General features: G+C 53.0%; 43 protein-coding genes, 1 tRNA gene, 1 other RNA gene and 1 pseudogene. 16 read left to right on the top strand and 30 right to left on the bottom strand.

From position 1 onward, the window contains the following. Window positions 1-213: 213 nt before the first annotated feature. The 4 genes from mukB to cmoM are packed head-to-tail and all read right to left on the bottom strand — an operon-like array spanning window position 214 to window position 7,483. Window positions 214-4,680: a chromosome partition protein MukB gene (mukB, locus tag J4645_RS03465; protein WP_000572744.1), complete on the bottom strand. Its 4,467-nt coding sequence runs from the start codon at window positions 4,678-4,680 to the stop codon at window positions 214-216. Next, window positions 4,680-5,384: a chromosome partition protein MukE gene (gene mukE / locus J4645_RS03460; protein ID WP_000060024.1), complete on the bottom strand. Its 705-nt coding sequence runs from the start codon at window positions 5,382-5,384 to the stop codon at window positions 4,680-4,682. Before mukE ends, mukB begins: the two co-directional genes overlap by 1 nt. Further along, window positions 5,365-6,687, bottom strand: a complete 1,323-nt coding sequence (gene mukF, locus J4645_RS03455) for a chromosome partition protein MukF (protein ID WP_001288828.1) — start codon at window positions 6,685-6,687, stop codon at window positions 5,365-5,367. Before mukF ends, mukE begins: the two co-directional genes overlap by 20 nt. Beyond that, window positions 6,680-7,483: a tRNA uridine 5-oxyacetic acid(34) methyltransferase CmoM gene (gene cmoM, locus J4645_RS03450; RefSeq protein WP_001154025.1), complete on the bottom strand. Its 804-nt coding sequence runs from the start codon at window positions 7,481-7,483 to the stop codon at window positions 6,680-6,682. Before cmoM ends, mukF begins: the two co-directional genes overlap by 8 nt. Before the next feature lie 135 nt (window positions 7,484-7,618). On the opposite strand from cmoM, the gene elyC reads away from it, so the two are divergent. Next, window positions 7,619-8,395 (top strand): envelope biogenesis factor ElyC, encoded by a 777-nt coding sequence (elyC, locus tag J4645_RS03445; protein WP_000899567.1) that lies wholly within the window; start codon window positions 7,619-7,621, stop codon window positions 8,393-8,395. On the opposite strand, the gene J4645_RS03440 is transcribed toward elyC, so the two are convergent. The 14 genes from J4645_RS03440 to J4645_RS03375 form a co-directional block, all read right to left on the bottom strand. Next, on the bottom strand, window positions 8,375-9,268 hold the full coding sequence (locus J4645_RS03440) for a YcbJ family phosphotransferase (protein ID WP_000436895.1): 894 nt from the start codon (window positions 9,266-9,268) through the stop codon (window positions 8,375-8,377). The genes elyC and J4645_RS03440 overlap by 21 nt on opposite strands. Before the next feature lie 210 nt (window positions 9,269-9,478). Next, window positions 9,479-10,225 carry a 3-deoxy-manno-octulosonate cytidylyltransferase gene (gene kdsB, locus J4645_RS03435; RefSeq protein WP_000011576.1) on the bottom strand — a complete coding sequence of 249 codons (747 nt, stop codon included), beginning with the start codon at window positions 10,223-10,225 and terminating at the stop codon, window positions 9,479-9,481. Further along, window positions 10,222-10,404, bottom strand: coding sequence for a protein YcaR (gene ycaR, locus J4645_RS03430; RefSeq protein ID WP_000350061.1), 183 nt, complete (start codon window positions 10,402-10,404; stop codon window positions 10,222-10,224). The genes kdsB and ycaR overlap by 4 nt, the downstream gene beginning before the upstream one ends. Window positions 10,405-10,455: 51 nt before the next feature. Continuing rightward, window positions 10,456-11,688: a winged helix-turn-helix domain-containing protein gene (locus J4645_RS03425; RefSeq protein WP_023215058.1), complete on the bottom strand. Its 1,233-nt coding sequence runs from the start codon at window positions 11,686-11,688 to the stop codon at window positions 10,456-10,458. 43 nt (window positions 11,689-11,731) lie between these two features. After that, window positions 11,732-12,709, bottom strand: coding sequence for a tetraacyldisaccharide 4'-kinase (gene lpxK, locus J4645_RS03420; RefSeq protein ID WP_023215059.1), 978 nt, complete (start codon window positions 12,707-12,709; stop codon window positions 11,732-11,734). Continuing rightward, complete coding sequence (gene msbA / locus J4645_RS03415; protein ID WP_000551246.1) at window positions 12,706-14,454, bottom strand: lipid A ABC transporter ATP-binding protein/permease MsbA; 1,749 nt, start codon at window positions 14,452-14,454, stop codon at window positions 12,706-12,708. Before msbA ends, lpxK begins: the two co-directional genes overlap by 4 nt. Window positions 14,455-14,490: 36 nt before the next feature. After that, window positions 14,491-16,755 carry a ComEC family protein gene (locus J4645_RS03410; RefSeq protein WP_023215060.1) on the bottom strand — a complete coding sequence of 755 codons (2,265 nt, stop codon included), beginning with the start codon at window positions 16,753-16,755 and terminating at the stop codon, window positions 14,491-14,493. Between the two features lie 229 nt (window positions 16,756-16,984). Next, entirely contained in the window at window positions 16,985-17,269 is a 285-nt protein-coding gene (ihfB, locus tag J4645_RS03405) for an integration host factor subunit beta (protein WP_000167332.1), read from the bottom strand. Window positions 17,270-17,424: 155 nt separating this feature from the next. Continuing rightward, window positions 17,425-19,098, bottom strand: coding sequence for a 30S ribosomal protein S1 (gene rpsA, locus J4645_RS03400; protein ID WP_000140324.1), 1,674 nt, complete (start codon window positions 19,096-19,098; stop codon window positions 17,425-17,427). A gap of 113 nt (window positions 19,099-19,211) precedes the next feature. Beyond that, on the bottom strand, window positions 19,212-19,895 hold the full coding sequence (gene cmk / locus J4645_RS03395) for a (d)CMP kinase (RefSeq protein ID WP_000125007.1): 684 nt from the start codon (window positions 19,893-19,895) through the stop codon (window positions 19,212-19,214). 172 nt (window positions 19,896-20,067) lie between these two features. Then, on the bottom strand, window positions 20,068-20,829 hold the full coding sequence (locus tag J4645_RS03390) for a M48 family metallopeptidase (RefSeq protein ID WP_000792301.1): 762 nt from the start codon (window positions 20,827-20,829) through the stop codon (window positions 20,068-20,070). Between the two features lie 143 nt (window positions 20,830-20,972). Further along, window positions 20,973-22,256 carry a 3-phosphoshikimate 1-carboxyvinyltransferase gene (aroA, locus tag J4645_RS03385; RefSeq protein WP_023215061.1) on the bottom strand — a complete coding sequence of 428 codons (1,284 nt, stop codon included), beginning with the start codon at window positions 22,254-22,256 and terminating at the stop codon, window positions 20,973-20,975. Between the two features lie 70 nt (window positions 22,257-22,326). Continuing rightward, on the bottom strand, window positions 22,327-23,415 hold the full coding sequence (gene serC, locus J4645_RS03380) for a 3-phosphoserine/phosphohydroxythreonine transaminase (RefSeq protein ID WP_000079590.1): 1,089 nt from the start codon (window positions 23,413-23,415) through the stop codon (window positions 22,327-22,329). Between the two features lie 185 nt (window positions 23,416-23,600). Beyond that, on the bottom strand, window positions 23,601-24,293 hold the full coding sequence (locus tag J4645_RS03375; RefSeq protein WP_000642868.1) for a DUF421 domain-containing protein: 693 nt from the start codon (window positions 24,291-24,293) through the stop codon (window positions 23,601-23,603). A 136-nt stretch (window positions 24,294-24,429) separates the two neighbouring features. On the opposite strand from J4645_RS03375, the gene ycaO reads away from it, so the two are divergent. From ycaO to pflB, 3 genes are all read left to right on the top strand, one after another. Continuing rightward, window positions 24,430-26,190: a 30S ribosomal protein S12 methylthiotransferase accessory factor YcaO gene (ycaO, locus tag J4645_RS03370; RefSeq protein WP_000194822.1), complete on the top strand. Its 1,761-nt coding sequence runs from the start codon at window positions 24,430-24,432 to the stop codon at window positions 26,188-26,190. Window positions 26,191-26,594: 404 nt separating this feature from the next. Further along, window positions 26,595-27,452: a formate transporter FocA gene (focA, locus tag J4645_RS03365; protein WP_000642539.1), complete on the top strand. Its 858-nt coding sequence runs from the start codon at window positions 26,595-26,597 to the stop codon at window positions 27,450-27,452. A 59-nt stretch (window positions 27,453-27,511) separates the two neighbouring features. Next, window positions 27,512-29,794, top strand: a complete 2,283-nt coding sequence (pflB, locus tag J4645_RS03360) for a formate C-acetyltransferase (protein ID WP_001292803.1) — start codon at window positions 27,512-27,514, stop codon at window positions 29,792-29,794. A 71-nt stretch (window positions 29,795-29,865) separates the two neighbouring features. On the opposite strand, the gene sopD2 is transcribed toward pflB, so the two are convergent. Continuing rightward, entirely contained in the window at window positions 29,866-30,825 is a 960-nt protein-coding gene (gene sopD2 / locus J4645_RS03355; RefSeq protein ID WP_001145572.1) for a type III secretion system effector SopD2, read from the bottom strand. 130 nt (window positions 30,826-30,955) lie between these two features. Here sopD2 and J4645_RS22150 point away from each other — a divergent pair. Both J4645_RS22150 and pflA read left to right on the top strand, forming a co-directional pair. Beyond that, window positions 30,956-31,282: pseudogene (locus tag J4645_RS22150) on the top strand (cytoplasmic protein). Window positions 31,283-31,400: 118 nt separating this feature from the next. After that, the gene (pflA, locus tag J4645_RS03350) at window positions 31,401-32,198 is read left to right on the top strand and encodes a pyruvate formate lyase 1-activating protein (protein WP_000067928.1); all 798 of its coding nucleotides are present in this window, start codon (window positions 31,401-31,403) and stop codon (window positions 32,196-32,198) included. A gap of 291 nt (window positions 32,199-32,489) precedes the next feature. Here pflA and J4645_RS03345 read toward each other — a convergent pair whose 3' ends face one another. The 10 genes from J4645_RS03345 to lrp form a co-directional block, all read right to left on the bottom strand. Next, window positions 32,490-33,911 carry an amino acid permease gene (locus J4645_RS03345; RefSeq protein ID WP_001134264.1) on the bottom strand — a complete coding sequence of 474 codons (1,422 nt, stop codon included), beginning with the start codon at window positions 33,909-33,911 and terminating at the stop codon, window positions 32,490-32,492. Window positions 33,912-34,128: 217 nt separating this feature from the next. Continuing rightward, on the bottom strand, window positions 34,129-35,277 hold the full coding sequence (locus J4645_RS03340) for an MFS transporter (RefSeq protein ID WP_023215066.1): 1,149 nt from the start codon (window positions 35,275-35,277) through the stop codon (window positions 34,129-34,131). 349 nt (window positions 35,278-35,626) lie between these two features. Continuing rightward, on the bottom strand, window positions 35,627-36,490 hold the full coding sequence (locus tag J4645_RS03335; protein ID WP_000534685.1) for a dimethyl sulfoxide reductase anchor subunit family protein: 864 nt from the start codon (window positions 36,488-36,490) through the stop codon (window positions 35,627-35,629). A gap of 1 nt (window position 36,491) precedes the next feature. Continuing rightward, on the bottom strand, window positions 36,492-37,109 hold the full coding sequence (gene dmsB, locus J4645_RS03330; RefSeq protein WP_023215067.1) for a dimethylsulfoxide reductase iron-sulfur subunit DmsB: 618 nt from the start codon (window positions 37,107-37,109) through the stop codon (window positions 36,492-36,494). A gap of 10 nt (window positions 37,110-37,119) precedes the next feature. After that, entirely contained in the window at window positions 37,120-39,564 is a 2,445-nt protein-coding gene (gene dmsA, locus J4645_RS03325) for a dimethylsulfoxide reductase subunit A (RefSeq protein WP_023197077.1), read from the bottom strand. Window positions 39,565-39,801: 237 nt separating this feature from the next. Next, window positions 39,802-41,094 carry a serine--tRNA ligase gene (gene serS, locus J4645_RS03320; RefSeq protein WP_000886697.1) on the bottom strand — a complete coding sequence of 431 codons (1,293 nt, stop codon included), beginning with the start codon at window positions 41,092-41,094 and terminating at the stop codon, window positions 39,802-39,804. Window positions 41,095-41,352: 258 nt separating this feature from the next. Next, window positions 41,353-42,696: a replication-associated recombination protein RarA gene (gene rarA, locus J4645_RS03315; RefSeq protein WP_000067786.1), complete on the bottom strand. Its 1,344-nt coding sequence runs from the start codon at window positions 42,694-42,696 to the stop codon at window positions 41,353-41,355. Between the two features lie 9 nt (window positions 42,697-42,705). Next, the gene (gene lolA / locus J4645_RS03310) at window positions 42,706-43,317 is read right to left on the bottom strand and encodes an outer membrane lipoprotein chaperone LolA (protein ID WP_001519746.1); all 612 of its coding nucleotides are present in this window, start codon (window positions 43,315-43,317) and stop codon (window positions 42,706-42,708) included. 142 nt (window positions 43,318-43,459) lie between these two features. Next, window positions 43,460-47,446, bottom strand: a complete 3,987-nt coding sequence (ftsK, locus tag J4645_RS03305) for a DNA translocase FtsK (RefSeq protein ID WP_023215068.1) — start codon at window positions 47,444-47,446, stop codon at window positions 43,460-43,462. 134 nt (window positions 47,447-47,580) lie between these two features. Continuing rightward, window positions 47,581-48,075, bottom strand: coding sequence for a leucine-responsive transcriptional regulator Lrp (lrp, locus tag J4645_RS03300; protein ID WP_000228469.1), 495 nt, complete (start codon window positions 48,073-48,075; stop codon window positions 47,581-47,583). A gap of 546 nt (window positions 48,076-48,621) precedes the next feature. Here lrp and trxB point away from each other — a divergent pair. From trxB to infA, 6 genes are all read left to right on the top strand, one after another. After that, window positions 48,622-49,590 carry a thioredoxin-disulfide reductase gene (gene trxB, locus J4645_RS03295; protein WP_208208936.1) on the top strand — a complete coding sequence of 323 codons (969 nt, stop codon included), beginning with the start codon at window positions 48,622-48,624 and terminating at the stop codon, window positions 49,588-49,590. A gap of 114 nt (window positions 49,591-49,704) precedes the next feature. Next, window positions 49,705-51,471 carry a cysteine/glutathione ABC transporter permease/ATP-binding protein CydD gene (gene cydD, locus J4645_RS03290; RefSeq protein ID WP_001044531.1) on the top strand — a complete coding sequence of 589 codons (1,767 nt, stop codon included), beginning with the start codon at window positions 49,705-49,707 and terminating at the stop codon, window positions 51,469-51,471. Beyond that, window positions 51,472-53,193, top strand: coding sequence for a cysteine/glutathione ABC transporter ATP-binding protein/permease CydC (cydC, locus tag J4645_RS03285; RefSeq protein WP_001202249.1), 1,722 nt, complete (start codon window positions 51,472-51,474; stop codon window positions 53,191-53,193). A gap of 44 nt (window positions 53,194-53,237) precedes the next feature. Next, window positions 53,238-53,942: a leucyl/phenylalanyl-tRNA--protein transferase gene (aat, locus tag J4645_RS03280; protein WP_001241643.1), complete on the top strand. Its 705-nt coding sequence runs from the start codon at window positions 53,238-53,240 to the stop codon at window positions 53,940-53,942. After that, the gene (locus tag J4645_RS03275; RefSeq protein ID WP_001604059.1) at window positions 53,943-54,326 is read left to right on the top strand and encodes a hypothetical protein; all 384 of its coding nucleotides are present in this window, start codon (window positions 53,943-53,945) and stop codon (window positions 54,324-54,326) included. After that, the gene (gene infA, locus J4645_RS03270) at window positions 54,254-54,472 is read left to right on the top strand and encodes a translation initiation factor IF-1 (RefSeq protein WP_001040187.1); all 219 of its coding nucleotides are present in this window, start codon (window positions 54,254-54,256) and stop codon (window positions 54,470-54,472) included. The genes J4645_RS03275 and infA overlap by 73 nt, the downstream gene beginning before the upstream one ends. A 90-nt stretch (window positions 54,473-54,562) precedes the next feature. On the opposite strand, the gene J4645_RS03265 is transcribed toward infA, so the two are convergent. Continuing rightward, window positions 54,563-55,474, bottom strand: a complete 912-nt coding sequence (locus J4645_RS03265) for a LysR family transcriptional regulator (RefSeq protein ID WP_000597928.1) — start codon at window positions 55,472-55,474, stop codon at window positions 54,563-54,565. A gap of 108 nt (window positions 55,475-55,582) precedes the next feature. Here J4645_RS03265 and J4645_RS03260 point away from each other — a divergent pair, with 108 nt between their 5' ends. The 4 genes from J4645_RS03260 (at window position 55,583) to J4645_RS03245 (ending at window position 57,557) form a co-directional block, all read left to right on the top strand. Continuing rightward, window positions 55,583-56,443 carry a pirin family protein gene (locus tag J4645_RS03260; RefSeq protein ID WP_000809969.1) on the top strand — a complete coding sequence of 287 codons (861 nt, stop codon included), beginning with the start codon at window positions 55,583-55,585 and terminating at the stop codon, window positions 56,441-56,443. A 19-nt stretch (window positions 56,444-56,462) separates the two neighbouring features. Then, window positions 56,463-57,140, top strand: coding sequence for a hydrolase (locus J4645_RS03255; protein WP_000097893.1), 678 nt, complete (start codon window positions 56,463-56,465; stop codon window positions 57,138-57,140). 148 nt (window positions 57,141-57,288) lie between these two features. Continuing rightward, a tRNA-Ser gene (locus J4645_RS03250) sits at window positions 57,289-57,376 on the top strand. Window positions 57,377-57,421: 45 nt separating this feature from the next. After that, window positions 57,422-57,557: non-coding RNA, RtT sRNA (locus J4645_RS03245), on the top strand. Window positions 57,558-57,671: the final 114 nt, after the last annotated feature.

Here is a 57,671-nt window from a genome sequence, read left to right as displayed (position 1 = left end):
AAAGTTCGTTACGTTTTTGCCTAACCTAATGTAAAGAAGTTTAAAGAAAATGCACTACCCGGAGAGATTTTTCAGATAAAGAAAAAGGCGGCTTTCGCCGCCCCAGGCTAATGATAAAGCAGAACTTGTTGCGCCGGATGGCAGCGTAACCGACTTATCCGGCCTTGCCTGATAAGCGAGGCGCCATCGGGCACTTCATTATTTCTGCCGTATTTAACTCGCTTCTGAAGGCGTATCTTCCGTCTGCGTACCGGGAAGCGTTTCCGGAAGCTGCGGCGCAAAGCCACGCAGCCCGACAACATGAACATGCTCAGTATTCTGAAACACTTTACGCACCAGCTTATAGGTCGTGCCCTTCTCCGGACTGATGTTTTCCGGCGCGGCGATGATGAGCTGCATCTGCAAACGTTCGCATAGTTCAAACAGCGTGGCGATAGAGCGCGCATCCAGACGCGCCGCTTCATCGAGGAACAGCAGGCGACATGGCGAAATATCTTTCCCGCGCAGTCTGCGCGCTTCGTCTTCCCAGCTTTGCACCACCATCACCAGAATTGACATCCCGGTCCCGATAGCTTCACCCGTGGATAGCGCGCCGGATTCCGCACGCAGCCAGCCGTCGGACCCACGGTTAACTTCAACTTCCATTTCCAGATAGTTACGGTAATCCAGCAGCTCCTCGCCGATGGTCTGCGGCGTGCGTTGCCCCATATCGATCTGCGGATTCAGGCGCTGGTACAGTTTCGCCAACGCTTCGGAGAAGGTCAGACGATTGCTGTTAAACAGATCCTGGTGCTGCTCCTGCTGTTCTGAAAGCACATCCAGCAAGGTGGCATGCGTTTCACGCACGTTGACGTTTAACCGCACGCTATTCACCTGGCCAAACGAGACGCTTTGCAACCCCTGGTTCAGCATACGGATACGGTTCTGCTCACGCTGGATAGTCTTGCGGATAATGTTTGCCACGCTGCGGGAACTGATCGCCAGCTTTTGCTCACGCGATGTCAGCTCTTCCGTCAGACGGCTCAGCTCAATCTCCATTTGTTCAATGGCTTCAACCGGATCGTCGGTACGAATAATATCCTGACGAATACGTTCGCGCAGATGCTGGTAAACGGCCACAAAGAACTGGATTTTACGTTCCGGGCGTTTCGGATCTTCCGACAGACGCAATACGTCGCGCAGATGTTCGTTATCCGCGACGGCCAGGCGCAGCGCGCCCAACGCCTTATCCGACATGGAGCGCAGTTCATCCGCCGACAGATAAGCCAGCTCACGACGGTGCAGACGGCGTTCCACGCCATTGTCTTTCACCATCCGCATGACTGCGCACCAGCCGGCTTTCGCGGTTACGACCTGCTCGCGCATTTCATGATAATCGCGCTCCAGCTTGCGCAGCTTACGGGTCAGGTTCTCCATCTCCGCTTCGCAGAAGGTGAGCGCTTTCTCAAGCTGATTGCGACGCGAACGGTTATTGCTCAACTGAGCGTGCAGTTCATCGCGACGCTGGCGAGCGCGCTCTTCCGCCCCGCTATCGGCGCGAACGCCAATATCCTGTAATTCGCGCTGCAAATCGTTAAGCAGCTCTTTTTTCGTGTCGTAAGAGCTTTTTAGCGAGGCCAGAACCTGGCTGTACTGACTTAACTGCGCGGCATGGCTGCGCAGCGCTTCGCGGGCGCGGGTACGCTCGGCTTCCGCCTGCTCCAGCCGCTGGCGCAGCTTTTCGTTGAGATCGCTGTTGCCGCTCAGCATTTCCGCCGAGTCGGAATAGCTGAAATGCGCCCGACGTTCGACGACTTCAGCCAGCGCAAAAGCCTGCTGGCGCGCGTCGCGCTGCATTTGCTGCGACCATGCATAGTCTTCTTTTAACTGCTCAAACTGTTCCGGATCGCTTTGCAGAACGGAAACCACCGGCTCCAGTTTGGCTAACTGGTTGCCATATTGCTGCACAAATCGCGCCGCTTCCTGCGCCTCATCCAACCGTTCCTGAATTTCATCGACCCGATCGGCCAGCGTTTCATCGGCCAATAAATTCAGCCGCGGCAGCAAACGGTTAAGCGCGGAAACGCCCTCTTTCGCCTGCTCAAACTGAAGGCGCTGCTGCTGGTTGTCGCTTTCATGCGTCGCCAGCGCGCGCTCCAGTTCGACGCGACGCCCGTTCAGTCGGCGAATTTCCGCTTCCGGATCGTCCTCAAAAGCAACGGAAAGGTGGCTGCCGATAAAACGGCTGAACGCCTGGTGCAAACGCTGGGTTTTCTGAACGTCAAACGAGAGCGTGGCAAAGCGCTCGGAAAGCACTTCCCGTTCCGCATGGAGACTTTCAATACGGTTCTCGCGCGCCGCACGGCCAAAAATAGGCAGCGACGGGAAACGCGAATAACGCCACTGACGGTCGGCAATTTTCACGACCACCGCCTTTTCCAGCTCGTCAACGCTGAATACGCTGTCATCAAAAGACTGCGGATCGCCTTCGATCAGGTACAGATCTTCCGGGCAGTCGGTCAGACCTTCAAGCTGTTCGGCTATTTGCGATAAATCCGGTACGACGATCGCATGGCGCGACGGGCCATACAGTGCGGAAAAGTACGGCGCATCTTCAAGGCTGACATCATCGTAGATTTCCGACAGCAGTACCCCGCCAAAACGCTCCGCCAGCGCATTCAAACGCTGGTCTTCCGCGCCGCCCGGCTGGCTTAAACGTTCGATCTCTTCATCAACCGCATTTTTACGCGCGCCCACTTCGTCGCGTTCGACAATGGCTTCGCGCTCACGCTCCAGTAGCTGTTGCAGGTATTCGGTCACTTCCTGGCTGGACGTAAACTCCTCGCCGCACTGTTCGCTAAGCTGGTTAAGGCTGTTTTGCGCCGCCAGCCAGACAGGAGCGCGTTGCATCAGATGCTGGATACGGGATTGCAGCTGCTCCTGCTCCTGACGCAAGGCCATACGCTGTTCGCTGGCTGTCGATACGCTATCAGACAAGGACGCGATGCGGGCTTCCAGCTCCTGATGCAGCGCTTCCAGTTCGTCAATATCAAAATTTTTGCCCTGTCGCTTACAGAACTCAGCCAGCAGACGTTCCGCCTCTTGCTGCTCGCGCAGCCGCTGTTCCAGTTCGCTCAGGCGCATCCGCAGCGGCTGTACCTGTTCCGCCAGATGACGCTGGTTCACGCCGTCCCGTAACAGCTCGCGCGCCACGTCCCAGGCTTCGCTACGTGCCAGCGGGCCGTTGATCGCCGCCACCAGCTGGTAAGCCTGCTCAAACTGACTGTGCGCGGTTTGCGCCACGCTCATTTTTTGTTCCAACGACAGCAGTTTTTCCGTAGCTTCCTGCTCTTTTGCCTGGAAAGTATCCAGCCATTCGGCGGCGCTTTCCGGCGTTAGATCCGGCAGATGGCAAAGTTCTTTAGCGCGGGCGAGCGCTGATATCGCCTGGTTATACTGAATCGCGCGCGTTTGCTGTACATCCAGCGCCTGCTGGTAATCCGCAAGCTGGCTTTTGAGTTCATCGACTTCCAGCTCGGCGGCTTCGGCACGCGCTTCATTTTCGTCCTGCATTTCGGCGGCTTCCGCCACCACTTCATTTTGCTCTTCGAGTCGAATCTGCAGCTCTTCAAGATCCGCTTCGTAGCGTTCAATTTTTTCCTGCTGGCGCAGCGCGGTTTGCACCAGATTCAGGTGATCGCTCGCCGCCTGGTAATCCGCCTCAAGAGAACCTTCGGCGCCGTTATGTTCGCCCAACTCACGGGCCATATCGACGTGCTTATACTGCTCTGCCGCCAACTGCTTGCGCGATGTGTACAGTTCGCGTCGAAACGCCAACGCCTGATCAAGGTGAACCCGACGCTCATTGGCGTGGCGCATATAATCCGCCGCCACATAATCGGTGGCTTCGCTGATCAAATGCTTAAACAGATCGCGATCGGATTGGGTAACACGAATCGCTTCCAGCGTGAGTCGGTTCTCGCGCAGCGCCGCTTCCATATCCTGGAATGCCTTGCGCACGCCGCTGTTTTCTGGCAATAAATAATCGCGCAGCGATCGGGTAATGGCGCTGGAGATCCCGCCGTACAGCGAGGCCTCTATCAAACGATAGAATTTACTACGATCGGAAGCGGAGCGCAGACGACGGGCGATAATCCCTAAGTCAAACATCAGCGAATGATAATCGGTGATGGAGTTAAACTGCTTAAACTGCACGCCTTCCATCTCGTCAAGCTTGTCTTTCAACTCAGCAAGCGACAGTACGCGCGCCTGACGTTCGTTTAATGTCTCCGTCACCAGTTGTGTCGGCTGTACCGACATCGGCAGCCCCTGGATAGCAAACGGTTTGATGTCCACTTTGCGATCGCGCCCAGCGACCTGCTGCAGACGCACGCCGACCACCACCCGCTGATGGCGGGAATTAATGGTGTCGAGCATGGAGTAACAGACGCCCGCCTTCAGCTTACCGTGCAGACCTTTATCGCGCGAACCGCTGGTGGCGCCGGCTTCCGTGGTGTTACGAAAGTGCAGTAATGTGAGATCCGGGATCAGCGCCGTGACGAACGCCGCCATCGTCGTGGATTTCCCGGCGCCGTTGCCCCCGGATAACGTCGTGACCAGTTCATCCAGGTCAAAAGTGCGGGCAAAAAAACCGTTCCAGTTAATCAGCGTTAGCGAGCGAAATTTACCGCGTTCAATCATTATTCTTCCTCTCCACTGTCCGGCTGATTCTCTTCGGTCTCATCATTAAGTTGCAGATGGTTTTCAATGGGCATCGCTTCCCCGTCGCGGATGAGACGACGCTGCGCCTCGCGAGGATCGTCGCCGGCGCGGACATCCGCGCCAAAGCGGAAGACCGATTCGGTAATGCGGAATTTGCTGCTGTCGTGGCCCATAAACCATACCATGCCCAAACGACGCAGGCGGTTCAAAGAAGAACGCACCTTTTCCTGCAGTTTCTGACGATCAACGTCAGATCCCGTCGAGCGGTTATTCACCAGCTTTAGCAGTTTGGCTTCGTCCGCAAGGGTAAGCAGCTCGTCGTACAACTCTTGCTGAGTAAAGATCCCTTCGTTGGCCAGACGCTCCGGGCTAAGATAGAGGTAGCAGAGAATTTTACCGACCATCATATCCAGTTCGGATAACACCGAGCGCGGGATAAGCGTGGTAGAACGCGGACGCAGGTAGAAGAACCCCTCCGGCGCGCGAATCAGTTCCACGTTATAACGCGCGTAAAACTCTTCCAGGTATTCCTGAAAATCCATCAGAAAGGCATGATTATCCAGTTCGTCCAGCCCGATGTGGCGGCCCGAACGTAATGCGCTATCCAGCGCCGGAAATAACGGATTCGCCAGCGCCTGCGCCAGCTTAACCGGCATCACTTGTTCAATATTTGTCAATGACATGCGCCTGTACCTTGGCTCCGTAATCATTAATCGGCTGCCATTTGGCTGGCAGTCCGGTGAAATCTGCTTGCGCTACGCCAAGACGTACCGCTTGATCGATAACAATACGCGCCACGTCGAAATGACGCGCGCGCGGGTATTGCGCCAGATACTCGCGCACCACCAGCCCAAGATCCAGTGGCGTTTGTCTGGTTTTGTAGATAGCCAGCTGTTCTTCAATGATGGCCGCTAACTGCTCGCGGATCTCGTTAAACTCTTCATATTCCAGATCCGGCGGCAACTCCCCGGTGACTTCATCGTCACGCAACGCCATCTCTTCATCGCGCATATCCAGCAGACGATCGGCATTCGCGTAGGTTAGCGCCCACGGATCGTCAAAATAAGTCTGCACGGACTGGCGCAACCGCTGGGCGAAGACACGGTTTTTATCCATATCGATCGCGGTACGGATAAATTTATGCACGTGACGATCGTAGCCGATCCATAAATCAATAGACTGTTGACCCCAACTGATAATGCGGTCAAGTTTACTTTGTAAGTCAAACACCAGCCTGTCGACAAAATGCAGATCGTCGTGCGTCATCGTGGCATCCTGAATGCGCAGCAGGTTAGCCTGCAGCTTATCGCCCGCCGCCTCCAGCGTATCCTGCAATTCGCGCAGCGTACCGGACGTTTCGGAAAGCAGCAGTTCACAGCTGGAAATCGCCGCCCGCCAGTCTTTATTCAGCAGTTGTGCGATATCGTCTTTCACCTGCTGCTGCTGTTCATCCATGATGCGCTGGGTGAGATCGATACTGTCGAAAATCTCCGCCACCGAATATTTCAATGGCGCGTAAACGTTGCGATGCCAGTGGAACTCATCGCCACCCTCCGCTGCCGCATCCGCCGCGCGCTTCAATTCGCCGGCCACAATCGACAACTGCATAGAAAGACGCAGCGTAGAGAATTCGCGTTGACGAATGTAGTAATCGGTGATGCCAATCCCGAGCGGGGTTAATCGGTAAATCGCATTGCCTTCCGCCTGCTCGCTGGTAAAGCGGTTCAGCAGACGTTGACGCACCATATCGTTAATCGCGTTGTTCGCGCGCACGCCGATGGTTTCGCTGGTTTGCTCAAACGCATCACTCACATGGCGGAATGCATCCACCAGCTCACCTTCACTCATCTCGCCGTCAAGGCGTTCGCCGTTCAACGTGGCGACCGCCAGCAGAAAGGAAAGTCTGTCTACCGGCAGCGAGATGGAAAAGTCGTTTTTTCTGGCCCAGGCAACCAGTTCGGGGACTGTCTGGGAAAATTCACTCATAGGTTATCCTTGCATCTGCGGCTAGCGCCGGGCTTTTAATCGCGGTGACATGAATGTAGCGCCCAAGGCTAATATACGGCTCCTGGCGGCAATAACGCGTTTCCAGTTCGACCAGGGTCTCATAACAGTCACGCTGCTGGTGTTTTTCACGCAGATAATCATGAAACACACGCACGCCGGTTTTACCGGTAATCTGCCAGCCAATCGCCTCCAGCCACTGGTACACCTGCGCGGGGTCGCGCGGGTAGTCAGGCGACAGCGTGCGCTTCTTGCGTTTAGGCATCCCCGCCTGCACGTAGTCAAAATTACCCGCCACCATATTGTGCATCAGCAAACCGTTAGCGTTATAGAACATCAACGACAGCGCGCCGCCAGGGCGCAATACTGACCAGAGCGTTTCTAATACGCCGACAGGATCGGCTACCCACTCCAGCACAGCATGAAACAATATCAGATCAACCGGGCTTTCCAAATGCGAAGCGACGTCCTGAGCCGGGCATTGTATAAAATGCATGTCTTTGCTCACACCTTTTGCCTCGGCCGCCTGCCGCGCGCGGGCGATCATTTCGCCAGACAGATCGCATAACGTCACCTGATGGCCGCGTTCCGCCATCTTAATCGCCGTTTGCCCTTCGCCGCCGCCGGCATCCAGTACCCGCAGTTTTCGCCCGCCAATCTCCTCCAGCACGCGATCCAGGTCTTGCCACAGAATGGCTTGCCGTAGTTGTCCTTTGGTCGTGCCGTAAATGTTACGGGAAAACTTTTCAGCAATGTCATCAAAATTGCGATCCTGCATCGGACTCTCCACAGGCTGGCTTAGGCGTTATCTGATAAAACCGCTATTTTGTCACAGCCACGGCGAGAATGAACCTGTCTGGTGTAATATCATCGTTAATCCTCCGCTATATGGTTAAAAAAGGAACCAAAAAGGATGCTTTTTACGCTAAAGAAAGTGATTGGCGGTATGTTATTGCCGCTTCCGCTGATGTTGCTGATGATTGGCGTCGGCCTGGCGCTGGTCTGGTTTAGCCGCTTTCAGAAGACCGGAAAAGTATTTATCAGCGTAGGTTGGCTGGCGCTATTGCTATTAAGCCTGCAACCCGTCTCTGACCATTTGCTGCGCCCAATAGAAAACCGCTACCCTACCTGGCAGGGTCCGCAAAAGGTGGAATATATTGTGGTTCTCGGCGGCGGCTATACCTGGAACCCGCAGTGGGCGCCGAGCTCCAATTTAATTAACAATAGCTTACCGCGGCTGGCGGAAGGCATTCGGCTGTGGCGTGCGAATCCGGGAGCAAAGCTGATTTTTACCGGCGGCGTAGCAAAAACCAATACGGTAAGCACGGCGGAAGTCGGTGCGCGGGTGGCGCAGTCGCTGGGCGTACCGCGTAACGATATTATTACGCTGGATAAGCCAAAAGATACGGAAGAAGAAGCCGCCGCCGTTAAGCAGGCCATCGGCGACGCCCCTTTCCTGTTGGTAACCTCCGCCTCGCATTTGCCGCGTGCGATGATTTTCTTTCAGCATGCCGGGCTGAATCCGCTTCCCGCACCGGCGAATCAGTTGGCGATCGATTCGCCGCTCAATCCCTGGGAGCGGGCAATTCCGTCCCCGGTCTGGCTGATGCACAGCGATCGCGCTGGGTATGAAACATTAGGGCGACTTTGGCAATGGCTGAAAGGCATATCAGGCAAGCCAGGGGAGTAATGATTTCGCCGCCAGATCAAAATTGGTACGGTTAAAACGTCCGGTATTGACCAATTGCGCAACCTCGTCCCACAGCACATAGAGCCAACGCCGCCAGATGAAGGACTCCGCCACTGGCGCGCGTTGCAGATAATGCCAAAGCAATCCCTCCGCCAATGGATTATCCATCAGGCGAAACAGTTCGAACTCTCTCGGCGCCCACAGCATCAGCCCGGGGCCGACCATCGCCAGAAGCTGATCGCTACGGGCGTCTTTAAGCATACTGCGCAGGCAGAAGTTGCCATGCACCAGTACGCAGTTGTCGTTAAACCCTTCAAATAACGAAGGAAGACATTCTCTGGTACGAAACAGAATGCGTTTGTCCTGCATCGTCAGGCCGGTATTGCTGAACTGATTTAGCGTCGTCCACAGCACCTCCACCCGCTGACGATACCAGGAAGGCCAGATATTCTCCTGAGTATGGTCTACGGCGCCAACGCAACCGCGGCTATCCTGCCGATGCCAGGATAACAAGCCTTCGACAATCTGATCTTTTAGCTGTTCCCAGCGTTCCGGAGTGCGCGCCGGCGCCTCGACCGGCACACCGCGCAGTCGTTCCAGTAGCAGCACATCCGGACCAGGATGCTCTTCATGCGTCAATACGCCATAGATTACCGGCATCCTCACCGTACCGCTACGCGCCAGCATTGAGGTTTTCCATGCCAGTTGCTGCGCAACGCCGGGAGTGGTAAAGCTTCGCGCCATCAGCGGCATCGGATTTCCCTGGCTGTCATATAATGACCACAATGCGGAATCCGCTTTCTCATTCACGCACTCTATACGGCTAAGTTTTTCACCCAACAAATGACTGAGTTCGGCCCGCAACTGTTCCATTCCAGATTACCCCCATTAGTGCTACTGCTTTAATAATGAGCGTCGTATGGACAGATGTCACCCGTATCAGATCAAGGGAAGAAAAGAAAAATGAGGAAAATCGTAACGGTACGAGAAAGCCGCCACTAGTGAGCAGACGTGAGTATTCATCTTTGCGCTATCATACCGCGCTGTTCATGACCGTCTAAGACGATCATGAACAGGATCATGTTAACGCATTTCAGCGCGCACGCGCTCCAGGTCGTCGGCGGTGTCTACGCCCGTGCCGGGCACCGCTTTGGCGACGGCGACATGAATTTTTTCGCCGTACCACAGCACACGGAGTTGCTCCAGCATTTCAATATGTTCCAGCGGGCTGGGTTGCCAGCTCACGTAACGGCGGATAAAACCCGCGCGATAGCCATAAATGCCCAGGTGACGAAGGCAAGTATCCCCTACCGTTTCCAGACTTTTTGCAAAGCGATCGCGATCCCAGGGAATCGTCGCCCGGGAAAAGTAAAGCGCATAGCCTTCAGCATCCAGCACGACTTTTACCGCATTCGGGTTAAACGCTTCTTCGGCGCTGTGAATCGGCACCGCCAGCGTCGCCATGCCAACCTGGCGCTGCGCCAGATTTTCCGCGACCTGGCGAATAATAACCGCCGGGATCATCGGCTCATCGCCCTGAACGTTCACAATAACAGTATCGTCGCTGAACCCGCACTTCTCTACCACTTCCGCCAATCGTTCGGTGCCGGACTGGTGATCGGCGCGCGTCATGCACACTTCGCCGCCAGCCGCTTCTACCGCACGAGCCACGTCTTCATGATCGGTGGCGACAATAATGCGTTCCGCGCCAGATTCGCGCGCCCGCTCCAGGACATGAACAATCATGGGCTTACCATTAATATCCACTAATGGTTTGCCTGGCAGTCGGGTAGATGAAAAACGGGCCGGAATGATGACGACGAAACTCATGATTTACTCTCATCAGATGTCAGGGCGCGAGCTTCATTTTCCAGCAATACAGGAATGCCGTCGCGTAACGGGAAAGCGAGATTATCCAGTTTGCAAATTAATTCTTGCTGTTCCTGGTTATACCAGAGTTTGCCGTTACATACCGGGCAGGCGATGATTTCAAGCAGACGATGATCCATAGTTCCTCCAGATGGACCGGATTGTGAATCCTTCAATATTAACATAATCGGTTATGGTGCAGGGTCTATTTCCCAGCCATGACGCATGGCGCTAAACAGGCCTGGCGGACATTGTCCCAGCGTCACGCGCGATGCCCGTTGCCAGGCAGCAAACGCGCTAATAGCCTGCCAGATTCCTTTTTGCAGACTAACGCCAGGGCGGATATCGTCCTCCAGATACAGCGAGATAACCTCAAGCACCCCCGTTTTACGGTGCATTTTGGCATCCATTCGCCCGACTAAACGGCCCTGGTATAATAGCGGCAGCACAAAATAACCGTACTGGCGCTTCGCCGCAGGCGTATAACATTCCAGCCGATAGTTAAATCCGAAAAGCTGCGCTGCCCGCTTGCGATCCCATACCACAGGATCGAAAGGCGACAGTACTGCGCTATGGGTCGCCTTTAAGGCGTTATTTAGCGCCGGTTCCAGCTGCGAAAGAAGATCGGCATGAAGCCACATCCGACCCAACGTTTCCACCTCGACCGGAATAATCTGCTGCTGTTCCGCCCGGCTCTCCCGCCATCCCTTCAGGTCAGGACGTTTCAGGCGGTAGTAATCCGCCAGCCACTGTTCACGGAAAATCCCCAGACTGCGCGCGCTATTATCCAGCATCAGACTTTCCGCCTGCGGCTGTGACAGTCCATCGCGTTCATCATCCCAGTGCGGCATCACACGGGGCGTTAAATCATATACACGTTGAAAATTACGCCGCTCAACAACCATGACTTTTCCGGCGGTAAATAAACCCTCAAGGTGGCGTTTATGTGGTTTCCATTCCCACCAGCCGCTGACGCCTTTCCGCGCATGTTCAAAATCGGCAGAACGCACCGGACCGTGCTCCTGAATATGCCGCACTAGCTGTTCTATTTCTTCCGCGTGCTCATGCATCCATGCCGCGCGATATTTCCAGCCCATCTTTTCCGGCGACAGCATACGATGGCGGATAAGTTTAAAGTCGCGGCGTGGTAAGAAACAGGCCTCATGCGCCCAGTATTCCATTAACTCGCCGCGTCGCAGCGCCTCATCCAGCCAGGCCTGCGGGTACGAACCGAGACGGCTAAACAGCACCAGATAGGGGCTACGTGCGACAACATTGATGGTATCAATTTGCAGCAACGCCATGCGTGAGATGGCGGCAAGAACATCGCCAGGCAGCGCGTTACGGCGCGGCTTTTTCAATAGCCCCTGCGCAGCAAGGTGAAGACAACGGGCCTGGGAAAGAGAAAGGTACGGCAATGACATTCATGACTCCATAAATTCATCACTGCCGCTGCATTGGGGGACGCTAGCGAACCAGCGAGGTGATATGTTCAAGCAACTTATCAGGCTGCTCACCGGACAAACGCGCATCAACCGGTAAGAACCACCAGTTATCTTCGGCAAAAGCACGGCATTTCACCGCGTCTTTTTCCGTCATTACCAGGGTCTGCCCTTCACCGACCAACGCCTGAACGTCAGCAGGGGCGAGCGTTTGATGATCGGCCAGCGGGACACACTTTTGCGGATGCGCGCCACAGGCTTCCAGAGTCGCGAAAAAGCGCGGCGGATGACCGATGCCCGCCATCGCCACAATATTGCTCAGTTGCGCCACATCGCAACGCGCTCCCGTACGTAAGTTCACCGCCAGTCCAGGCGTTAGCTGCATGGGGATTTCGCCCGCCCGGGCGACGCCGCCATTCACGATAGCGGCATCCACGGTTTTCAGGCGACTGGCGCGTTCGCGCATAGGGCCGGCAGGAAGCCACCAGCCGTTGCCAAAACGGCGCACGCCGTCAATCACCACAATTTCAATATCTCGCGCTAGTCGGTAATGCTGCAACCCATCGTCGGTGATAATAATCTGCACATTATGCGCCGCCAGAATCGCTTTCACCGCCGCGGCGCGTTCAGGCGCCACCGCGACAGGCGCGCCGGTCCGTTGATAAATCAATACCGGTTCATCTCCCGCTTCTGCGGTTGTCGTCTCCGGCGTCAGGAGCAGCGGATAAGCGGCAGCTTTCCCGCCGTAGCCGCGGGAAACGACCCCCACGCGCACGCCACGCTGTTGCAGCTTTTCCACCAGCCAAATGACTACGGGTGTTTTACCGTTACCGCCAGCCGTAAGATTCCCTACCACAATCACCGGTACCGGCGCTCGCCAGGCGCGTTTAAAACCAAGCTTATAGCTCAGACGAATCGCCCCGCTCACCAGGCCATACAGCCAGGAGAGCGGCAGCAGTAACCGCCATAGCGGGGATTCACCCGACCAGATACGCGCAATCATTGGCCAAATTGCATCTTATGTAGCTGGGCGTAAACGCCGTGTTGCGCCAGCAGTTCGCTATGAGTGCCGCGCTCAACGATAATACCGTCTTCGACCACAACGATCTCATCCGCCTGTTCGATGGTGGAGAGACGGTGCGCAATCACCAGAGAGGTACGGTTTTTCTGCAGCTCATCCAACGCTGCCTGAATCGCACGTTCAGACTCGGTATCCAGCGCGGACGTAGCTTCATCAAGGATCAGAATCGGGCTGTCGCGCAGTAAGGCGCGGGCAATCGCGATACGCTGGCGCTGACCGCCGGAAAGCAGTACGCCGTTTTCGCCGATGATGGTATCCAGGCCATTATCCATCTTGTTGATAAAGTCCATGGCATAGGCCATGCGCGCCGCCTCTTCAATCTGCTCGCGGCTGTATTCTTCCGTCCGGGCATAAGCAATGTTATTGGCGACCGTGTCGTTAAACAGATGCACGTTTTGCGAAACCAGCGCCACCTGATTACGTAGAGAGGCCAGAGTGTATTCGCGTAGATCGTGACCATCCATCAGGATGTGTCCTTCATCAATATCGTAGAAACGGGTGATCAGACTGGCGATAGTTGATTTACCCGATCCGGAACGCCCCACCAGCGCCACGGTTTTCCCGGCAGGAATTTTCAAATTGATGTTACGCAATGCCGGCACTTCACGGCCCGGGTAAGTAAACGTCACATTGCGGAATTCGAGATCGCCGGTCGCGCGGTCAATGACACGTTTACCTTCATCTTTCTCCTGTTCGCTATCCAGAATCGCAAACAACGTCTGACAAGCCGCCATCCCACGCTGGAACTGCGCGTTAACGTTTGTCAGCGATTTTAATGGACGCATCAGCGCGATCATGGAGGAGAACACCACGGTGATGGTCCCTGCCGTCAGGCTATCCATTACACTTGGGAAGCTCGCAGCATAGAGAACAAACGCCAGCGCCAGCGAGGCAATGAGCTGAATGATAGGATCGGAAATTGACGAGGCAGAGACCATTTTCATGCCTTGCAGTCGCATCTTATTGCTGACTTTATCAAAGCGTTTAGTTTCGACTTCCTGACCGCCAAAAATCAGTACCTCTTTGTGTCCTTTCAGCATTTGTTCAGCGCTGGTAGTCACTTGTCCCATCGTGTTCTGCATATTTTTACTGATGCTGCGGAACCGCTTTGAGACAACGCGAATCGCAATCGACACAATCGGCGCTAAAACAACCAGGATGATCGACAGCTGCCAGCTGTAATAGAACATCATGATAAACAATCCGATGATCGATGCCCCTTCACGCACCACGGTAATCAGCGCGCCAGATGAAGAAGAGGCAACCTGTTCTGAATCGTATGTAATACGCGACAGCAGCGTACCAGTAGACTGTTTATCAAAGAAGGCGACGGGCATTCCCATCATATGGCCAAACAGGCGACGGCGCATGGTCATTACCACCTTGCCTGACACCCATGAAATACAGTAGCTGGAGATATAGCTAGTGATGCCTCGTAATATCATCAGCCCAATAACCACCAGCGGCATCCACAGCAACACTGAGCGATCCGTTTTACCGAAACCATCATCCAGTAATGGCTTGAGGAGCGATAGCATGAAGGTATCGCTGGCTGCGTTGAGAATTAACGCTATGCCCGCCACGATCAGACCTGCTTTAAAAGGCGCTATGGTTGGCCACAGTCGGCGGAAGGTCTGCCACGTAGAGAGATCTTTATCGTTATGCATTCAAAAAACCAGCATTTGTTGAAATAGCCGCATATTCTACCCGTTATCCTCGGACACGCCAAACCACTGATGATACCAGCGAGGTAAAATTTGATCCCGCAAGCCTTGTATGCGCCAGCCCTGCGGAGAAAACCGCAGCGAAATTTGCCCCTGGTGGGGTGTATCAAACCACTGATACGCCTGCTGTCGGTAGCGCTGTTTTACCTTGCGGGACGGCAGCCGCCATGCGTTATAGCGCGATGCGGACGCCAGCGCCGCTTCACCATGTACGCGCTGAATAAATGGTAGCGACGACGACGTATTACTACCATGATGCGGCACCTGGATAAACGTCGCCGCAAGATGTCGCCAGTAACGACTTAGCATTTTTTGTTCAGCGCCCGCTTCGATATCGCCCGTGAGCAGGATGCTATGTACACCGTCATCCACTTTGACCACACAAGAACGGTTATTTCCTCGATCGGCACTTTCGCGTAACGGCCAGTGCGCCTGAAACGTTAGCCCCTGCCATTGCCACTGCTCGCCGCGAAAACAGGGCAAATGTCCCTGCCAGCCTAACGGGCTGCGAATCCACATTGACGGCCAGATCCGCTGTAGCGAACGCAGCCCACCCCGATGATCCAGATGCTCATGACTCAAAATAACGCCCTCCGGCGTCAGATTATGCCAGCGCAACCAGGGAATAATAACCTGTTGCCCGCTGTCGCCCTCCGGCCATGCCCGACCGGTATCGTAGAGTATTACTTTATCGCCCCTGACGATCGCTATCGCCAGCCCCTGACCGACATCCAGCATATGCACCTGCCATCCGCTGGCGTTTATTGGCCGCCAGAGTGGCCAGCTCATCAACAATAACCCGCATAAACAGACCGCCGGCCAGGTACGCCAGACGTTTAATCGCCACGCGATAAGCGTTAGCCAGGGCAAAAACGTCAGCCACTGCCAACGGTTATCAATATTCACCCAGCCCTGCGGTAAAGCATTCAACAGGTAAAATAGCGCGGCTAACGCGCGATCGGTCAGGTACCATACCCACTCTTCAAGAAAAAACGGCCCGGTTAAATGCAGAATCATTCCCGCCAGGATGAGCGGAACCGTCACAAATGTGACCCAGGGTACGGCAAAAAGATTCGCCAGCATTGCGGTAACGCTTATGCCATGAAAAAGCGCCACCTGGAGAGGCAAAAGCAGAAGTGTAATGCCTGCCTGTAGGTGAAGCAGGTTAAGCAACCAGCGTAAGCCTCGTGGAAAATTTCCGTTTGGCGCAGGAAACCACTGATACCAGAATAACAGGCCGGCAACCGCAAATGCTGACAGCCAAAGACTTTGTGATATAACCGCCACAGGATCGGCGAAAATAATCGCGGCCAGACAGCAGCACCAGACTTGCCAGCCGCTCCACTGTCGTCCGCTTAATTTTAATCCTCCCCAGACGCTCAGCGCCGCCACCGTGCGCAGCGCAGGCGGTTGTAAGCCGGTAAGCCAGGCATAACATATCGCGCAAAGAATGCCGCCCAGCAATGGCGTCTGCCAACGAATCCATCTGACCGGCAAAAAGAATTGTCCGCCACGGATTAATCCGGCAGCCAATAACGCAGCAAAAGCGATATGCAGGCCGGAAATCGCCATCAAATGGGCAGTCCCCGTATCGCGCATAACGGCCTTCACCTCCTGCGACACCGCTCCCCGCTCCCCCATTCCCAACGCCAGAATAACCTGCTGCCACGGATAAGGCGCAAGCGTAGCGCGAAGCGAAGCAAGATAGCGCCCTCGCAAGCTACACTCAGGGTTAATCGCTTTAGCCTGTAGAAAACGCCCGGTCAACGGTTGATGCTGCGCCAGCGCGTAACGTTGGCTATCAAAACCGCCTTCGTTAAGCTGTCCGTGTACCGCTCTGACCTTCAGCGTCATCGCCCACTGTTGTCCGGCACACACTTCCGTGGGTAAGTACTGGCCATGCAGGACAATCCCTACAGCAGGAAAGAGCGGCTTTCCGCGCAAATGGGTGATTCGCCCATAATGAGTGGTCATATGATCGGTGGCAGTAATGACGACTGTCGCCTCCTGCGTCGCGGCGGGCAGGACGTTTCCCGCCCAGATGGCCTGCCTGGCGGCAAATATCCCCCACATGAAAAAGAGCAAAGTTAATGCCGCGTAGCGCGCATAGTGATGGGGTATGAGGCAAAGCAAACATGCCAGACAAAACAGCACCGCGAGAATCCACGTGTCAGGTAATACTGGCAATATCATGAGCGGAAGTATGCCGCATACTACGCATACGCTGACCGTCGTTATCTTCATAGACACCTCCCTGTGCGGGAAAGTGTGCAGGTTCAGGACGCCATTGTCTGGAGGGGATTTTGTGCTATACGGCGCGGATTCCAGGTTTTTTACCTGATAAATGTAAGACGCAGCAAAAAATGCGAAACGTTTTCCAGTTTTCGGTCGAATAGCGTTTGCGCCTGACGGCGTATAAATGAAAAAAGCACCCTGGAGGTGCTTTTTTCGGGTTCAAGTTTTGCGTTAAAACTTAACCGTAAATATTGGCGCGATCGCGCAGTTCTTTACCCGGTTTAAAGTGAGGAACGTATTTTCCTTCCAGTTCCACTTTATCGCCGGTCTTGGGGTTACGTCCGGTACGAGGCGCGCGGTAATGCAAAGAAAAACTGCCGAAACCGCGGATTTCAATACGCTCGCCCTGCGCAAGAGTCGAGGCCATATGCTCCAGCATCTCTTTTACCGCGTCTTCAACCGCCTTAGCGGGAATGTGAGATTGCTGGGTTGCAAGTCTTTCAATCAATTCTGACTTGGTCATGATTCCTCCGGTTCCTTAAAGGCAAATTGGCTGCAGCCGTGAGATTGATTAAGGGCGGCCGTAGCCGCCCTTAGTGCTTGATTACAGGCCGAAACCTGCAATCTGTCAAGTAATCTCGTTATACTTCGGACTAAAAGGCCCGAAGTTTCAGAGGATTACTCGCCTTTAGCTGCTTTGAATGCTTCAGCCATTGCGTTGTTAGAGAAGTTTGCATCTTCCTGTTTGTTAACAGTTGCGATAGCATCTTTCTCGTCAGCTTCGTCTTTCGCACGAACAGACAGGCTGATTGCGCGGTTTTTACGATCAACGCCGGTGAATTTAGCTTCAACGTCGTCGCCAACGCTCAGAACCAGAGTCGCATCTTCAACGCGGTCACGGGATGCTTCAGAAGCACGCAGGTAACCTTCAACGCCGTCAGCCAGTTCTACGGTTGCGCCTTTCGCGTCAACTGCAGTGACTTTACCGGTTACGATAGCGCCTTTCTTGTTCAGAGCAACCCAGTTGTTGAACGGATCTTCTGCGAGCTGTTTAACGCCCAGGGAGATACGTTCACGTTCTGCGTCAACCTGCAGAACAACTGCAGCGATTTCGTCGCCTTTTTTGTATTCACGAACTGCTTCTTCGCCTGCAACGTTCCAGGAGATGTCAGACAGGTGAACCAGGCCGTCGATGCCGCCGTCCAGGCCGATGAAGATACCGAAGTCAGTGATAGACTTGATTTTACCTTCAACGCGGTCGCCCTTGTTGTGGGTTTCTGCGAACTGCTGCCACGGGTTAGATTTGCACTGCTTCAGACCCAAGGAGATACGACGACGTTCTTCGTCGATATCCAGAACCATCACTTCCACTACGTCGCCAACGTTAACCACTTTGGACGGGTGGATGTTTTTGTTGGTCCAGTCCATTTCGGAAACGTGAACCAGGCCTTCAACGCCTTCTTCGATTTCAACGAAGCAGCCGTAGTCGGTCAGGTTGGTCACGCGACCGGTCAGTTTGGTACCTTCCGGATAACGTTTAGCGATAGCTACCCACGGATCTTCGCCCAGCTGTTTCAGGCCCAGGGATACACGGGTACGCTCGCGGTCGAATTTCAGCACTTTCACGTTGATTTCGTCGCCAACGTTCACGATTTCGCTCGGATGCTTAACGCGTTTCCAGGCCATATCAGTGATGTGCAGCAGGCCGTCAACGCCGCCCAGATCAACGAATGCACCGTAGTCAGTGAGGTTCTTAACGATACCTTTAACTTCCATGCCTTCCTGCAGGTTTTCCAGCAGTTGATCGCGTTCTGCGCTGTTTTCGGATTCGATAACGGCACGACGAGAAACCACAACGTTGTTACGTTTCTGGTCCAGCTTGATTACTTTGAATTCAAGCTCTTTGCCTTCCAGGTGCAGAGTGTCACGCACCGGACGAACGTCTACCAGAGAACCCGGCAGGAACGCGCGAATACCGTTCAGCTCAACAGTGAAGCCACCCTTAACTTTGCCGTTGATAACACCGGTAACAGTTTCAGCATCTTCGTAAGCTTTTTCCAGCGTGATCCATGCTTCGTGACGTTTAGCTTTCTCACGAGAGAGCAGAGTTTCACCGAAGCCGTCTTCTACTGCATCCAGAGCAACGTCAACTTCGTCACCAACCTGGATTTCCAGTTCGCCCTGGGCGTTTTTGAACTGCTCAGCCGGAATGGCAGACTCAGATTTCAGACCGGCGTCAACCAGTACTACGTCTTTGTCGATAGCAACAACAACACCACGAACGATGGAACCCGGGCGGGTTTCGATTTCTTTTAAGGATTCTTCAAAGAGTTGAGCAAAAGATTCAGTCATGTTTAATCTTCAGGTTTCATATTTAACGTCCACCTGGCTCCGTGCCGGATGGGGTTGTTTAACATACCCGCTGTCAATCCTTTGCAACGGGGGTACTACAAATTCGGTCGCATTTAAGCGAGAGCCAATTTTTGGCGCGCATATTGTAACGCTTTTTCAATCACTTGCTCAATGCTTAATCGGGTAGAATCCAAAACTAATGCATCAGCAGCAGGAACTAACGGCGCTACAGCGCGATTACGATCGCGATCGTCGCGTTCCTTGATCTCGGCCAAAAGGCGTTCAAAGTTAACACTAAAGCCATTCTCCTGCAACTGTAGCATACGTCGATGCGCACGTTCCTCCGAGGAGGCGTCAAGGAAAATTTTTACCGGCGCATCCGGGAAGACCACGGTCCCCATATCGCGTCCATCGGCGATTAAACCAGGCGCTTCGCGGAATGCACGTTGGCGGCGAAGAAGCGCTTCGCGCACGCGTGGGAATGCCGCCACCTGGGATGCCGCGTTCGCGACTTCCTGCGTACGAATTTCGCCGCTAACGTCCTCGCCTTCCAGGATAACTTCCAGGTTGCCGTCCGTTGAGACGAAACGCACGTCCAGATGGGACGCCAGCGGCACCAGCGCATCTTCAGAGGCGAGATCGACATGGTGGTGCAATGCCGCCAGCGCCAGTACGCGGTATATCGCGCCGGAATCCAGCAGATGCCATTGCAATGCTTCCGCCATTGCTTTGCACAAGGTGCCTTTACCTGCACCGCTTGGGCCATCAATGGTTATTACCGGGGCAATTGCCGTCATCTTTATCTCCTTAAACAGGCGTACCGTTAACGTAAACGCCGCGCATTATACGCGCCAACGCTCGCGACCGTTAACGTTGCGTGCAAAAACCAGTTTTGTCTGTAATCAGATGCGGAATAATTGCGCAATTATAGCGGGCCGGCGAGAAACCAGCCCGAAAGATGACAATGATTTACTTTTTATCTTCGGCAATTCTGTCGCGCATATGCTGCGCGCGATCGGCTGAGGCCGGGTGGGAGTCCATCAATGATTTTGCATGACCTGCGTCCATTGTGGCGAATTTATCGAATGCCGTGACTAAGCCCTGGGTGTTAATCCCGCGTTTTTTCAGCAGATCGTAAGAGAAGTCATCCGCATCCGACTCCTGACTGCGAGAAAACGCCGAATTGATTACGCCTTCCGCCAGATCGCCCAATTGAGACTGGGAAAGCTGCGCTGCGACGCCGCTGGTGGCGGAAATCGCATCGCGAGCCGCCAGCGTGGCATAGGCGGTTTGCATTGCCTTGCGGGAGTGCCCTAAAGAGACATGGCCCAGTTCATGGCCCAGTACGCCTTCAATTTCATTATCGGTCATCAGATCCATCAGGCCGGAGTATACGCGAACGCAACCGTTCGCCATCGCCCATGCGTTGATATCGCTGGTCATATAGACTTTATAGCTAACCGGCGTACCGTCAATGTTGTTACCCAGCGCTTTGGCGATTTTGCTCAGACGTTTGGTGTATTTGCTTTTCGAACCTGCCAGTTGATTCTCGCTGTCCATTTGTTTACAGGCATTATTAGATAATGCCTTAACATCCGCATCGGACAGTGTGGCGGCTTTGTAGGCTGACATGCCGGAACTGGCGATTAAATTGCCATTCACGCCATTTTTACATCCTGCCAGTAGCGTAGCGGAAATCGCCACCGCCAGTAATAATGATTTATTTTTCATACTAATCTTCCGTTGATAACTATTATAAAAAACACATAAATCAATGTGTTAAATCATCAACAAATTAGCATTAGTCATAATTGTAAAAATAGTGCGAATGCGGACCTCGATGCGCCAGCCTGTCGACTGGCGCAACAGAAGGATTAGGCAGGCGTACTCATCCGCGCCAGTTGTTCGAAATAATCAGGGAACGTTTTTGCGGTACATTTAGGGTCCAGGATCGTGACTGGCGTATCGGACAGTGCGACCAGTGAGAAACACATCGCCATACGGTGGTCGTTGTACGTGCCAATATCCGCGTGTTGGAGCTTCGCCGGCGGCGTGATACGAATATAGTCGTGCCCTTCTTCGACTTCAGCGCCCACTTTACGTAGCTCGGTCGCCATCGCGAACAGGCGATCGGTTTCTTTCACTCGCCAGTTATAAATATTGCGCAACGTCGTGGTTCCTTTCGCAAACAGCGCCGTGGTGGCAATCGTCATCGCCGCATCCGGAATATGGTTCATATCCATATCTATGGCGTGCAATTCGCCGCGCGTGCAGGCAATAAAATCATCGCCCCAGGTAATGGTCGCGCCCATTTTCTCCAGCACATCGGCAAAACGAATATCGCCCTGCATACTTTTGCGGCCAATCCCGGTCACTTTTACCGTGCCGCCTTTTATCGCCCCGGCGGCGAGAAAATAGGACGCTGACGAGGCATCGCCCTCGACCAGATAGCGACCTGGAGAGTGATACTGTTGACCGCCCTTCACGACAAATTGTTGGTAGTGATGGTTCGCTATCTCCACGCCAAAGCTTTTCATTAAATTTAGCGTGATATCGATGTAAGGTTTTGATACCAGTTCGCCTTTAACGCGAATAGTTGTGTCTTCAGGCGCCAGCGGCGCCGTCATCAGCAGAGCGGTCAGGAACTGGCTGGAAACGCTACCATCAACCTCAATCTCGCCGCCGATAAAACCGCCGCGCAGACGCAGGGGCGGATAGTTTTCCTGCTCCAGGTAATCAATATTCGCCCCGCCCTGACGCAGCGAATCAACCAGATGGCCTATCGGACGCTCTTTCATACGCGGTTCGCCGGTTAACACTATCTCATTTTGCCCCAGACATAGCGCTGCCGCTAACGGACGCATCGCGGTTCCGGCATTACCGAGAAACAGTTCCAGAGCGCCTGGCGCACGTAATGCGCCGCCATTACCCGTGATATCACAGCGGGTGCGATCGGCAGAAAGGGTGTAATTGATCCCCAACGCGCTCAGGGCATTGAGCATATGGCGGACGTCATCGCTATCCAGCAGATTCGTCAGAACGGTTTTACCACAAGCTAAAGCCGCCAGGAGCAAAGCACGGTTTGAAACACTTTTGGAGCCAGGTAAATTAATGGCGCCATCGACCCGCGCGATGGGTTGTAACGTCAGGGATTCCATGAAACTCAACTCTCAAAAAACAGAAATAAAAACCCCACAGACTGGCCGTGGGGATGAAAAAAGAAACGTATTAGCCGTGGCGACGCTCAAAATCGATCATGAAATCGGTCAGCGCTTTTACCCCTTCAATCGGCATGGCGTTATAGATAGAGGCGCGCATACCGCCAACAACACGGTGCCCTTTTAAGGCGTGCAGACCGGCGGCGAAAGACTCTTCCAGAAAGACCTTGTCCAGCGCATTGTCCGCTAACTGGAACGGAACGTTCATCCGCGAACGGTTGGCCTGTGCGACATCGTTACGGTAGAAATCGCTGTTATCAATCACACCGTACAGCAACTCCGCTTTTTGCTGATTGATTTTGTGCATCGCCGCCACGCCGCCCTGCGCTTTCAACCATTTGAACACCAGGCCGGAAAGATACCAGGCGAAAGTCGGCGGCGTATTAAACATCGAGTCGTTATCATTCAGGACGGTGTAGTCGAGGATGGACGGGCAACTCTCATGCGCCTTGCCTAACAGATCCTCCCGGACGATAACCAGCGTCAGTCCTGCCGGACCGATATTCTTCTGCGCGCCAGCATAAATTACGCCATAGCGAGAGACGTCCAGCGGCGCAGACAGGATGGTAGAAGAAAAGTCCGCCGTGACGACCACCTCCGGGCCAAAATCCGGCGTTTCATCGATGGCGATGCCGTCAATAGTCTCATTCGGGCAATAGTGTAAATAAGCGGCGTTATCGGAAAGCTGCCACTCGCGCATCGGTTTTACGGCACGTTTGCCGTCAACGGTGATTTTGGCGTCGATAATCTGCGGCGCACAGTATTTTTTGGCTTCTTTGATAGCGCTCGCCGCCCAGTAACCAGCATCGACATAATCCGCCGTGGTTTTATCGCCCAGCAGATTGAGCGGCACGCCAGCAAACTGCCCGCGACCGCCGCCGTGACAAAATAAAACTTTATAGTTGGAGGGGATATTAAGGAGATCGCGAAAATCCTGCTCCGCCTCTTCAGCGACCTGGATAAACTCTTTGCCTCGATGGCTAATTTCCATTACCGACGTACCAAGACCGTGCCAGTCACGCAGTTCCTGTTGCGCCAGTTTAAGTACTTCCGCCGGTAGCATCGCCGGACCTGAACTAAAATTAAAGACCTGAGCCATTTCCCCTCACCACGCTGCATTGTTTCCTGCCTGACAGACATCAGGCAAACGTTATTCATGTGAATATCGGTTTTATCATTCAGTGACACGCGCCGCAATGGGTAAAACAATGCGAGGAGAAAATGCGGCATGCGTCACACAACAGAATCTTCCGGATTAACCGTATAAATCCGATATTTTCGCTGTTAAACAACGCGTTTAGCCCGGCTTGCCTTCGTCCATTCTGGATTTGCGCAGCGCGGACATAATTGCTTTTCCCCGACGTTCATGCGTATCACTTCACTGCAACGTACGCAGGCATAGTCGCCAGCCTCCGGCGCCACGATAAAGCGTGGCGTACAGTGCTCAGGAAGAATGCTTAACCCCGGCTTAACGTCTTTATTTTCAAAGAAATAGACGCTGATTTGTCCGTTTGTCTCCAGGATGGCCAGTCTGACCTGCCCCAGTTGCTCAACGCCATTCAAGCGAAGCTCCATAAAAAACTCAAACTCCGTCATGTTCGAGCGCTGCAGTTTTTCCCACGCCAGTTCGCCGTCTTCAACAATGACTACCGACTTGCCTTCCAGCAGATCTTCCAACTTTTCACTATGCGCCATCAGCCACATGACCAGGCGATAGAGCAGCGCCAGGGTGATGAATACCACCAGAACAGGGAGCATCGGAACGTCATCATAAAACGCGACGTCGCCTGCCGCCGACCCCAATGTCAAAATGATCAGCACTTCAAAAAGCGACATTTGCCGTACGCCGCGTCGTCCTGTCACCTTTAAGAAAAGAAACACCAGAACAAAGGTGTAAAAGCTACGTAGCGCCACTTCCCCCAAAAACGCTACCGGCACGTTATCCAGCGCCATTCGTTGCAAATCAAATGCTTTCATTTTTTATGCTCTTCCTGTGAATTCCAGTGTAAAAGCATAGCCAATACTTTTATTTCCGCCGATGTCCCGGCGAGATAGCGCCCGTCACATAAAACCCGTATCATTGCGCGCTTTCCGTACGACAAAAGTGATTTTCATGACGCAAACATTTATTCCCGGCAAAGACGCCGCGCTGGAAGACTCCATCGCCCGCTTCCAGCAAAAGTTACTCGACCTCGGCTTTCACATCGAAGAGGCCTCCTGGCTGAACCCGGTGCCAAACGTCTGGTCAGTGCATATTCGCGATAAAGAGTGCGCGTTATGCTTTACCAACGGAAAAGGCGCGACCAAAAAAGCGGCGCTGGCCTCGGCGCTGGGCGAATACTTCGAGCGTCTGTCAACCAACTACTTTTTTGCTGATTTCTGGCTTGGCGAAACGGTCGCCAACGGGCCATTCGTGCATTATCCGAATGAAAAATGGTTCCCGCTGACTGAAAATGACGACGTACCGGAAGGCTTGCTTGATGCCCGTCTGCGCGCGTTTTACGATCCGGAAAATGAACTCACCGGAAGCCAGTTAATTGATCTTCAGTCCGGCAATGAAGCACGCGGCGTCTGCGGCCTGCCATTTACCCGTCAGTCCGATAACCAGACCGTGTATATTCCGATGAATATTATCGGCAACCTGTATGTCTCTAACGGAATGTCCGCCGGCAATACGCGTAATGAAGCCCGCGTTCAGGGACTGTCGGAAGTCTTCGAGCGCTATGTGAAAAATCGCATCATTGCGGAAAGTATCAGTCTGCCGGAGATTCCCGCAGAGGTGATGGCGCGTTATCCGGCGGTAATGGAGTCAATCGCCACGCTGGAAGCCGAGGGTTTCCCGATTTTCGCCTATGACGGCTCGCTGGGCGGTAAGTATCCGGTTATCTGCGTCGTGCTGTTCAACCCGGCTAACGGTACCTGCTTTGCTTCTTTTGGCGCCCATCCTGACTTTGGCGTTGCGTTGGAACGTACAGTGACCGAACTACTCCAGGGACGCGGTCTGAAAGATCTTGATGTCTTCACCCCGCCAACGTTCGATGATGAAGAAGTCGCGGAGCACACTAATCTGGAGACCCACTTCATCGACTCCAGCGGCCTGATTTCCTGGGATCTGTTCAAACAGGACGCCGATTACCCGTTCACGGACTGGAGTTTTTCCGGCACTACCGAAGAAGAATTCGCCACGCTGATGGCCATCTTTGCTGCTGAAGATAAAGAAGTTTACATTGCCGATTACGAGCATCTCGGCGTATACGCCTGTCGTATTATCGTACCGGGAATGTCTGATATTTATCCTGCCGAAGATCTGTGGCTGGCCAACAACAATATGGGTAGCCATCTTCGTGAGACTCTGCTTTCGCTGCCCGGTAGCGCCTGGAATAAAGAAGACTATCTCAATCTGATTGAACAATTGGATGAAGAAGGTTTTGACGATTTCACCCGCGTGCGTGAACTGTTGGGTCTGGCGACCGGAGCGGACAATGGTTGGTATACACTGCGCGTCGGCGAATTAAAAGCAATGCTAGCGTTAGCGGGCGGCGATTTGGAGCAGGCGCTAATCTGGACAGAATGGACGATGGAGTTCAATTCGTCGGTCTTTAGTCCGGCACGCGCAAACTATTACCGTTGCCTGCAAACGCTGCTGCTCCTGTCGCAAGAGGATGCGCGTCAGCCGCTGCAATATCTCAATGCTTTTATAAAAATGTATGGCGCGGAGGCTGTAGAAGCCGCCAGCGCCGCGCTTAGCGGTGAAGCGGCTTTTTACGGGCTACCGGCTGTCGACCACGATCTACAAGCGTTCCCGGCGCATCAGTCCTTGTTAAAAGCGTATGATAAATTACAGCGCGCGAAAGCAGCATACTGGTCAAAATAAGGCCATATGAGTGACTTAGGGTAGGTTTACCCTCTCGGCTGCGTTATATTACGGGGCGCCTTTGCGGCCCCGTTTTATTTATTTTCGCTAAACGGCGAAAAATGTAATAACAAGGTTAAATATTGGTTGTTGATATTAAATTAATTGACATAGTGATGTTACTTTATTTGTTGATTACTCCATATTAATTAACCGTGCAGCAGGAGGAGTCAGGAAAAAATTCAACTCTATTTATAATTTTTAAAATTTATTTTTATTAGAATAATCAAAAAGTTACACCGTAATTGCATAAAAGCCATGCGACTTACGGGCCTATAAGCCAGGCGAGATATGATCTATATCAAATTCTCATCTATAATGCTTTGTTAGTATCTCGTCGCCGACTTAATAAAGAGAGAGTTAGTGTGAAAGCTGACAACCCTTTTGACCTTTTACTCCCTGCAGCAATGGCCAAAGTGGCTGAAGAAGCAGGCGTCTATAAAGCAACGAAACATCCGCTTAAGACTTTCTATCTGGCGATTACCGCCGGCGTATTCATTTCAATTGCCTTTGTTTTTTATATTACTGCGACAACCGGTACTGGCGCGATGCCTTATGGCATGGCGAAACTTATCGGGGGTATCTGTTTCTCTTTGGGACTGATTCTCTGTGTTATTTGCGGCGCTGATCTTTTCACCTCTACTGTTCTGATCGTTGTAGCTAAAGCTAGCGGTCGCATCACCTGGGGGCAACTGGCTAAAAACTGGTTAAACGTCTATTTTGGTAACCTGATTGGCGCTCTGCTTTTCGTGTTACTGATGTGGCTTTCCGGCGAGTATATGACTGCCAACGGTCAATGGGGACTTAACGTCCTGCAAACCGCCGACCACAAAATGCACCACACTTTTATTGAAGCTGTCTGCCTCGGTATTCTGGCGAACCTGATGGTTTGTCTGGCCGTGTGGATGAGCTATTCAGGTCGTAGCCTGATGGACAAAGCGTTCATCATGGTACTGCCCGTCGCCATGTTTGTCGCCAGCGGTTTTGAGCACAGTATCGCAAACATGTTTATGATTCCTATGGGTATTGTAATACGCGATTTCGCTACACCGGAGTTTTGGACCGCAGTCGGTTCGTCTCCGGAAAGTTTTTCTCACCTGACCGTGATGAGCTTCATCACTGATAACCTGATTCCGGTCACGATCGGTAATATTATCGGCGGCGGTTTGTTGGTCGGGTTGACATACTGGGTCATTTACCTGCGTGGTAACGAGCATCATTAATCTGTTGATGCCCATTACACGCAGTAAATAAAAAATCCACTTAAGAAGGTAGGTGTTACATGTCCGAGCTTAATGAAAAGTTAGCCACAGCCTGGGAAGGTTTTACCAAAGGTGACTGGCAGAATGAAGTAAACGTCCGTGACTTCATTCAGAAAAACTACACTCCGTATGAGGGTGACGAGTCCTTCCTGGCTGGCGCTACTGACGCGACCACCAAGCTGTGGGACAGCGTAATGGAAGGCGTTAAACAGGAAAACCGCACTCACGCGCCTGTTGACTTTGACACCTCCGTTGCTTCCACCATCACTTCTCACGACGCTGGCTACATCAACAAAGCGCTTGAGAAAATTGTTGGTCTGCAGACTGAAGCTCCGCTGAAGCGTGCGATTATCCCGTTCGGCGGCATCAAAATGGTTGAAGGTTCCTGCAAAGCGTACAATCGCGAGCTGGACCCAATGCTCAAAAAAATCTTCACCGAATACCGTAAGACCCACAACCAGGGCGTATTCGACGTTTATACTCCGGACATCCTGCGTTGCCGTAAATCTGGCGTTCTGACCGGTCTGCCGGATGCGTATGGCCGTGGCCGTATCATCGGTGACTACCGTCGCGTAGCGCTGTACGGTATCGACTACCTGATGAAAGACAAATTCGCGCAGTTTACGTCTCTGCAATCCGATCTGGAAAACGGCGTAAATCTGGAAGCGACTATCCGTCTGCGTGAAGAAATCGCTGAACAGCACCGCGCTCTGGGTCAGATCAAAGAAATGGCGGCTAAATACGGCTGCGATATCTCTGGCCCGGCGACTAACGCTCAGGAAGCAATCCAGTGGACTTACTTCGGTTACCTGGCTGCGGTTAAATCTCAGAACGGCGCAGCAATGTCCTTCGGTCGTGTATCCACCTTCCTGGATGCGTACATCGAACGTGACCTGAAAGCAGGCAAAATCACCGAGCAAGACGCACAGGAAATGATTGACCACCTGGTCATGAAACTGCGTATGGTTCGCTTCCTGCGTACTCCTGAATATGATGAACTGTTCTCCGGCGACCCGATTTGGGCAACTGAATCTATCGGTGGTATGGGCGTTGATGGCCGTACTCTGGTTACCAAAAACAGCTTCCGCTTCCTGAACACCCTGTACACCATGGGGCCGTCTCCGGAACCGAACATCACCGTTCTGTGGTCTGAAAAACTGCCGCTGAACTTCAAGAAATTCGCCGCTAAAGTCTCCATCGACACCTCTTCTCTGCAGTACGAGAACGATGACCTGATGCGTCCGGACTTCAACAACGATGACTACGCTATCGCATGCTGCGTAAGCCCGATGATCGTTGGTAAACAAATGCAGTTCTTCGGTGCGCGTGCAAACCTGGCGAAAACCATGCTGTACGCAATCAACGGCGGCGTTGATGAAAAACTGAAAATGCAGGTTGGTCCGAAATCCGAACCGATCAAAGGCGATGTTCTGAACTTCGACGAAGTGATGGATCGCATGGATCACTTCATGGACTGGCTGGCTAAACAGTATGTCACCGCGCTGAACGTTATCCACTACATGCACGACAAGTACAGCTACGAAGCCTCTCTGATGGCGTTGCACGACCGTGACGTTATCCGCACCATGGCGTGTGGTATCGCAGGTCTGTCCGTTGCGGCTGACTCCCTGTCTGCCATCAAATATGCGAAAGTTAAACCGATTCGTGACGAAGATGGTCTGGCTATCGACTTCGAAATCGAAGGCGAATACCCGCAGTTTGGTAACAACGACGCTCGTGTAGATGACATGGCGGTTGACCTGGTAGAACGTTTCATGAAGAAAATTCAGAAACTGACCACCTACCGTGGCGCTATCCCGACGCAGTCTGTTCTGACCATCACTTCTAACGTTGTGTATGGTAAGAAAACTGGTAACACCCCGGATGGTCGTCGTGCTGGCGCGCCGTTCGGACCAGGTGCTAACCCGATGCACGGTCGTGACCAGAAAGGCGCTGTCGCTTCTCTGACCTCCGTTGCTAAACTGCCGTTTGCTTACGCGAAAGATGGTATTTCTTATACCTTCTCTATCGTTCCGAACGCACTGGGTAAAGACGACGAAGTTCGTAAGACTAACCTGGCAGGTCTGATGGATGGTTACTTCCACCACGAAGCGTCCATCGAAGGCGGTCAGCACCTGAACGTCAACGTCATGAACCGTGAAATGCTGCTGGACGCGATGGAACATCCGGAAAAATATCCGCAGCTGACCATCCGTGTATCTGGTTACGCAGTACGTTTTAACTCCCTGACGAAAGAACAGCAGCAGGACGTTATTACTCGTACCTTCACGCAGACCATGTAATGGGTTTGACTGAAATTACGCTATAAAAAGCGTACAAAAAAGGCTCCATGTCAGTGGGGCCTTTTTAATTTTTATAAAAGCATATTTCGACAACCAGAATTTTTACTTATAAATAAAGTGTTATTATGTGATCTATATATTCTTCTCAGAATAGCATCAATTTCTCTTTTATTATTTTGATAATCATCATAATCCTTATTTAATACATCAGAAAACAGCATGGTGTTAGCTTCTGTAAAATCACATGACAATGACGGCATATATCCATGTAGCAGATAGATAAGTGTTGGATGAAACATATCAAACAGGACTTCTCCCTCTAATTCCCAGTAACCTATTTTACAAAATTGGGTAGAAATCTCAAAAGACCCCATTTGAAGACAGCGTAGTTTATCCATCTCATCCTCAGTAAGCGTACCATTCCATTCAACACATGCCATTTTTCGATCTTCTCCAGATCGCATAAGCTTATAAACTTCATCCTTAATTTCATCATCTTCATTAACTTCCTGCCTAAGTTTAAAAGCAAAGTTTTCTAATAATTCTGGATAGCAAGCAATTTTTTCTCCATACTTAATACATACTTTAAAAAACAACTCTTCTTCATCTTCTTCCATCACTTTAAAAATACAGTTTTCTGAAACATTGAGGATACGATGCAAATTACATTTATCAATAACCTTGCCATCAATCTCAAATGAAACTTGTGTCTGACTCACATCAAAACGCATAACAAAGCGGTCTTGTTGAGATGGATTAGCATATTGTTTTAATTGTGCAAAGGCATATATCTTCTCCATACCGACTGTATCAACATTAAGGTCAGCTTGATTTTCACGTTCACATCCATGGATGAGTGTATATAATACCTCCAGTACCTCTCTTTTTTTGTGTGTTCTGAAGCAGTCCTTAAACCTATCCCATACCCCCATGTATAGCGCTTCTTCTTTGTCAGAACTCATCAAACGGACTAGCCGTGAAGCATTAACTTCATAGTTATGACGATTACCAAAACTTAACGTAACTGGCATAATAACTCCTTTGATTATTTACCGCGAAAGCAAAATTCAATCCGTTGCTCTCATTTTTTGATTAAAGCCACACTCTATTTAAGAGATTGAATCAGTCCGGCTTTAGAAATAACATCAGATTTAGACCTGATTGCATGTTGAATGCGGCGCCAGGCGCTGGACAGCGCATAACGTTCTTTGGACACATCTGAATTATGTTGAGAATTATTTTCGTTCTGACCACAACAAAACGGCGCCAACCATTTGAAAAAAGAGGCGGATCATAAACAGCAAAACCAGGGCGCTATGGATGATACACTTGCAGTATGTATTGCGGTTCGGGCGTTACGAGCTGATGAATGAGCCAGAATTTCTGGTGGTGCAAGTTATACAGCATAGATTTGCCGTATATTTTATACTGAATAGAGGTAAAATAGCTCCATTGCAGCACATTCTGGAACAGCCACACATTCTGTAGTCCAAAATTTACGCTCGCAGTACCGCTTTTTTACAGGATGCAACCCCCTTACCAGGGTGCTCAACATGCCCGGAATGTGTCCATAAACCCCATGTTATTTAGAGCTAGCCGAAGCGATATGAGTAACTTAACCGATTGTATTACAAATGAAAGTGTTGCAGTAACTGCTGATAAAAAGCCGGTTATTGGTCGCATTCACTCCTTTGAATCCTGTGGCACCGTTGATGGCCCAGGCATCCGCTTTATTACCTTTTTCCAGGGCTGCCTGATGCGCTGCCTGTATTGCCATAACCGCGACACATGGGATACGCATGGCGGTAAAGAAATCACCGTTGAAGACTTAATGAAAGAGGTGGTGACCTATCGGCATTTTATGAATGCTTCTGGCGGCGGCGTGACGGCATCCGGCGGCGAGGCCATTTTGCAGGCAGAATTTGTACGCGACTGGTTTCGCGCCTGTAAAAAAGAAGGTATCCACACCTGTCTCGACACCAACGGCTTTGTGCGCCGTTATGACCCGGTGATTGATGAACTGCTGGACGTTACCGATCTGGTGATGCTCGATCTCAAGCAGATGAATGATGAGATCCACCAGAATCTGGTCGGTGTCTCTAATCACCGGACGCTGGAATTCGCGCAGTATTTATCAAAGAAAAATGTGAAGGTCTGGATCCGTTACGTTGTCGTTCCCGGCTGGTCTGACGACGATGATTCCGCGCATCGCCTGGGTGAGTTTACCCGCGATATGGGTAATGTCGAAAAAATCGAACTGCTGCCCTATCATGAGCTGGGCAAACATAAATGGGTGGCAATGGGCGAAGAATATAAACTGGATGGCGTGAAGCCGCCTAAAAAAGAGACCATGGAGCGTGTAAAGGGTATTCTTGAGCAGTATGGTCATAAAGTGATGTATTAATCGCCTGCTATCTTATCCGCTTTTAAACGGCTACCCATGACGGTAGCCGTTTTGCTGTATGGGTAACGCTCTTACCGCTAAAATACCCGACCCCGCCGTCAGACAGGCCTGGTTAACAATATTGCGCTTACCAGGTATTAAATACAGAGTCGCTTATCTGCTGCTGGGTTGAAGGTCTGACAACTATTGCTGACCCGGTGCCTGTTAATACCATGGTCTCCGCCTGGAACCCAGGCACCTGTGACCTTAAAAGGCGCTCGCCTGACAGGAGCGCCGTGGAAAAGAGCGTCGTTATGTGTTTCTACGCGCCAGCAGTGGGAAAATTAATCCCAACCCGACCAGGACAAAAGGCGTCACGATGTTCAACGTCAGCTGGAATGTCCACTCCGGTGTGAACGCCTCCATTTTGGGGAAAATACCGGTAAGGCAGGCAAACGCGGTGAAGGCAAAACACCATATTCCCACAGTTAACGCCAACGCCCGGTTGCGAATAAACACATATTCGGGTTTGTACTTTTGCGCCAGTCGAATGACAGCAATAAAGGCGACAAATACCCACAGATAGCGCAGCGGCATAACAACTGAGTTGAGATTAAGCAGCCATTTGTACAGGTTGTTCATATCGCCGATGCCAAGCGTTGGCAACATAATCAAGATAGCGACCAACACCAATGTCAGCAAATAACCGTTAACTGGCGTACCTGAAGCGTTAGTACGACATAAGCGCTGCGGGATATATTTACTGTCTGCATCACCCAGCAATACTTTTAGTGGCGCATCAATAGAAAACACCAGCGCGGCGATTTGCCCCAGAGTATTGGCAATGGCATAAATCACCATTAATGAATTACCCATATGGTAATACTCACCCAATTTCTGGAATGCATAATATTGTCCATTGGTCATTAAATCGTCAGGTATATGCCGGGAATCAAACATCATTCCCATCGCCAACGAACCGAGGATAGCGCAGACCGCAACCATGACGGCTAAAAAGAGCATCCCCTTCGGAAATTCTTTTCCTGGATTCCGCGTCTGGTTAACGTAAGGCGAGATCTTCTCTGCCCCACCAACCGCAAAGACCAACATAGAGATGGTGGTGATATAGGTAAAATCGATATGAGGAATAAATGACTGCCAGGTGATGTTAGTGGTCGCAATTTCAACGTTTGTAATTGCTGGCGCGGTCACTGCCATCACAACATATAAAATTGACATGATAAACATGGCAATTCCGGCCACAGATCCAACAACCTTTAGCGATTTCATCCCCCGGGAAGCAACCCACATAAAGAAAACAAACAATGCCAGCGTCAGCCCCTGCAAGGCAACGACGGTATATTCTTTTATCAACGAGCCGTCGCCTTTTAAAGCCCATCCCAATGCAATGAGTATCGCCTGCGGCTTTTGCGCCAGGTAGGGAATATGCACGACCCAATAAGTCCATGCCGCAAGGTAAGCCAACCCCGGCCCCATCGTATGCTTAATCCAGGTACTGACGCCCCCTTTTCCCTCTTTGAAGGTTGAGCCCAGTTGCCCCACGATTAAGGCATAAGGAATGAAATAGAGCGCAAAAATAAACACCCAGGAGAAGACAACCACTAACCCCTGGTTAGCATAGTTATTGACAACATTGCCGAATCCCCAAACGGTAATAAACGACATCAGGGCGATGTTGTACCATCGCAACTGTTTTTCCTGCACATTCGGCATAACGCGATCCTTCGTGAACACAATGCTATTACTATAAATGAAGCGGGGGATTATGCGCGGTAAAGACGAAGAGAGAAAATAGAGGAGCGCAAAATTATAACCTTCGGCACATTTTATTTTTCAGCAAAGCAAGAAAATTATGCAGGTCAATTATTTTACGTAAAACATAAACAAAGAGTATGCAAGACTCACGTCCTGCATACGATTCAGAGAACAGTCAGATGTGGGCGACAGGATTAGGCGTCTGGCCGGCGTTACGTAACAGCATCAGCAGATAAATAAACGATACGCTGGCGATCATAATAAACAGCAGATTATCTGAATAATTCTGCATTAACATCGCAGCAAAAGACGGCCCCAACAGGCTCCCTACCGTATAACTTAACAACAGCGCCTGGTTCATTGCCACAAGCTGGCGGTGTTCGACTTTTTCACAGGCCCAGGCCATTGCAACAGGATAAAGCGTAAAACCCGCTGCCCCCAGAATAAACAGAGCTGGCGCCATCGCTGCCTGGGTTAACATGGCAATACTGCCGAGTATGACAACAAATACCTGTACGCGTAATACCAGCAAGCGACCAAATTTGTCCGCCAGACGTCCCATTGGCCATTGCCCCAAAATGCCGGCGCTCACCAGCACCGCCATCCAGAAACCGATGCTGGCGTTAGCCATCCCCTGATGCTTCAGATATAACGGCATCAGGCCATATAATGAACCAAGAACAATGCCGGAAATAATACAACCATTCACGCCAAGACGCGCCTGGCGTAGCTTCAGCATGGCGCTAATAGAAGAGGAATGACGTGTCTGCGTTTGCTGATTCACAATTCGGGTAAAGAGTAGCGGCAGAATTCCCGCCAGAATCATTCCGGTCACCCAGGGAAGGACGTGCAGCAATTCACCAGATACTTTACTGACCAATAATTGTCCAAGAAAGGTCCCCATGTAATAGACCATCATATAGGCAGCAAGCAGGCGCCCGCGATTATGCGAGGTTCCGCTGCACATCAACGCGCTTTCGACAACAACCCAAATCATGGCGCAGCCGATACCGGCAATAAAACGCCAGCTCATCCAGCTCCAGAACCCCACCATCACGCCCAACCCGACACAACCCGCGGCGAAGATCAGCGAGGCAAGATAATAGCTACGGTTAAACCCAATGCGTTTAATTAAATACCCGGTAAATAACGTCCCGACCAGATTGCCGGTAAAATAAGACGAGCTGACCATCCCCACCTGCCAGGTCGGAAGGTTTGCCTGAGCAAGCCACAGCGGCACAAGCGTATTCAGTACCGCAATGGCCAGGGTCAACAAAAGTAGCCCGCACAGCAAAAGCATGACGGGACGGGTATAGGTGGACATGAATAAAAACCGTGAGGAAGTTCAAATTTCATGCGCATCATGCCATCGCCAAAAACATTGTCAATCGGCTCCGCATGGGCGATCCGCAAGTTTTGAGACTATCGATTTGATTTACTTATTCTGCACGTGAATATATTAAAAGGCTAAAAATTCATCCCCTTGTTTTTATTGATCTAACCCGCAAAATCGGCGTTTTGTTCAGTCGAAAAATTTCATGGTTCCTTTAGCTTCGTTTTCTTCTCTATGGATTTATATGCACCTTCTCCGCCCCGGTTATATCCCTTAAATTGATGGCGGCTAAAGGCGTATTCGGCCTGCACGTTCTGCAGGCCGAATACGCGTCAACGCGTTAGCTGGCTACCGCCATGCCCACGGTCATATGCAGCCCATAGAATACGCCGCGGCCAATCAATTCCCCCGCCAGCATCAGAATGAAGGCGACAGAGAGCAACGGTACCGCAGGTTGATACCCTTTTAACTGTGGCACAATCCAGCAGCACAACGCCGCCGCAAGCAGCACCATACGCCAGGCCATCAGCGAGCCATAATCCGGCACCAGAGCAGACGCCTGCTGAATGGAACTGTGAATCGTCGCCAGTTCCGCGCCCTGCATGGCCGCCATAATGGCGATAACCACCAGCGCCAGCACCGACACCGCAGGCAACAAACGCATCGCCCAACCGTTCACGCCCGCGATGCGCAGCAGCAGATAACCCAGTAGCGGGCCACCCATAAAGAGCGTCAGGAAGAAGCCCAGCGGCGTCCAGATGCTATACCAGGTCGGTACTGTATCGATGCTGTTATAGACGCGTACCATCATCCAGACGAAGACGACGCCCAGTACCATCGTGATAATCAGCCAGAGTGTGCGCAGTACCGGCGGCAGCTTTTTCAGTACCGCCAGCAGCCAGCCAATCCCGCCGACCGCAAAAAACACCGAGCCGCTGGCAATTTCATTGCTCAGTGCGGAAGCACCCACGCGGTTAAGCGAGTTAAACGCGCGCATCGGCGAGCCCAGATGCAGCATCGAGGCGATAAAGCCAATCCCCATCAGCACCCACAGACCAAACATACAGGCGATCACCCGCTGCTGCGTTTCCGCGCGCAGGTCGCCCTTCATCAGCGCCAAAGCCAGAACAATAAAACCACCGGCCACGCACTGACCAAAGACCGTGAAGATCATCAACGGCCATTCATGCCATCCACTTCCCATCTTATACCTCCTTCGGATTGGCCAGATAACCGGTGGTGTCACCGGTCGGGCGGCTGTTGGCGTTGGGTTTAATCACAATATTCGGCTTCGTGAAATGCGCGCGCGGCAGCGGCGCGACGGCAGCCAGCTCACCGTGTTTTTTGCGCAGTTCGTCTATCGGATCAAAGTCCAGCGCCCGCAGCGGGCAGGATTCGACGCAGATCGGTTTCTTGCCTTCCGCCACCCGGTCATAACAGCCGTCGCACTTGGTCATATGACCTTTGGCCGCGTTGTACTGCGGCGCGCCGTACGGGCAGGCCATGTGGCAGTAGCGGCAGCCGATACAGACCTCTTCGTTCACCACCACAAAACCGTCATCGCGCTTGTGCATCGCGCCGCTCGGGCAGACTTTGGTACAGGCCGGGTCTTCGCAGTGGTTACAGGAGATGGAGAGATAGTAGGCAAAGACGTTCTGGTGCCAGACGCCGTTATCTTCCTGCCAGTCGCCGCCCGCATACTCATAAATGCGGCGGAAGCTGACATCCGGGGTCAAATCTTTGTAGTCCTTGCAGGCCAGTTCGCAGGTTTTGCAACCGGTGCAACGGCTGGAATCAATAAAAAATCCATACTGGGTTGTCATCGGTTACTCCTTACGCCTTTTCAACCTGAACGAGGTTCGTATGTGACGGGTTCCCCTTCGCCAGCGGAGAAGGACGTTGGGTCGTCAGTACGTTAATACATCCGCCCTGATCCACGCGTTTTGCATCCGGGTCATACCATGCGCCTTCTCCCAGGGCGACCACACCCGGCATCATGCGCGGCGTCACTTTAGCCTCGATATGTACTTCGCCGCGATCGTTGAAGATGCGGACTTTATCGCCATTGTTGATACCGCGTTTCTGCGCATCCATTGGGTTAATCCACATTTCCTGGCGACAGGCGGCTTTCAGTACGTCTACGTTGCCATAAGTGGAATGCACACGCGCTTTATAGTGGAAACCCGTCAACTGCAGCGGGAATTTATCCGTTAGCGGATCGTTATAGTTTTCAAAACCTGGCGTGTAGATCGGTAATGGATCGATCACGTCGCCTTCCGGCAGCTCCCAGGTGGCGGCGATATCCGCCAACGCCTGTGAATAGATTTCAATCTTGCCCGATGGCGTTGTAAGTGGATTCGCTTGCGGATCTTCGCGGAAGTCTTTATAGGCGACATGGTGGCCTTCGGGGTCACGCTGTTTGAAGATGCCTTGCTTACGGAACTCCTCAAAGTTGGGCAGATTCGGAATGGATTTACGCGACTGTTCGTACAGATGACGCATCCACTCTTCTTGCGTCCGTCCTTCGGTAAACTGTTGTTCCACGCCAAGACGTTTCGCCAGTTCGCTGGTCATCTCATAAATCGTCTTACACTCGAAGCGTGGTTTAATCGCCTGGTCAGTGAAGATAACGTAAGACATGTTTCCGCAGGAGGCATCCAGCGCAAAGTCCATCTGCTCAGAAGCAGTGCAATCAGGCAACAGAATATCGGCGTATTTTGCCGACGATGTCATATGACAGTCGATAACGACGATCATTTCGCATTTCTTGTCATCCTGCAGGATTTCGTGGGTGCGGTTAATCTCAGAGTGCTGGTTAATCAAACAGTTGCCAGCATAGTTCCAGATCATTTTGATCGGCACGTCCAGCTTATCTTTCCCCCGCACGCCATCACGCAGCGCCGTCATTTCCGGGCCGCGTTCAATGGCATCGGTCCACATAAACATGGAGATGCTGGTTTCAACCGGGTTTTCTAACGTGGGCATACGTTCAAATGGCAGGGCATAAGACCCTTCGCGCGCGCCGCTGTTACCGCCGTTAATCCCAACATTACCCGTCAGGATCGCCAGCATTGAGATGGCGCGCGTGGCGATTTCTCCATTAGCATGACGCTGTGGCCCCCACCCCTGGCAAATATAGGCGGGTTTAGCACTGCCGATTTCTCGCGCCAGCTTAATAATGCGATCCGCCGGAATACCGGTAATTTGCGCCGCCCACTCCGGCGTCTTCGCAATACCGTCTTTACCCTGGCCCAGAATATAGGCTTTGTAGTGACCGTTTTTCGGCGCGCTGGCAGGCAAGGTTTTTTCGTCATAACCGACGCAATATTTATCCAGGAACGGCTGATCGACCATGTTCTCGGTGATTAAGACATATGCCAGACCATTGACCAGCGCCGCATCGGTACCTGGACGAATCGGAATCCACTCATCTTCGCGACCGGCGCCGGTGTCGGTGTAACGAGGATCGATAATGATCATCCGCGCGTTTGATTTCTGCCGCGCCTGTTCAAGATAATACGTTACACCGCCCCCGCTCATGCGGGTTTCGCCAGGGTTATTACCAAACAACACCACCAGCTTACTGTTTTCAATGTCGGATGGACTATTGCCATCCGCCCAGCCGCCATAGGTGTAATTCAGACCCGCTGCGATTTGCGCGGAAGAGTAATCACCGTAGTGATTAAGATAACCGCCGCAGCAGTTCATCAGACGGGCGACCAGCGTTTTTCCTGGCGGCCATGAACGTGTCAAAGTGCCGCCCAGCGTACCCGTGCCATAGTTCAGATAAATGGACTCGTTGCCATACTCTTTGATAAGACGCTGCATATTGGTAGCAATGATATCGTAGGCTTCGTCCCAGCTAATACGCTCAAATTTACCTTCGCCGCGCGCGCCGACGCGCTTCATCGGATACTTGAGCCGATCCGGGTTATAGACGCGACGACGCATAGAACGACCGCGCAGGCAGGCGCGAACCTGGTGCAGGCCATCGTAATCATCGTTTCCGGTATTATCCGTTTCTACATATTTGATTTCGCCATCCACAACATGCATACGTAGCGGACAACGGCTGCCACAGTTTACCGTACAGGCGCTCCAGACGACTTTCTCGCCGGTTTTCGCCGGGCTTATCGCCTCTGCGGCGTTAGCGATGCGGGTAAATGGCAGGGTAAATGCGCTACTGGCCATCGCCAGGCCGCCTATCGCGGTGGTTTTGACTAAACCACGACGGCTCACCTCGGCTGCCAGCACGGCATCAGGGATCTTAGTTTTCATAAGGGCTCACTCTGCTGCTCACAATAAAAAAAACAATAAAACGATGTATAGAATTTTATATAGCGATAACGTCGCTATAAAGTCTGATATATATCGAAAAAATAGAAAAATAGCGTTAAAAACTGACCTTCATTCGAAATCAGTATTACCCCTAATAGGGTAGGGATTATTGTCCGGTATCAAACTGGCATAAAAAAAGCGCCCGAAGGCGCTTTTTAGAAGAGGAGAAAGCGAGGATTAGCCGATATATTCCAGTCCGTTCATGTACGGACGTAATACTTCCGGCACTTCAATGCGGCCATCAGCCTGCTGATAGTTTTCCATCACGGCCACCAGGGTACGACCTACCGCCAGACCAGAACCATTCAGGGTATGGACCAGACGGGTCTTTTTGTCGGACTTGCTGCGGCAGCGTGCCTGCATACGACGCGCCTGGAAGTCCCAGACGTTAGAGCAGGAAGAGATCTCGCGGTAGGTATTCTGCGCCGGAACCCAGACTTCGAGGTCATAGGTTTTGCAGGCGCCGAAGCCCATATCGCCAGTGCACAGAATGATTTTACGGTACGGCAGTCCCAGTAGCTGGAGCACTTTTTCCGCGTGGCCGGTCATCTCTTCCAACGCAGCCATAGAATCTTCCGGGCGAACGATCTGCACCATCTCAACTTTGTCAAACTGATGCATACGAATCAGGCCACGGGTATCACGACCATAAGAACCTGCTTCAGAACGGAAACAAGGCGTATGCGCCGTCATTTTAATCGGCAGCTGATCTTCGTCGATGATTTCATCGCGTACCAGATTGGTCAGCGGAACCTCCGCCGTCGGGATCAAAGCATAGTTACTGCTATCTGCTTCTTCTTCCAGCGGACGGGTATGGAACAAGTCGCCTGCGAATTTCGGCAGTTGACCGGTGCCATACAGCGTGTCGTGGTTAACCAGATACGGCACGTAGTTTTCGCTATAGCCGTGCTGTTCCGTATGCAGATCCAACATAAACTGCGACAATGCGCGATGCATACGCGCAATCTGTCCTTTCATCACCACAAAACGGGAGCCGGTCAGCTTAACCGCGGCGGCAAAGTCGAGGCCGGAGTGCATTTCCCCTAAGGTGACGTGATCGCGGATTTCAAAATCAAACTCACGCGGGGTACCCCAGCGGCTGACTTCAACGTTGTCGTTTTCATCTTTACCTACCGGCACTTCATCCGCAGGCAGGTTTGGGATGGTCAGCGCGATATCGCGGATCTCCGCCAGCAAGGTATCCAGCTCGGCTTTCGCCGCATCCAGCTCTTCGCCCAGTTTATTCACTTCCAGGCGTAAAGGCTCGATATCTTCCCCGCGCGCTTTCGCCTGGCCGATGGATTTCGATCGAGAATTACGCTCCGCCTGCAGGTTTTCCGTGTTGACCTGCAAAACTTTACGACGCTCTTCAAGAGCGCGCAGCTTATCTACATCCAGCTTAAAGCCCCGGCGTGCCAGTTTTTCAGCGACTGCGTCTGGCTCATTACGCAGCAGATTGGGATCGAGCATGCTTATCCTGTGCTTATCGAATAATAAAAGGAAACGCGATCAATTGATGATCGCCTCTGATTGTATTGATGAACGTAAACCGCGTTTACGTAATAGCGACGTTTTCGCCTTACCTGACCGACGACAGCAACAACGCATCCATTGCGCTATACCCGCAGACCTCATAAGCAACGTGCTATCAGGCATAACGAGATTCATCATCAACGCCATGATACCTGGAGCATCATATTTAGAGATAACCTTACCGCAACGTTTACACTAGCGGTAGCGTTTTGTGGGGCTATTTTGATCCTGTTCAGCCAGCCAGGCGAGCTTTTCGCCAATCTTGCCTTCCAGACCACGATTTGTCGGATGATAATAGCGCGTTTGCGCGATTTCCGGCGGGAAGTACACTTCACCCGCAGCATAGGCATTGGGCTCATCGTGGGCATAGCGGTACTCCTGGCCATAACCCATCTCTTTCATCAGTTTGGTTGGCGCATTACGCAGATGGACAGGAACGTCATAATCAGGACGTTCGCGCGCGTCGGCCAGCGCAGCCTTAAAGGCGGTATAGACGGCGTTGCTCTTCGGCGCGCAGGCGAGATAAACGATAGCCTGCGCGATCGCCCTTTCGCCTTCAGCCGGACCAACGCGGGTGAAACAATCCCACGCGGCAATAGCGACCTGCATCGCGCGCGGATCGGCATTACCCACATCTTCCGAGGCAATCGCCAGGCAGCGACGCGCCACGTACAGCGGATCGCCTCCCGCGGTAATGATACGGGCATACCAATAGAGGGCGGCATCCGGCGCGCTGCCGCGCACTGATTTATGTAAGGCGGAAATAAGATCGTAGAAGCGATCGCCTTTGTTATCAAAACGCGCGCTGCGCTCGCCGGCGATCTCGGTCAACAAGGAGGGCAATAAAACGCGTTTGCCGCTATCATCCGCCTCCGCCATATCGGCCATCATTTCCAGCGTATTTAAGGCGCGCCGCGCGTCGCCATTGACCAGCTCAGCAATCGCTCGCCGTGTCTCATCCGGTAACACGATATCCTGATCGCCGTAACCACGCGTTTTGTCCTGCATCGCCTGGTCCAGTACTTGCTCAATATCGTCAGTGGTCAACGATTTCAGCAGATAGACCCGCGCTCGCGACAATAGCGCCGAGTTCAGCTCAAAAGAGGGATTTTCCGTGGTCGCGCCGATAAAGGTGATAGTGCCATCTTCGATATGCGGTAAAAAGGCGTCCTGCTGGCTTTTGTTAAAGCGATGCACTTCATCGACAAACAGGATGGTACGGCGACCGGCATTACGATTCTGGCGGGCGCGCTCGATAGCTTCGCGAATCTCTTTTACCCCAGAAGTGACGGCGGAAATACGCTCGACATCGGCGCTGGCGTAGCGGGCGATCACTTCAGCGAGCGTGGTTTTCCCCGTCCCTGGCGGCCCCCATAAAATCATGGAGTGCAGATGCCCGGCCTCAATAGCGCGAGGCAACGGCTTACCTGCGGCCAGCAAATGCTGCTGGCCGATATACTGCGCTAAATTTTCCGGCCGCATCCGCGCGGCCAGCGGTTGAAACGTATTATCAGAAAAATCGAGCGACAGATTGCTCACTCATCGCCTCTACTTACGTTGGTCGTCTATCGTTACCCCTTGCGGCGGAGTAAACGTAAATTTTGACGGATCAACAGCGCCGTTTTGCTGGGATTTTAGCTGATAGGCGCTACGCTGATCGTCTTGTTCTACGGCGCTAAACTGGTGGATAGTCCCGTCGCGTCCCACATTGATGGTGAACTGTTTCAGATTGCCGTTGCTGGCTTTCGGCGTCAGCACAAAATTATCGCCATCCTGCTTAATATTATACTGCTGCCAGTCGCTGGCCTGGTTGCGGGCAATCAGCATAAACGGTGTATTTCCGGTGGCATCTTTCAACCACGTGGCGGTAGCCTGTTCTACAAACGGGTTATAGAACCATAACGTTTTGCCGTCAGAAACCAGAATACTCTCGTCAGGTTGCGTCATATGCCAGTTGAATAGATTTGGCCGCTTAACCCATAAATCACCCTGTCCCTCCTGCACCGCGGCACCGCTGCCATCGGTGACTTTTTGAGTAAAGGTGGCATGAAAGCTGCTCACTTTATCCAGACGGCTTTTCAGAGAGCTGGCGGCGTCAGCCCATACGCTGCTGGCTACAACGCTTGAAAGTAATGCACAGGCGATTGCCATTTTTTTCATCATTATTCCTCAGGTTTCGACACTCCCGACCAGGAGCTCCTTTTGCTTTCTATTCCAGGCCAAAAATCAGCATGAGGAAAGAAGAAAATACTGAATTTTGTTGCCGGATGGCAGCCTGCACAGCGCCATCCGGCTTACAGGTTTACTCAAAAGGCGGCGGAGCCAGCACTTCACGATTACCGTTATGCCCCTGAGCGCTGACAATACCCTGCGCTTCCATCTGTTCGATAATACGCGCCGCACGGTTATAGCCGATGCGGAACTGACGCTGAACGCCGGAAATGGACGCTTTACGCTTCTGGGTGACGAAATTAACGGCCTGATCGAATAGCGCATCTAATTCTTCGCCGCCGTCAAAACCGCCACCGCCACCTTCGCTTTCGCTGTCGGAGGTAATGCCATCCACATATTGCGGACGACCGCGCGCTTTCCAGTCCTGCACCACCGCATGGACTTCCTGGTCACGCACAAACGCCCCATGGACACGTACCGGCATGGTGGAGTTTGGTCCGGAATAGAGCATGTCCCCCATTCCCAATAGCGACTCAGCGCCACCCTGATCAAGAATGGTGCGGGAGTCGATCTTACTGGATACGGTAAAAGCGATACGGGTTGGAATGTTGGCTTTAATTAAACCAGTAATCACATCGACCGACGGACGCTGCGTCGCCAGTACCAGGTGAATCCCCGCGGCGCGCGCTTTCTGCGCCAGACGCGCGATCAGCTCTTCAACTTTTTTACCGACGGTCATCATCAGGTCGGCAAATTCATCAACCAGTACCACGATATACGGCAGTTTTTCCAGAACCGGATGCTGAACATCCATACTGTCGCCCGGCTTCCAGTACGGGTCCGGAATCGGACGTCCCATGCGGGCCGCTTCGGCGATTTTCTCGTTATACCCAGCCAGATTACGCACGCCGAGCGCGGACATCAGCTTATAGCGACGCTCCATCTCATTGACGCTCCAGCGTAACGCGTTAGCCGCGTCTTTCATGTCGGTAACAACTTCTGTCAGCAGATGCGGTATACCCTCATAGACCGAGAGTTCTAACATTTTCGGGTCGATCATGATAAAGCGAACGTCTTCCGGCTGCGCTTTATACAGCATACTGAGGATCATGGCGTTAACTCCGACCGACTTACCGGAACCGGTCGTACCGGCCACCAGCAGGTGAGGCATTTTCGCCAGATCCGCCACTACCGGATCGCCCGCGATATCCTTACCTAACACCACGGTAAGCGGCGACGGATTCTCGCGGAATTTGGCGTTATCCAACACTTCGCGCAGATAAACGGTTTGCCGTTTCTTGTTCGGCAATTCCAACCCTACGTAAGGTTTGCCTGGAATGACCTCCACAACGCGTACGGCTACCGTTGACAATGAGCGCGCCAGATCCCGGGAAAGGTTGGAGATACGCGCCGCTTTAACGCCCGGGGCCAGATTCAGTTCAAAGCGAGTAATGACCGGGCCTGGCGAATAGTTCACCACATCAGCTTTAATGCGGAAATCCGCCAGACGCGCTTCAACCAGACGCGCCATTTGCTCCAGCGCAAAGGTATCTACCGGTTCAACTTCGCTCGGCGGCGGCGTCAGAAGATCTAACGAAGGCAGCGGCGTCGTCGGACGCTGTAATGGACGACTGTCGCCGTTACGCATCAACAGCGGGTGAATCAGGCTGTCTTGCGGCGCTGTCGGCTGTTGCGGCTGCTGATACTGCGGTTGCGGCGCTACCGGCTGTTGCGGCTGCTGATACTGCGGCTGCGGCGCTGTCGGTTGCTGCGGCTGCTGATACTGTGGCTGCGGCGCTACCGGCTGCTGCGGCTGCTGATACTGCGGCTGCGGCGCTACCGGCTGTTGCGGCTGCTGATACTGCGGTTGCGGCGCTACCGGCTGCTGATACTGCGGCTGCGGCGCTACCGGTTGCTGAACAGGCGTTGATTCGGGCATGACACCCGGCGTGAACAGCGGTTCGTGCGGGCCTTCATCAACCAATACTTTCATTGGCGAGAAATCCAGATCGTCCAGTGAGAACGGCTGCGCGCCAGCGGGTTGCTCGCCGGAATATCGCTGCTGTTGCGAAGCGGCAAACTGGCGGGCTAATTCAGCTTCCGCAGCGGTATCGTCATCTTCTGCCTGTTGAGTATCATGCTGATACGTCTCACCATAACGATGCTGCTGCGACTGCGCAAACTGACGGGCTAACTCGTCCTGATGCATTGCATCTATTTCTTCATCGGTTAGCTGCGCGCCCGTCTCGTACTGATTGCGCTCCGCCTCGCGGGCTTTTTCTTCTGCAATCCTCTGTGACGGCAGCTTAATACCGTACGACGCCAGTTCCCGTCGGGTCGGCACGCGAACGCGGTTCGGACGCGGCAGTTGCGGACCAATCCCCTCTTTCACCTGCGGACGCGGCGCGCCGCCGGTAGCCAGACCAAATGCAGGCGCAGCGGCCGCGGCGCCTGCTGCCAGAGCGCCACTCTTAATACCTGCGTCAAGCGACGCGGCGGCGGCTACCGCTTCCACTGGCGGTATGGATGGCGCGACAGATACCGTAGGTTTGACCGGCACGTTCTCTTTTACCGGCTCCGGAATCGGTTGATACCATGCCGCCAGTTGTTCGCGCTCACGGGCGCGTTTCTCTTCCACCTCTTCAAAATAGTAAAGCGGAGGACGGGCGGGTCTGGTCTCTTCTATGACAGGTTCAGGCTCGGTGGCAACCGGCTGTTCGATAACCGGCGGCATGTGGGAAGGTTCAGCCGCTATCGGCTCCGGCTGATAAACCGGCGTCGGCTGATGGGTCGGCTCCGGCTGCCAGTGTTGTTCGGCATCCGGCGCCTGCCATTGCGGCTGTGTTTCCTGCGGCGCAAGAGAGTCATACTCTGCTGCGGTCGCTGGCGTCGCGGCGTATTGCGGCGCGGAAGCGACAGGCACAGGTTGCTGCCACGGCGCACTTTGCGCCTCCTGCGGTTGAGCATATTGCGGATGCGGCTGATACCCCTCCGGCGCAGGCGCGATAACTGGCTCGCCGGTTTGCGGCCCCGGTACGGGCTGCCACTCCACGGTCGGTTGCGCGACAACCGGCTCAGCCCCCGGCATGGGCGGCGTTTGCATTATGGGATCGGCGGACGCTGCCCACGTCTGGGTGACGGCAGTTGCGGCCGCAGCGGCGGCAACCGGTTCGGTAACAGAATGGCCGTTTAACAGCGGATCATATTCATCATATTCCGGCTGCGTCGCACGGTTGCCCGAAAACAGAACGTCGTCGGGATCGGCAGCGACGCCGCGCGCGCTATACTGAATGTCCTCGTCATCATCCATCCGTTTGCCGGAAAAGAGCGCGGCATCGGTCTGACGGCCCCGTGGATTGCTGAATTTTTCAGCCAGTCGCTTACGACGCGCCAACGCGCCGCGCAAAATACGCGCCCGGCGAGATTCACGCTGCACGCCGTCGGTTTCTTCATCGTATTCGTCATCATACTCTTCGTCGTCAACCCACGTATCATCACGCCGGGTACGGTTGCTGGCGAAGGTCAGTATATTAAGCAACCAGCCGCCTAATTTTTCGGCGATACTAACCCAGGACCAACCGGTAAAGAGCGTCAGCCCGGCAGCCCAAATACAGAGAAGCATTATCGTTCCGCCGCTACTATGCAACAACGGCTGCAGCGTGGTGCTTAACAGGCTGCCAATTACGCCGCCGGAGGCGAAATACCAGATATCGTCGGCATTAATGGCCGCCAGACCGCAGGAAGTGAGAATCAGCGCCAGCACGCCGATAAGGCGTAGCGACACAGCAAAATAGTCGATGTAATCATCCGTAGACTGATGACGCCACGCAAACCAGCACCCGCCGACAATAATGACAGGGATGGTGTAGGCCATTACGCCAAAAATAAAGAACAGTGTATCGGCCAGCCACGCGCCCGGCGCGCCGCCTAAATTATGGATGGGTTCATGCCAGGCGGTTTGCGACCAACTGGGGTCCGAAGGGTTAAAGCTCAACAAGGCCGCCATCAACCAGACGGCAAAAAGGGCAATAAGTATCAACAACGCTTCCAGAAGTCGGCGCCCGCTGCTTAACTTCGTCAATGTGACGTCTTTGTCTTCAGTATATTCCTGGCTCAAAAAAGGCTCTCCAGGTTCCAGGCTTTTCCCGCCCGATGCTAAAACGGACAACAGCACCGGGTTGCCCCGGCACTGTTGCTGTATGGATTAACAGGAGTGTAATCAAACTACGGCGATTTTGCACCTGTTCCGTGTTAGCGTGTCTTAATAACCAGACGATTACTCTGTTTTACCTCTTCCATCACTACGTAAGTTCGGGTGTCGTTCACACCTGGCAAGCGCAGCAACGTCTCTCCCAATAGTTTTCGATACGCTGACATATCCGGTACACGGGTTTTCAACAGGTAGTCGAAATCGCCGGAAACCAAATGACACTCCTGAATCTCTTCAAGCTTTTGCACGGCAGCATTAAACTGTTCAAACACATCCGGCGCGCCGCGATTTAAGGTAATCTCAACGAATACCAGAAGTGACGCATCCAGATAATGCGGGTTCAACAGCGCCGTATAGCCCTGGATAAACCCCTGTCGCTCCAGCCGACGCACACGCTCAAGGCAAGGTGTCGGCGAAAGCCCTACTCGTTTAGAAAGCTCGACGTTGGAAATACGCCCATCCTTTTGCAGTTCATTAAGAATGTTACGATCGATACGGTCGAGATCTTTGCCAGGGCGCTTCTTGCTATCTACCATTATTATTGTCTCTCTGTATTCCTTCCCTACTCCTGCCTGACTCTACTCACATCACTGTTCAGAGTCGCTGCCCATCACAATAGACCGAAACCCAGAGGGATTAACGGCGCGCAATGCCTGGTCTATGGTGAGAAGACCGTTGCCTCGCGGCAGCTATCGACATCACGAATGGCGTCTGTCCACGCCATGCGTAGATTTCACTAGCCCGGTAAACATGGTATTTACATGCATGATTATGCAGCACATACATAACACAGTTTTTTTCTTCCTCGAATGTTTTCGCAAAACAGCAGGTGATTGTCAAAGCAAAACATCGATTTTTAGTACAACATGCCAGTTATTCATTAGAGAGGGCGGTAAACTGTCATTTCGTCACCTTATAAGTTACCGATTTCAAGTAAAATTTGTGATGATAACGTCGCTGTCCCGGTCGTTCATCGGTTCATGCTATTACACATATTGTTAACAAAATCGTTATGCTCTTTTTTTACGTCTGTAAATTCCCTACAATTCTGCTCATTGTCTGCCAACAACTATGGGGATCTCATGGGCACGACCAAACACAGTAAGCTGCTTATTCTGGGCTCAGGACCGGCGGGATATACCGCGGCGGTGTATGCCGCGCGCGCAAATTTACAGCCAGTACTTATTACCGGTATGGAAAAAGGCGGTCAACTGACTACCACGACGGAAGTGGAAAACTGGCCCGGCGATCCAAACGATTTGACCGGCCCGCTGCTGATGGAACGCATGCATGAACATGCGGCAAAATTTGAAACCGAGATAATTTTTGATCACATCAACAAAGTGGATCTGCAAAATCGTCCGTTCCGTCTGACAGGTGACAGCGCAGAGTACACTTGCGATGCGTTGATCATTGCGACCGGCGCTTCCGCGCGCTATCTGGGGCTGCCATCGGAAGAAGCCTTTAAAGGGCACGGCGTTTCCGCCTGCGCAACCTGCGACGGTTTCTTCTACCGCAACCAGAAAGTGGCGGTGATCGGCGGCGGCAACACCGCGGTTGAAGAAGCGCTTTATCTGTCCAACATCGCTTCGGAAGTGCATCTTATCCATCGCCGTGACGGTTTCCGCGCTGAAAAAATCCTTATTAAGCGCCTGATGGATAAAGTCGAAAATGGCAATATCATCCTGCACACCAACCGGACGCTGGAAGAAGTGACCGGCGATCAGATGGGCGTCACCGGTCTGCGTCTTCGCGACACGCAGCAGAGCGATAATATCGAGACGCTGGATATCGCCGGACTTTTCGTAGCCATCGGTCATAGCCCAAACACGGCGCTCTTCGAAGGCCAGCTTGAGCTGGAAAATGGTTATATCAAAGTTCAGTCCGGCACCCATGGCAACGCCACACAAACCAGCATCCCTGGCGTATTCGCGGCGGGTGACGTTATGGATCATATTTACCGTCAGGCGATCACCTCTGCAGGTACGGGCTGTATGGCGGCGCTGGATGCTGAACGCTATCTCGATGGTCTGGCCGACGCGAGCAAATAGTTTTTACAAATCAGTAACAAAAGTAAAAAAGGCGACTATAAGTCGCCTTTATTTTTGCGTCGTTGTAACATTGCCCCTGCCTGAAATTCTAATAACTCACCTGCTAAGCGTGCAATGAATAAAACCCGTCAAAAAGAGCTGACCCGCTGGTTAAAACAGCAAAGCGTAATCTCCCAACGGTGGTTGAATATTTCCCGCCTGTTGGGATTCATGAGTGGCGTATTAATTGTCGCTCAGGCCTGGATCATGGCGCGTATCCTGCAACATATGATCATGGAGAACATTCCACGGGAAGCGCTGTTGCTCCCTTTTATCCTGCTGATACTGGTCTTTGTCCTTCGCGCCTGGGTGGTGTGGTTGCGCGAGCGTGTCGGTTTTCATGCCGGACAACATATTCGCTTTGAGATCCGCCGTCAGGTGTTGGATCGTCTGCAGCAAGCCGGCCCTGCCTGGATTCAGGGCAAGCCCGCCGGTAGCTGGGCGACGCTGGTGTTGGAACAGATTGACGATATGCATGACTATTATGCGCGCTATCTGCCGCAAATGGCGCTTGCCGTTTGCGTACCGCTCTTAATCGTGGCGGCGATTTTCCCGTCAAATTGGGCGGCGGCGCTGATTCTGCTGGGCACTGCCCCGCTCATTCCCCTATTTATGGCGATGGTGGGAATGGGCGCGGCTGACGCCAACCGCCGCAATTTCCTGGCGCTTGCCCGGCTAAGCGGCCATTTTCTTGACCGTCTGCGCGGGATGGAAACGCTGCGAATTTTCGGTCGTGGAGAAGCGGAAACCGAGAACATTCGCGCAGCATCGCAGGATTTTCGTCAACGCACGATGGAAGTACTGCGCCTCGCCTTTTTATCTTCCGGCGTGCTGGAGTTTTTCACCTCGCTTTCTATTGCGCTGGTCGCCGTTTATTTTGGCTTCTCTTACCTGGGCGAGCTGAACTTTGGTCATTACGGTACTGGTGTGACGCTCGCCGCCGGGTTCCTCGCTTTGATCCTCGCGCCGGAGTTTTTCCAGCCGTTACGCGACCTCGGCACGTTTTATCATGCTAAGGCGCAGGCGGTTGGCGCGGCGGATAGTCTGAAGACATTTCTGGAAACACCCCTCGCCCACCCGGCGCGCGGCGAAGTTGAGCTGGCGGAAAACGAACCTGTAACCATTGACGCAGTCAATCTTATTATCACCTCGCCAGAAGGCAAAACGCTTGCCGGGCCGCTGAATTTCTCATTAGCGGCAGGAGAACGCGCCGTCCTGGTAGGACGCAGCGGTTCCGGTAAAAGCTCTCTGTTGAATGTATTATCCGGTTTTCTCTCCTATCAGGGATCTTTGCGTATTAACGGTGTCGAGCTTCGCGATCTCTCGCCGGAATCCTGGCGCCAGCATCTCTCCTGGGTCGGACAAAACCCGCAATTACCTGCGGCGACGCTACGCGAAAATGTATTACTGGCGCGCCCGGACGCCAGCGAGCAGGAACTTTATGCCGCGCTTGACGCCGCATGGGTAAGCGAGTTTTTACCGCTGCTGCCGCAGGGAGTAGACACCCCGCTCGGCAATCATGCCAGCAGACTTTCCGTCGGCCAGGCACAGCGTGTAGCGGTCGCCCGTGCGCTACTTAATCCCTGTCAACTGCTACTGCTGGATGAACCGGCGGCAAGCCTGGACGCTCACAGCGAGCAACGCGTCATGCAGGCGTTAAAAGCGGCGTCAAAACGCCAGACCACATTAATGGTGACGCATCAGTTGGAAGATCTCGCCGACTGGGACGCTATCTGGGTTATGCAAGATGGCGCGATTGTCGAACAAGGCAGTTATGCCGAACTCAGCGCCGCCAACGGCGCTTTTGCGACGTTATTGGCTCACCGTCAGGAGGATATTTAAATGCGCGCGCTACTCCCTTATCTGACGCTTTATAAACGCCACAAATGGATGCTAACGCTGGGAATTGCGCTGGCAATCCTGACCCTGCTTGCCAGTATCGGGCTGCTGACGCTTTCCGGCTGGTTCCTGTCCGCGTCCGCTATCGCAGGCTTCGCGGGAATTTACAGTTTTAACTATATGCTCCCGGCAGCCGGAGTGCGCGGCGCGGCCATTACCCGTACCGCCGGTCGTTATTTTGAACGTCTGGTAAGTCATGACGCCACGTTCCGCGTGCTGCAACATCTGCGTATTTACACCTTCAGCAAACTTCTACCGCTCTCCCCCGCGGGTCTGGCGCGATATCAGCAAGGTGAACTGCTGAATCGCATCGTTGCCGACGTCGACACGCTGGATCATCTCTATTTGCGCGTCATCTCCCCGCTGGTCGGCGCTTTTGTAGTGATTATGATTGTCACCCTGGGGCTTAGCGTTCTCGACGTGACGCTGGCGATCACGCTGGGCGGCATTATGCTGTTGACGCTGTTTATTATGCCGCCGGTGTTTTATCGCGCCGGCAAAAATACCGGCCAAAATCTGACGCATCTACGCGGTCAGTATCGCCAACAGCTCACGTCATGGTTACAGGGCCAGGCGGAACTCACCATTTTTGGCGCCAGCAAACGCTATCGGGCGCAAATGGAAGCCACCGAATTACAATGGCATGAGGCCCAACGCCGACAGTCTGAACTGACCGCCTTATCACAGGCGTTAATGCTGCTGATTGGCGCGCTGGCGGTGATGTTAATGTTGTGGATGGCCTCCGGCGGCGTTGGCGGCAATACGCAGCCCGGCGCGCTCATCGCGCTGTTTGTCTTCTGCGCGCTGGCGGCTTTCGAGGCGCTTGCGCCCGTTACCGGCGCATTCCAGCATCTGGGGCAGGTTATCGCCTCTGCGCTTCGTATCACTGAATTAACGGAGCAAAAACCGGAGGTGACCTTTCCGCAGGCAGAAACTCCCGCGCCGGAAAAGGTCACACTCACCCTGCGGGACGTTTCGTTTCGTTATCCCGACCAGCCGATTAATGCGCTCAATGCCCTCTCATTACAGGCTAATCCTGGCGAGCATGTCGCTATTCTGGGGCGTACCGGCTGCGGAAAATCAACGCTGTTGCAGCTACTCACCCGCGCCTGGGACCCGCAACAAGGCGAAATTCTGCTCAACGATCTTCCGCTATCCTCGCTGAGCGAATCCGCCTTACGCCAGACTATCAGCGTGGTGCCGCAGCGTGTCCACCTGTTCAGCGCCACACTGCGTGATAATTTATTACTGGCGGCGCCCAATGCCAGCGACGAAGCCCTTTCCGACATGCTGCGTCGCGTCGGCCTCGAAAATCTGCTCGAAGATAGTGGGCTTAATAGCTGGCTCGGCGAAGGCGGTCGTCTGCTATCCGGCGGCGAACTTCGTCGCCTGGCCATCGCCCGCGCGCTGTTGCACGATGCCCCGTTAATGCTGTTGGATGAGCCCACTGAGGGGCTGGATGCGACCACCGAGAGCGAAATGCTGGAATTACTTGCCGATGTGATGCGCGAGAAAACCGTCCTGATGGTGACGCACCGTTTGCGCGGTCTGGCCCGTTTTGATCAAATCATCGTAATGGACGACGGGCGCATCATTGAGCGAGGCACTCATGCAGAATTGTTAGCCGGACAAGGGCGCTATTATCAGTTTAAACAACGTCTGTAAGCTATTATTGAACGATCCGACTTGCGTACTGGAGTTTCGCCGTCATGCGTCTGGTTCAGCTTTCCCGACATTCTATCGCCTTCCCTTCGCCGGAAGGCGCTTTACGCGAGCCTAACGGTTTACTGGCGCTGGGCGGCGATCTCAGCCCTGCCCGGTTGTTAATGGCCTACCAGCACGGGATTTTTCCGTGGTTCTCGCCGGGCGACCCGATTCTGTGGTGGTCGCCCGATCCGCGCGCCGTGCTGTGGCCTGAAAAGTTTCACCTCAGTCGCAGCATGAAGCGCTTTCACAACGCATCCCCTTACCGCGTGACGCTCAATTACGCTTTCGATCGGGTCATTGATGGATGCGCCAATCACCGTGACGAAGGCACCTGGATAACGCGTGGTATTGAGGAAGCCTATCGCCGATTACATGAATTGGGCCACGCGCACTCCATTGAAGTGTGGCGTGATCAGGAACTGGTCGGCGGGATGTATGGCGTCTCGCAGGGGGCGCTGTTTTGCGGCGAATCGATGTTTAGCCGCCAGGAGAATGCCTCTAAAACCGCACTGCTGGTTTTTTGCGCTGAATTTACCCGTCACGGCGGTAAACTTATTGATTGTCAGGTAATTAATAGTCATACCGCCTCGCTCGGCGCCATTGAAATTCCACGTCGTGACTACCTCGATCACCTCGCGGCCTTACGCCAACAACCGCTGGCCTCCCGTTTTTGGGTGCCGCGGACATTATTTTTGCCCCGGAAGTGAATGTTTTCGGCACATTTTTTATTGGGGTGTTATAATTGCTGCCGCAGAATTGGTTTAGCATATTATCCCGCAGCCCGTTGTCAGGTAACGCCCATCGTTTATTTCACCGTTCCCTTATATGTTGCGCTTATGTCGATACATCAGGCGGTAGTATCAGGGAAAGGGTGTATAACGCGGCGTTGTCGTGTGTCGCGGAATCATGTGCTAAACCTGGTTTGCTGTGTTTTAAACGCACAAATCTTTACTTATCAAAAGAAGTTCGGCATTATCTTGCCGGTTCAAATTATGGTAGTGATACCCCAGAGGATTAGATGGCCAAAGAAGACAATATTGAAATGCAAGGTACCGTTCTCGAAACGTTACCTAATACCATGTTCCGCGTAGAGTTAGAAAACGGTCACGTGGTTACTGCACACATCTCCGGTAAAATGCGTAAGAACTACATCCGCATCCTGACGGGCGACAAAGTGACCGTTGAGCTGACCCCGTACGACCTGAGCAAAGGCCGCATTGTCTTCCGTAGTCGCTAATTGTCTCCTCACGCCCTGAAGGGCGGCTGGATAAAAGGTCGGTTTAACCGGCCTTTTTTGCGTCCATTAAGTCGATGAATGACGAGCAGGTTACTCTTCCACCATCCGCGCATACTCTTCCGTCAAAAAATCGACCAACGCGCGTACGGAAGGTAATAATCCTCGCCGGGATGGGAACACAGCATGAATAACCTCCCGCCGGGGCTCCCACTCTTCCAGCACCGCGACCAGTTCACCGGCGGCCAGCTGTTCTTTCACCATTAAGACAGGTAACTGCACAAGCCCCACGCCCGCCATCGCCGCCTCGCGTAGCGCCAACATGTCTGTAGTAATCATACGCGGGGTAAAATGGACTTCCGCACGCGCGCCCTGCGGGCCGTAAAGTTCCCAGCGGTGGATATGCTTGCCGGATGCAAGACTTAGCCCTGGCCAATGACTCAACTCCGCCGGCGCGGAAGGGATTCCCATCCGTGCGATAAGATCCGGGCTGGCAAACAGGCGATGCCCTCTGTCAGCCAGGACGCGCATCACCAAGTCGCTATCTTCAAACGGGCGCGGCCTGACGCGAATCGCCACATCCACCCCCTCCCCTACGACGTCCACCCGACGATTGGTCGCTTCAAGCTGTAGCGAAACATCAGGATAACGCGCCATAAATTTCGCCAGCATTGGGCCGATGTGTACATGCAGCAGCGTCACCGGGCAGGTCAGCTTCACGATACCGCGAGGCTCTACCTGCAATGCGGCAATGGCATCCTGCGCCGCCTGAGCTTCCACCAGCATCGCTTTACAGTGCTCATAGAATGTTTGTCCCACTTCGGTAACGTTAAACTGCCGGGTAGTTCGCTGAATCAATCGCACGCCCAGCCGTTCCTCCAGTTGCGCAATACGCCGGCTCAGTTTTGATTTTGGTTCATCAAGCGCACGCCCCGCCGCGGCAAACCCACCCTCTTCGACCACATGCACAAACCACGCAAAATCATTGAGATCCGTTTTTATCATTACATTGTCCTATTAATGGAACGGTATGAGCCATTTTAGCCACTACCGAACCTTTTGTCATGAATATAAGCTTATTCACATCAAGACAACGCCACTGAGGAGAACACCATGAAACAGATTACAGGCGTCTATACCGCACCTCGCCCGCACTGGGTTGGCGATGGATTTCCGGTTCGTTCACTCTTTTCTTATCAGTCACATGCGCAGCAGTTGAGTCCATTCCTGCTGCTGGATTATGCCGGGCCGCACACATTTACGCCGGGTAATGAAAAACGCGGCGTTGGAGAGCATCCACACCGCGGTTTCGAGACCGTGACGATTGTTTATAGTGGCGAAGTCGAGCACCGGGACTCTACCGGTCGCGGCGGCGTTATCGGCCCGGGCGACGTTCAGTGGATGACCGCAGGCGCAGGCATTTTGCATGAAGAGTTCCACTCCGACGCGTTTACCCGTCGGGGCGGCGAACTGGAAATGGTGCAGTTGTGGGTTAACCTTCCCATGAAGGACAAAATGACCACCCCGGGTTATCAAAGCATTACCCACGATGTTATCCCGACCGTTACGTTGCCGGATGACGCCGGAGTCGTGCGGGTCATCGCAGGGCGTTATGAAGAGACAAAAGGCCCAGCGCACACTTTCTCGCCGCTCAATGTCTGGGATATGCGCCTGCAACGCAATCGCCAGCTTACATTGGCACAGCCGGAAGGATGGAGCACCGCGCTGGTGGTACTGAAAGGCAATATCACGGTGAACGGCACGACGCCGGTCAACGAAGCGCAACTGGTGGTATTGAGCCAGCAAGGGAAAACGCTGCACCTTGAGGCCAGCAGCGACGCCAGCGTATTGCTGTTATCAGGCGAGCCGCTGAATGAACCGATTGTGGGTTACGGCCCATTTGTTATGAACACGAAACAAGAGATCGCAGAAGCAGTCCGCGATTTCAACTCCGGCCGTTTTGGCCAAATCTGAAAACATGAAGGAGAACACGATGTCAAGTCCTGCTAATTTTAATGGTTTGCGCCCGGTAATTGATGTTAACGATTCCGTGATGCTTTTAATCGATCATCAAAGCGGTCTTTTCCAGACCGTAGGCGATATGCCAATGCCGGAATTACGCGCTCGCGCCGCGGCGTTGGCGAAGATGGCGACGTTAGCGAAAATGCCGGTCATTACCACGGCATCCGTACCGCAAGGTCCGAACGGCCCGCTGATCCCGGAGATCCACGCTAATGCGCCACATGCGCAGTATATTGCGCGCAAAGGTGAAATTAACGCCTGGGATAACGAAGATTTCGTTAAGGCGGTAAAAGCGACGGGTCGTAAGACGCTGATCATTGCCGGGACGATTACCAGCGTGTGCATGGCATTCCCGGCCATTAGCGCGGTAGCGGAAGGTTATAAGGTATTTGCCGTGATCGACGCATCCGGTACCTACAGTAAGATGGCGCAGGAGATCACCCTGGCGCGTATCGTACAGGCTGGCGTCGTACCGATGGATACTGCCGCGGTCGCCTCTGAGCTGCAAGGCACCTGGAACCGTGAAGACGCCGCCGCGTGGGCCGACGTTTATACTCAGGTATTCCCGGCCTATCAACTGCTGATCGAAAGCTACAGCAAAGCGCAGGATGTGGTGAAAAACAACGAAATGTTGGATTCACAGCGCTAATTTGCCTCCCCGCGCCAGTTTGGGCGGGGATTATGTCTATTGCATGAGCAAACGACAGTGAATATGTAAATTCTGCTTGACCGTTTTAGCGCAACTCCCTATAGTAGCGCCCCGTTGCCTCCCAAGTGGTCAGGCAGCAATACAATATGGTGAGGTGTCCGAGTGGCTGAAGGAGCACGCCTGGAAAGTGTGTATACGGCAACGTATCGGGGGTTCGAATCCCCCCCTCACCGCCATATTCAAGAAAGAGCTCGTACGAAAGTACGGGCTTTTTTTTCACATAAAGCCCCCCTACAGGGGGGATGAGAACCACCGACCGGGGTTCGACAACTGGCGCAGCCAGTTGGACAGACGACGAGCCTGCGAGGAGACTGCCCGAAGGGCGAGCGCAGCGAGTCAATCCCCCCCTCACCGCCATATTCAAGAAAGAGCTCGTACGAAAGTACGGGCTTTTTTTTCACATAAAGCCCCCCTACAGGGGGGATGAGAACCACCGACCGGGGTTCGACAACTGGCGCAGCCAGTTGGNCA

Source organism: Salmonella sp. 32082101201600294FB01SM01 (assembly GCF_017572865.1).
Classification (GTDB): Bacteria; Pseudomonadota; Gammaproteobacteria; order Enterobacterales; family Enterobacteriaceae; genus Salmonella; species Salmonella enterica.
This window is presented reverse-complemented; position numbering and strand designations above follow the sequence as displayed.

Bases quoted from the DNA above. Each gene is read 5' to 3' on its own strand.
- mukE (WP_000060024.1), bottom strand. From the start codon at position 5,384: ATGTCATTGACAAATATTGAACAAGTGATGCCGGTTAAGCTGGCGCAG.
- J4645_RS03375 (WP_000642868.1), bottom strand. From the start codon at position 24,293: ATGAAAGCATTTGATTTGCAACGAATGGCGCTGGATAACGTGCCGGTA.
- J4645_RS03425 (WP_023215058.1), bottom strand. From the start codon at position 11,688: ATGTCATTGCCGTACCTTTCTCTTTCCCAGGCCCGTTGTCTTCACCTT.
- serS (WP_000886697.1), bottom strand. From the start codon at position 41,094: ATGCTCGATCCCAATCTGCTGCGTAATGAGCCAGACGCAGTCGCTGAA.
- cydD (WP_001044531.1), top strand. From the start codon at position 49,705: ATGAATAAAACCCGTCAAAAAGAGCTGACCCGCTGGTTAAAACAGCAA.
- cydC (WP_001202249.1), top strand. From the start codon at position 51,472: ATGCGCGCGCTACTCCCTTATCTGACGCTTTATAAACGCCACAAATGG.
- J4645_RS03260 (WP_000809969.1), top strand. From the start codon at position 55,583: ATGAAACAGATTACAGGCGTCTATACCGCACCTCGCCCGCACTGGGTT.
- sopD2 (WP_001145572.1), bottom strand. From the start codon at position 30,825: ATGCCAGTTACGTTAAGTTTTGGTAATCGTCATAACTATGAAGTTAAT.
- kdsB (WP_000011576.1), bottom strand. From the start codon at position 10,225: ATGAGTTTCGTCGTCATCATTCCGGCCCGTTTTTCATCTACCCGACTG.
- J4645_RS03275 (WP_001604059.1), top strand. From the start codon at position 53,943: ATGTTTTCGGCACATTTTTTATTGGGGTGTTATAATTGCTGCCGCAGA.
- ihfB (WP_000167332.1), bottom strand. From the start codon at position 17,269: ATGACCAAGTCAGAATTGATTGAAAGACTTGCAACCCAGCAATCTCAC.
- J4645_RS03265 (WP_000597928.1), bottom strand. From the start codon at position 55,474: ATGATAAAAACGGATCTCAATGATTTTGCGTGGTTTGTGCATGTGGTC.
- trxB (WP_208208936.1), top strand. From the start codon at position 48,622: ATGGGCACGACCAAACACAGTAAGCTGCTTATTCTGGGCTCAGGACCG.
- dmsB (WP_023215067.1), bottom strand. From the start codon at position 37,109: ATGACAACCCAGTATGGATTTTTTATTGATTCCAGCCGTTGCACCGGT.
- J4645_RS03440 (WP_000436895.1), bottom strand. From the start codon at position 9,268: ATGGAACAGTTGCGGGCCGAACTCAGTCATTTGTTGGGTGAAAAACTT.
- lpxK (WP_023215059.1), bottom strand. From the start codon at position 12,709: ATGATTGCGCGTATCTGGTCGGGTGAATCCCCGCTATGGCGGTTACTG.
- lolA (WP_001519746.1), bottom strand. From the start codon at position 43,317: ATGAAAAAAATGGCAATCGCCTGTGCATTACTTTCAAGCGTTGTAGCC.
- ycaR (WP_000350061.1), bottom strand. From the start codon at position 10,404: ATGGATCATCGTCTGCTTGAAATCATCGCCTGCCCGGTATGTAACGGC.
- J4645_RS03345 (WP_001134264.1), bottom strand. From the start codon at position 33,911: ATGCCGAATGTGCAGGAAAAACAGTTGCGATGGTACAACATCGCCCTG.
- infA (WP_001040187.1), top strand. From the start codon at position 54,254: ATGGCCAAAGAAGACAATATTGAAATGCAAGGTACCGTTCTCGAAACG.
- aroA (WP_023215061.1), bottom strand. From the start codon at position 22,256: ATGGAATCCCTGACGTTACAACCCATCGCGCGGGTCGATGGCGCCATT.
- serC (WP_000079590.1), bottom strand. From the start codon at position 23,415: ATGGCTCAGGTCTTTAATTTTAGTTCAGGTCCGGCGATGCTACCGGCG.
- lrp (WP_000228469.1), bottom strand. From the start codon at position 48,075: ATGGTAGATAGCAAGAAGCGCCCTGGCAAAGATCTCGACCGTATCGAT.
- rpsA (WP_000140324.1), bottom strand. From the start codon at position 19,098: ATGACTGAATCTTTTGCTCAACTCTTTGAAGAATCCTTAAAAGAAATC.
- J4645_RS03335 (WP_000534685.1), bottom strand. From the start codon at position 36,490: ATGGGAAGTGGATGGCATGAATGGCCGTTGATGATCTTCACGGTCTTT.
- J4645_RS03340 (WP_023215066.1), bottom strand. From the start codon at position 35,277: ATGTCCACCTATACCCGTCCCGTCATGCTTTTGCTGTGCGGGCTACTT.
- dmsA (WP_023197077.1), bottom strand. From the start codon at position 39,564: ATGAAAACTAAGATCCCTGATGCCGTGCTGGCAGCCGAGGTGAGCCGT.
- elyC (WP_000899567.1), top strand. From the start codon at position 7,619: ATGCTTTTTACGCTAAAGAAAGTGATTGGCGGTATGTTATTGCCGCTT.
- pflB (WP_001292803.1), top strand. From the start codon at position 27,512: ATGTCCGAGCTTAATGAAAAGTTAGCCACAGCCTGGGAAGGTTTTACC.
- msbA (WP_000551246.1), bottom strand. From the start codon at position 14,454: ATGCATAACGATAAAGATCTCTCTACGTGGCAGACCTTCCGCCGACTG.
- mukB (WP_000572744.1), bottom strand. From the start codon at position 4,680: ATGATTGAACGCGGTAAATTTCGCTCGCTAACGCTGATTAACTGGAAC.
- mukF (WP_001288828.1), bottom strand. From the start codon at position 6,687: ATGAGTGAATTTTCCCAGACAGTCCCCGAACTGGTTGCCTGGGCCAGA.
- J4645_RS03410 (WP_023215060.1), bottom strand. From the start codon at position 16,755: ATGAAGATAACGACGGTCAGCGTATGCGTAGTATGCGGCATACTTCCG.
- aat (WP_001241643.1), top strand. From the start codon at position 53,238: ATGCGTCTGGTTCAGCTTTCCCGACATTCTATCGCCTTCCCTTCGCCG.
- J4645_RS03255 (WP_000097893.1), top strand. From the start codon at position 56,463: ATGTCAAGTCCTGCTAATTTTAATGGTTTGCGCCCGGTAATTGATGTT.
- ycaO (WP_000194822.1), top strand. From the start codon at position 24,430: ATGACGCAAACATTTATTCCCGGCAAAGACGCCGCGCTGGAAGACTCC.
- pflA (WP_000067928.1), top strand. From the start codon at position 31,401: ATGAGTAACTTAACCGATTGTATTACAAATGAAAGTGTTGCAGTAACT.
- J4645_RS03390 (WP_000792301.1), bottom strand. From the start codon at position 20,829: ATGAAAAATAAATCATTATTACTGGCGGTGGCGATTTCCGCTACGCTA.
- cmoM (WP_001154025.1), bottom strand. From the start codon at position 7,483: ATGCAGGATCGCAATTTTGATGACATTGCTGAAAAGTTTTCCCGTAAC.
- cmk (WP_000125007.1), bottom strand. From the start codon at position 19,895: ATGACGGCAATTGCCCCGGTAATAACCATTGATGGCCCAAGCGGTGCA.